This window comes from Acidimicrobiales bacterium, assembly GCA_035630295.1.
Classification (GTDB): domain Bacteria; phylum Actinomycetota; class Acidimicrobiia; order Acidimicrobiales; family Iamiaceae; genus Iamia.
Window position 1 is genome coordinate 112,238 of sequence record DASQKY010000005.1, and the last position, 57,293, is coordinate 169,530.

Sequence of the window (57,293 nt, forward strand, 5' to 3'; positions counted from 1 at the left end):
GAAGGAGGTCCCACTGCGCCCGGTTACCCCCGAAAGCCGCAGCACCGGCCACTCCACCTCTACCTGGCGGTACCACGTCGGGGTCTAGGTAAGTCAGGACGTGGATGCGCCCCACTGCCGAGAAGTCGCGCCGTGCCTGGTGGTGGCCAGAGTTGCCACCACCAGGCACGAAATCAGTTCTCCTGGTGGTGCTTCTGCGGGGACCGTTGCGCCTCGCTGGCCTCCGACCACTGCTGACGATCCGTGTCGTAGGAGCCCGACACCTCCTTCATCGGCAGCGCCACAATCATCTCGTCGAAAATCATTGCATTCCTCCGCGTTCCACCCGGGCGGGCCCCGAGTGGCCGACACCCTAGAGCGCAGTTTCGGACCATGCAGCGAGGAACCCGGCCTCGACCCCTACCTCGGCGCTGTCGCCGCCCACCCTCACCGCCGGCCTCCTCATCCACTGAATCGGCCGCCAACGCGGCGTGCGACCCGACGCCACCATCGGGATCGTTTCCACCATCATGTTCGCCGCTGGCCTCGCCCTCGTGTCCGCCAACTGGAGTTGCCCCGTTCTGGTGGACACGGGGTTTTGGTAGATCAGGCTGCTGGGCTGGCAGCGTAGGCCTCGGCGGGGGTGCGGTCGCCGAGGCGGCGTTGGTGTCGTTGGCGGTTGTAGAAGACCTCGATGTAGTCGAACAGGATCGTGCGCAGCTCGGAGCGGGTGAGGTTCTCCCAGGGTCCCCAGATGTGGCGGATCTCGCGCTTGAGGGTGGCCCAGAAGGTCTCCATGGCGGCGTTGTCGTAGGCGTCGCCGACGCTGCCGTAGGACCCGGTCAGGCCCCAGTCGGCGAGCCGGTTGGTGAACTCGACGCTGGTGTATTGCGATCCGTGGTCGGCGTGGTGCAAGAGCGTGCCGCTGGGGTTGCGTCGTCCGAGGGCCATCACCAGCGCGGCGATGACCAGATCGGTGGTCTGGCGTTCGCCCATGGACCAGCCGGCCAGGCCGCGGTCGTGGAGGTCACGGATCCCGGCCAGGAACAGGTTGCCGTCGATGCAGGCGAACTCGGTGATGTCGGCCACCCACCGCAGATCGGATCGCTCGGCGGTGAAGTCCCGATTGAGCAGGTCCGGGGCGGGGACCATCTTGGGGTTCCGACCTCGCCGCCACCGGCGCCGGCTGTGTGCACCGACGAGGCCGTCGGCGGCCATGAGCCGGGCGACCCGCTTACGGCTGACGCGGTGGCCGGCCCGGCGGAGCTGACCCCAGACCCTCGGCGACCCGTAGGTGCACCGTGATGCCTGATGGATCTGGCGGATCTCCACCAGCAGCTCGGCGTCGGCGTGTTGGCGGGCCGAGGGCTCCCGGTCCCGCCAGGCGTAGAACGACGACCTCGACACCCCGGCGACACGGCACAGGTCGGTGATGCGGTACTCGGCTTGATGCTCATCGACGAAGCAGAAGCCGGTCACCGCATCGTCTCCCGGGCGAAATAGGCCGCCCTGAGTTCAACGAGTCAGCGCAACGGGGGTGGTCTCCTTGTCCTGACCGTTGGAGGTGACGATGGCCAGGTTGGGGCGACCGGGGATGTCCGACGCTCGGAAGGATGAGCTGTGGGAGCGATGGCACGCAGGTGAGTCGATCAGCCAGATCAGCCGAGCGATGGGCAAGCCGGCTGGGTCGGTGTACACGATCCTGCGCACGCGCGGTGGCGTGTACGCGCTGCCGCGCCGGCCGAGGGATGGGCACCTGACCCTGCAGGAACGCGAGGAGATCTCGAGACGGCTCGCCGCGGGTGACTCGATGCGCAAGATCGCGGTTCGGCTCGGGCGGTCGCCTTCGACGATCTCGCGGGAGATCGCCCGCAACAAGGGCTGTGCGAGGTATCGAGCGATCGACGCCCAGGACCGGGCCTGGTATCGGGCCAAGCGGCCCAAGCCCTGTCGGCTCGACCAGAACCCCGTGCTCGCTGACTTCGTGCGCGACAGGCTGGTCGAGGACTGGTCCCCGCAACAGATCGCCGGGTTCCTGGCCGTGATGCACCCCGACGATCCGGAAATGCGGGTGAGCCACGAGACGATCTACAAGACCCTGTTCATCCAGGCCCGAGGGGTCCTGGCCCGGGACCTCACCAAGCACCTCCGGACCCACCGGCCGATCCGCAAGCACAAGCGCCACAGCGTGAAGGGCCAGATCCGAAGTCAGATCACCGACGCCGTGTCCATCCACGATCGCCCACCCGAAGTCGAAGACCGCGCCGTACCTGGCCACTGGGAAGGGGACCTCCTGCTCGGCCGAGGCGTGACGCAGATGGCCACGCTGGTAGAGCGGAAGTCCCGGTTCACGGTACTGGTCCAGCTCGACGGCCGAGACATGATCACCGTGTCCGAGCGCATCGCTGAGAAGATGAGCGAGCTCCCCTCCGAGCTGCGCCGATCGCTCACCTGGGACCGCGGGATGGAACTCGCCCGACACAAGGACGTGACCACCTGGACCGGGCTCGAGGTCTACTTCGCCGACCCGCGTAGCCCCTGGCAGCGCGGCACGAACGAGAACACGAACGGTCTCCTCCGCCAGTACTTCCCGAAGGGCACCTCGCTCGCGAACGTCACCCAGGCCGACCTCGACATCATCGCCACGAAGCTCAACACTCGACCCCGCAAGGCCCTGGACTACCGGACGCCCGTCACCATTCTCGACCAGGTGTTGCACTGAACGGTTGAGTGTGCTCGAGGGCGCTCCTCGCAGGAACGCAGACCGAAGGCCGAGCCGTCCTCAAGTCGAGGCTGAGGGCGCCCGCGAGGGGCGTCATCTGGCCGGGCGGAACCCGCCGAACGTTGCCTGACGCGGCACTAGCTCACGGCCGACTCGGGCGTGGTACCAGAGCGGAGTGCTTCGAGGGTCGCCTCGATTCTCCTAGCCGCTAGCACTGGATCTTCGTGCTCCCAGACGCGCTCGACCATCCATCCGGCAGCTTCAAGCCGGAGGGTGGTGTCCGCGTCACGGCGCTTGTTCGCGTCGATCTTGTCGCGCCACCATTTCGTGTTGGACTTGGTGCCCCGGTAGTGATCCGGGCAGCCGTGCCAGAAGCAGCCGTCAACGAACACGGCGAACCGTTCCGGGAGGAACCCTAGATCGGCGGTGCGACGTACGTCCTCGAGTGGCCGGACCTCCGTGGTGTAGCCGGTGACGCCCAGAAGGTGGAGCTGGTCGCGTAGGAGGGTTTCAGGTTTGGTGTCCCGCTTCGCCTGCCGGCCGAGTCGCTCACGAACTGCGGCGCTCGTCGGCGGCGTCGGGATCTGCGCCGCCGGCTTCACGGGTTTGGAGACGGGTATATCGGCACCCAACTGTCGAGCGACCGCCTCGGCGAGGATCTGGGCGAGTAGAGGCGGTACTGCGTTGCCGATCTGTCGCGACCGGGACGCGAGTGAGCCGACGAAGCGGTACCTGTCGGGGAAGGACTGGAGGCGAGCACCCTCGCGGATGGTGAGGCCCCGATCCTCGAACGGGTGGATGTTGCACCCGACGGTGACGTTCGTGAACTGGGTGGTGATCGTGTAGGACGGTAGGGCGGGGTCGAGGCGGCCGAACAGGTTCGATGAGTCGGTGCGGCGCATGCCTCGGAGGCGGTCCGGGATGAGGTGGCGGGGGATGTCCCTCCAGGTTCCTCCCTGGGGAACATGGCTGATGAGGGCGAGTTGGTCGTCGCCCATCTCGTACGTCTCGTGGTCACGGAGGACCGTGACTCCGCCGCGCATCCGCCGCATGAACGGCGGCTGTGGAATGCGGACGTGCCGGGAACCAGGGGTGCCAGTGCCGCCTTCGAGGAGCGGCAGGTCGGCGAGCGCCTCCCAGCAGGAGAGGTGGCGGAGGAGACCGGCCTTCTTGCGGCGTTCCTCCCATAGGTCGAGGGTGTCGCGACGCCAGCCGCCCATGTGGGTGGGCGCCGGGAACTCGAACTCGTCGTCGCCGAGCAGCCCGACGATGAAGAGTCGACGGCGCCGCTGAGGTACCCCATAGTCGGCGGCGAGAAGGATGCGCGGCTCAGCGACGGTGTATCCCAGGTTGCGGAACTCGGCAAGGATCTTGGCGCCGAAGTTGCCGTCCTTCCAGTGGACCATTCCTGGGACGTTCTCCATGAGAAACGCTCGGGGTCTCAGGTGCTCGACGACGCCGAGCATGTGTCTCCAGAGGCCATTCCGGTCGCTCTCTGGATCGTGCCAGCGCTCCTTGCGGGCGGTCGAGAACCCCTGGCAACTGGGTCCACCGATGACGACGTCCACGGGACGACCGACCCGGTCGGCGATGTCACGCGGTGAGAGGTCCGTGATGGACGCCTTCACGACATCCGTGCGCTTGTGGTTGAGGGCGTACGACTCGCACGAGTCGCGGTCGCGGTCGAGCGCGAACGGAACCTCGAACCCGGCGCTGCTGAAGCCCTCGGTGAGACCGCCAGCGCCACAGAAGAGGTCGATCGCCACGAGTGGCGAGCGGATCTGCGTCGGGGGGGAGGGCACACGCGAACCCTATCGACCGGAGGCTTGCTCGTTGAGTGCTCCTACCCTGCGGCTTCAGTCCCCGGTGACGCCGGCCCAGGTCAGGGCGGTCAGCTCATCGAGGTGGATCGTGAGGGGCAGGGCGACCGTAGATCGGGCGTCCCTGGCAGCGGCCAAGATGAGGGCGTCCCACGGCCCGGAGCCGGGGCCGTGGGAGATGGCGACGGTTACGTCGAACCCGGCCGTAGTCCATCGTCGCGAGTGCCGCAGGTACCGGGCGAACCTCCGGCGGGTGGCTTCGCACGCGGCGGTCTCGGTGTCCTTCGCATCGGCGACCAGGAGGGATGGGCGGTGAGGGTGAAGGCGAACGACGTCCGGAAGGAGATCCTCACCGTAGGGAATCTCGATGAGGTAGCCGGCGAGATCCGCGACGTCTCCTAGCAGCATGCGTCGCATCTCGTGAGCGGCGGTCGGTGCCGTCACAGCCGATCGGCCCCGGGCGGGGCGGCGGCGAGGAGCGCGGCGAACTCGTCCAGGAGGACGGTCCTGTTCGGCCGCGGGGCGGGCGGGTCGCCGAGCAAGTCTGCCTGCCGGTCAGCCTTGTCGAGAAGGCGGGCGTATTCGGCCTCCTCGATCGTACCGGTGCATAGGAGGGTGACGTAGTGGACCTCGCGCGTCTGACCGCGGCGGTGGATTCGGTCGAGGGACTGGAGGTAGTGGGCGGCCTGATTGGAGAGAGACTCATAGATCGCGTAGCGGGCGGCGTGCAGGGTGAGACCGGCGCCAGCCGCAGCAGGGTTCCCGACGAAGATCATCGTGTCGGGGTCGTCCTGGAAGCTGCGGACGGCCTCGCGCCGCTGCGCTACGTCGGTGATCGAGCCGTCGATCCTGACGAGACCGTGGTCGGCGTACCTTCGGGCGACCCGATCGAGGCTCGCCCGGTAGAACGACCAGAGGACGATCTTCTCGCCCTGGCGGACGAGATCCTCGACCACACGATCGAGCGCGGTGATCTTCGCTGGAGTCTCGGTGTATCCGGGGATCAGGGCGGATGGGTCCGAGCAGATGCGGAGGAGCGCGGCTCGGCGTTCGAGAAAGCTGTTGATGGTGCGTTGGTAGTCCTCATCGGAAGCATTGCGGAGGTCGAGGACGATGTCGTTGAGTGCGGCCCGGTAGGCGCCCGCCTGGTCGGGAGCCATGTCGACCGGGACCTCGGAGAAGGTTCGCGTCGGCAAGTTCGGGAGGACGGTGCGCTTGAGGGATCGGAGATAAACCCCGCGGTCATCGAGAACCGCCCGGACCTGTCGCGCTGCGATGTCCCGGTCCTTGTCGAGATGGACGCCACGGAAGGTGTGTCCAAAGTCGACGAGGTCGAACTGGGCGACGAGATCCACAGGGGAGTTGGGAGCCGGCGTGCCGCAGAGGACAACGGCGTGCGTGCAGTGCTCCCGAAACTTGCGGATGGCGCTCGTACGGGCCGAGTCGGGGTTCTTCACGAAGAACGACTCGTCGACCGCGAGCATGATCCGGGCACGTTCGGCGAGAAGTGCCAGATTGACGATCATGGTGCCGACGGCCTCGTAGTTACAGACGAGGACGTCCGCTCCGGACTCGATGGCTTGCGCCTTCTGCGCCCGAGTCCCGGTGATCACAGCGGTCTTGTAGAGCCCGTCACTGAAGCGATAGACCTCGACGGGCCACTCGCCCACCATCGACTTGGGGGCGACCACGACGAGGACGTCCGCCTCATCGCGTTGGTGGAGCACGTCGAACGCGGCGATCGTGGTAGGCGTCTTGCCGGTGCCCTGCTCATCGAAGACACATCCCCCCCAGCCGTCGGGAACCGTCAGCGCGGCGACATTCACCGTCTGGTGGTCATCGAGCAGGTCGACCCATCCGTGGTGAGCAAGCAAGGCTCGCGCCGGCACGGAACCGTTCACGAGGGTGCGTTCGACAGCCACCCGAACGGCCGCTGCGTGACTGCTTACTCGACGTCGGTTGTCGACCCAGCGACGTGCCTGCCGGTCCCATCGCAAGTCGAATCCGTCGATCTGGTCCAGTCGGTCGGCATCGGGCCAGGAGATGTTGACGGTGTCGCCGGAGCGACGGGACCTCACGGGGGGATCGGCGGTCGCGAGGAGCCGACCGACCCGGTGCCCCGCCCCATCGGCCCGTAGGAGGAGCCGATCGCCCTCGGGACTGACGGTGACGGAGCCGAGCGTCACTGTTCGCCCTCGCCCGGGTGGCGGGCAGTGAGCTGCCCGTCGATGGTGCCGAGCGCGGAGCGCATCACCCTCTGGAGATCGATCAACAGGTCGGTGTTCACGTCGCTCCAGTAGTCGGGCGGGGTGCCGCCCAGCCTGTCGACGACGCCCCTCAGGAAACCGTCGAACCCAGCGCGTCCGCGAGCCTTGGTCTTGCCCTTGCGCGCGACCTCCTCCAGGGCGTCCTTGACGAAGCCCTTGGCGGTCTCCGGATCATCGAGGTTCTCGTGAGCCTTGACGAGGAAGTTGGTGGCGGCATCGTCGGCGACGACCTTGTACAGAGACCGGACCTGGGCGCCCGAGTCGAGGGTCTCCCACATGAGGTCGTAGACGACCCGCTTGAGCTCGTCATCCTGATCGAGCTTGGCGGTGAGCTTCTCATCGCCACGGCCGGCCTGAATCTCGTAGAACCACTGGAAGATCTTGTTGGCCCGGTACCGGACGGCGGCAGGGTCATGACCCCCCTCATCCGTGTGATACGCCTCGAAATCTGCAGCCCAGTTGACCATCCGCCGGTAGCGGGTGACATCACCGACCTTGATCGAGAAGTGAGCAGCGACGCGCTTCCTGATATCGGCCTCCATCGACTGACGGAAGCGGCCGCCGAGAGCATCTCGCTCGGACTCGAACCGTTCGACGACCCGACGAGCCTTGACGTACTCCGGCCATGGCTTCTTGTAATCCTCCTCGAAGTTGAGCCCGACCACGATCGCCTCGATCTGGTCAGGCGTCGCGTCACGAGCGACCCACACCTTCACCCAGCGAGCCCGCTCGCGCTCGTCTCCGCTGAACGTTTCAGGGTGCTGGATGACATAGCGGGCAGCCGCAGAGCGCCTATGACCGTCCCTCAGGACGCCGTACTTGTCGACGACAGGGGGGCGTTCGACGCCCTTACGAGCGATGCTGCGGGCAAGATCCTTGATCTCGAACGGGTCATCAAGGCCCAGGCTAGGAAGAGCGACCTCACCCAGAAGGATGCCGAGCAGCTCATGCTCCTCGGGTTCGCGGTGATATCGCTCCTGGAACTCCTTGACGTGGAGGACGTATCGGTCGTTGTCGTCCCAGAACATGAGGTCGTTGACGTCCGCGTAGCCCTCCTCCATGACCACGGATACCCCGTTGAACATGGGGACAGGAGACACGGGGTGCGGCGTGAGGCCGTTGTGGTTGCGGAGCTGAAGCTCGACGGGCTCAGCCGGAGGCCGCGCGACCGCCCTGACGAGACCATCCACCTCATCACGGATGCGGACGATGACCTCTGGATCATCGCCTCGAAGGATCGTGAGAATCTTCGTGTAGAAGCGGCGGGCCGTCTCGTCGTCGAGGGGCTGCTCGACCCCGAGGCGCACGGCCTCGGCGACGTCCACATCGAATCCATCCAGCAGCACGTCCGTCTCCTGGATGAGTGCACGCAGGTCGGATGCAGCGTCGGTCTCGTCGGTGTCGGTGTCGGTGTCGGTGTCGGTGTCGGTGTCGGTGTCGGTGTCGGTGTCGGTGTCGGTGTCGGTCATAAGTGCTCCTAGGGGATCAGGCCTTGCCCGCCAGCTGCACCATGAGCCGGGCACGGCCGCGGTTGAGGAGGGTGGATACGTTCGTGAGAGTGACGTCCTCACCGAGGTTGTCGAGGACGATCTGCTGCAGTTCTTCCGGACCGACCAGTTCGCCGTAGTAGGCCGCCTCCACGTAGGCAAGGGTCACGGTGGCCATCTTGCGGTTCGGCCACAAGGCGATCCGCTCCTTCACAACGCGCAACAGCTCGGTCGCGAAGATCTGCTCGTCCTGGGTAGGTCGCGCGGCGAGCCTCGTGTCTTCGTCCTCCGGTAGCTGATCGGGGACCACCCGACGAAGGACGTTCCTCAGGCGGTAACGGACGCCGACGACCAGATACCCCCGGGGATGTCGGATGGCCCCGCTGGGCCCAGCGAGCATCTTGTCGACGACCCGCGATACCGCGTCCTCGATGTCAGCCTCGCCGAGGTCGCCGAACTCGTTGCGGAACTTGCGGTGGACACCGTCGAAGTAGCCATCGTCAAGCCACTGCTCGATGACCTGATCGATGGTTGCCGTGGGCTGCTCGGCCTCCTCGATCTGCTCGTTCACGCACTCGTGACCCATTCAAGGGCGGTCCGTCACAGATTTCTGACGATCCGGGCCCCAGCGGGTCAGCGGCCTGAACAGAAACCGCCTCGAGGCTCGGCTCAGATCACCATGGCGGTGGGGAGGCACAGACCCGATGTTGCACAATTTTGGCACAAATGGCGCGCTACGGGTCCGGTCCTGTCAGCACAGGACAGCACAGGACAGCACAGGACAGCACAGGACAGCACAGGACAGCACAGGACAGGACAGCACAGGACAGGACAGCACAGGACAGGACAGGACAGGACAGGACAGGACAGGACAGGACAGGACAGGACAGCCTGGACGAGACGGGCCGTCATCCAGACCGACAAAGCCCCTGGCCAGGGCGCATTTCTGCGCTCTTACCAGGGGCTCTGATGCTGGCACCCCCAACGGGATTCGAACCCGTGCCGCCACCTTGAGAGGGTGGTGTCCTAGGCCGCTAGACGATGGGGGCCTTCGACGGCGCCGGCCGGAGCCGGGACCTATGTGATCTCGCGCCGGGCGCTCGATCCGCTCGGGGGGGAGGACTCGAACCCCCAACGACTGGACCAGAACCAGCTGTGTTACCGATTACACCACCCCCGAAAGGTGGAGCCGGCACCCTACCCGACCCCCCTCGAGGGATGCACACCGGTTCGGGCCCCCACCAGGGGCCCGATCAGCCCGTGATCCGGGTCAGTCGGCCGTAGCCGATGACCCGCCCGACGGCCACCGCGAAGGTCTCCCGGCCGAGCGCTCCGATGGACGAGCTGTCCGGGTTCACGGTCGAGACGTAGGGCTCCAGGCCCACCTCCCGGGCGATGCCGGCCACCCGCAGCGCGTGGTACCCGTCGGACACCAGCAGCACCTCGTCGTGGCCCCGGGCCCGCAGGAAGCGGGAGGCGGCCAGCAGCGATTCGAACGTGTTGTGCCCGTCGACCTCCTTGAGGATGGCCTCGTCGGGCACGCCCCGGCTCCGGAGCCAGTTGTAGCCCGAGGTGGCCTCGGTGAAGGTGTCCCCGTCCTGGCGCCCGCCGGTGACCACGATGCGGGGCGCCAGGCCCTGCTCGTAGAGGTCCAGGGCATGGCCCAGCCGCGCCTCCAGCACCGGCGACGGCCGCCCGTCGTACTGAGCCGCCCCCAGCACCACGATGGCATCGGCGCGGGCCGTGTCGTCCCGGCTCGACGCCCGCCACACCTGCAGGAACGTGACCGCCAGGTACGACAGGGCCAGCAGGAGGAGCAGGGCCACGACCCGGACCAGCCGCCGGCGCCACCGCCGGGCCCGGGCCCCCGGCGCCGGGGGCGGAGGGCCGGGATCGGGGGGCGGGCCGACGGCCGAGTGCTCGCCGGTGAGCACCGTGGAGCCGGAACGGCCCGGTCCGCCGGAGGGCGCGGAGGCGCCCGGCCAGGCCATCAGCCCAGGCGCTCCCGGGCCGCGGCCAGGCGGGCCAGGGTCCGCTCGGCCCCCAGCACCACCAGCGACTCCCACAGCGGCGGGCCCACGCTGCGCCCGGTGACGGCCACACGGATGGGCGCCTGGGCCTTCCCGACCTGGGGCCGGCCCTCGGCGTTGACCAGGCCGACGTCGGCGGCCACCCGCTCCACCGCGGCGGAGAGGGCCTCCGCCGTCCACCCCCCGGTCGGGCCGGCCGCCTCGTCGCCGGTGCCGGTGGCGCCCGCCCCCTCGTCCCGGTCGCCGGTGGCAGCCAGGGACCGGAGCTCGGCCAGGGCGCCGTCGAGGACCTCGCCGGCCGCCCTGCCCCGGACCATGGCCTTGTCCCAGGCCGCCTGGTCGACGTCGGGCTCTTCGAGCCACAGGAAGTCGACCAGGTCCGGCACCTCGGCCAGGGTCTTGACCCGCTCCTGGACCAGGGGGGCCAGGGCCCGCAGGGCGGCCAGCGGCTCGTCCCCGGCGGGCAGGAACTCGGCGGCCCGGGCCACGAAGTCGTCCACGTCGAGGCCCCGGATCCACTCGCCGTTGACGTGCAGCAGCTTCCTCCGGTCGAAGAAGGCCGGCGACGGGTTGACCTCGGCCAGGTCGTACAGCGGGACGATCTCGGCGACGGGGCGCACCTCGACCCCGTCCGGAGGCCCCCAGCCCAGCAGGGCCAGGTAGTTCACCATTGCCTCAGGCAGGAACCCCTCGGCCCGGTAGTCGGCCACCGACACGTCGTCGCGCCGCTTCGAGAGCTTCTTGCGGCTCTCGTTCACCAGCAACGGCATGTGGGCGAAGGCCTCCGGCTCGGGGAGCCCCAGCGCCCGCAGGATCATCAGGTACTTGGGCGTGCCGTTGACGTGGTCCTCGCCCCGGATCACGTGGGTGATGCCCATGGCCGCGTCGTCCAGAGCGTTGACCAGGAGGAACACGGGGCTGCCGTTGGAACGGAGGAGCACGAAGTCCTCCAGGGATGTGTTGTCGAAGGTGACCTCGCCCCGCACCAGGTCGGTCCAGCCGGTGCGGCCCTCGGGCACCCGGAAGCGCAGCGCCCGACCTTCGCCCGGCTCCAGCTCCCGGTCCCGGCAGTGCCCGTCGTAGCCGGGGGGGCCGCCCCGCTCCTTGGCCCGGGCCTGGACCTGCTCGGTCGTGCAATCGCACCAGTAGGCCAGGCCCCGCTCGGCCATCTCCAGGGCGGTGCGGTGGTGCTCGTCGCGACGGTCGCTCTGGTGGACGGGATCGCCGTCCCAGTCCAGGCCCAGCCAGCGCAGCATGTCCAGGACGTTCTCGACCAGCTCGGGCCGGTTGCGCTCGGCGTCGGTGTCCTCGATGCGGAGGCGGAAGGTGCCGCCGGACCGACGGGCCACCATCCAGTTGGCCAGGGCGGAGTGGGCGCCGCCGACGTGCAGGTAGCCCGTGGGCGAGGGGGCGAAGCGGACGATGGGGGCACCGGTCACCCGGTCGACAGTACCGGTGCCCACCTTGCCGGACGTTGTCCCCTACTCCTGGCGGAGGGGGCGGTCAGCCCGCCGCGCCCAGGTGAGCCAGGAGGGCGTCGGCCACCGGGCCGGGGGCGGCCTCCACCACCCAGTGGCCCACGCCGTCGAGGGGGACGAAGCGATAGGGGCCGGTGACGTGGTCGCCGGTGGCTTCGGCCGCCTCCCGCCCCAGAGCCAGGTCGTCGACACCCCACAGGTACAGCGTCGGCACCTCGATGTCCACGAAGTCCCCGGTGAGCCGGTCACGGGCGGCCCGGTACCAGGCCAGGGCCGCGTCCAGGACCTCGACCGAGCCCAGGGCCTCCACGTAGGGCCCGACCTCCTCGGCCGGCAGGCCGCTGGCCTCGTAGAGGCCCCGCAGCCCGGCCGCCCCGTCGGCGGCCAACAGCTCGGCCGTCCCCTCGGCCGCGAACAGGGCCATGTAGCCGCTGCGCTCGGCCTGGTCGCCGCCCAGCTCGCCGGCCAGGGCCCGGCGGAAGGCGCTGGGGTGCGGGGTGGACAGCACGGTGAGCGTGCGCACCCTCGTGTGGTGGGTGCCGGCCACCTGCCAGGCCACCGCGCCGCCCCAGTCGTGGCCGACCAGGTGGAAGGCCTCGGCCCCCAGCGCCTCGGCCAGGTTCAGCACGTCGCCCACCAGGTCGTCCATGGCGTAGGCCTCATCGCCCTCGGGGCGGGCGCCGGGCGAGTAGCCCCGCTGGGTGACGGCCACGGCCCGGTAGCCGGCGGCGGCCAGGGGAGCCAGGAGGGGCGTCCAGGCCCGGGCCGTCTGCGGGAAGCCGTGCAGGAGCAGCACCAGCTCGCCGTCGGGGGGCCCGAGGGCCAGGGCGTCGAAGCTGAGGCCCGACGCGGTGAGGGTGAGGTGCTCGACGGGGGCGGTCACGGGCCGCACCGTACGGGACCCGCCCCCCTCCCGTTCTCGGCACGGATTCGGACCCATGCGGTACGAAACCGTGCCAGGTCGGCGGCCGGGTCGGGTGGCCGGGCGGGGTCGGGTGGCCGGGCCGGGCCGGGTCAGGGGCGTAGGGCCGGATCAGGCGGGGAGGTCGAGGAGGGCGCGCCAGTCGGCGGCATGAGCCTCGTCCACCTGGGCGGGGCCGAGGCGGAGGGTGGTGTCGGGGACGGCGTCGACCACCTGGCGCTGGGCCACGTAGTGGTGGGCGGCGTGGCCCACCCCCTCGAACAGGCGCCGACGCACGGCCGCCAGCTCGGGATCGGGGGTGGCGTCCAGGTAGCCCCACACGGTGAAGGCCACAGCCAGGTCGTGGACCACCGGGGCCCGGCCGAACAGCGACGCCCGCTTCATGGCCACGGCCACGCAACCCTCGACCACGTCGTGGTGGCCCTCCCCCTCGGCCAGGTGGAGGCGGCCGTCGAAGGTGCGGGCGATCTTGAGGGCGAAGCCCAGGTCGGGACCCGGGGCCCCGAAGCGGTCACCTCGGGGTTGGCCGCCGGTGATCTCCCCGGGCCGGTCGGCGACCCAGGACTCGGGTCGGCGCGGGCTCGACCGGTAGGCCCGCACGCGGGCCAGCGGGTCGGTGGGCACGTACTCCGGAGCAGCCATCGCCGCCGAGGCTACCCCCGCCCCGCCCGGCGGCCCCACGGCCGCCTGCCCCACCCGGCCGACCGACGCCGACCCCCCGCCCGGCCCCGCCCCGGCGTCCCGCGCGTCCGGGGCGCCGCTGGGCTACCTTGCGGCCACCATCGGTGACCGCAGCGGGCGGTCCGTCCCTCGGAGGCCCCCATGTCGTATCCGCCCCCCAGCCCCCCGCCGCCCCCGCCTGGAGGCTTCGGGCAGCAGCCCGGCTACCCACAGCCCGGCTACGGCGCCCCCGTCGCCAACCAGAGCAACGGCATGGCCATCGGCGCCCTCGTCACCGGCCTGATCGCCATGCTCTGCTTCCCCGTGCTCGGCCTGGTGTCGATCCCCCTCGGCATCGTGGCCATCAAGCGGTCGAAGGCGCTCAACGGCAACGGCAAGGGCATGGCCATCGCCGGCATCATCACCGGCGTCATCGGCATCATCTGGGGCATCGCCTTCCTGGCCCTCGTCGTGTTCGCGGCCAACGAGGTCGACTCCGACCCGTCCGACGGCGTGTGCAACTCCGATCGCATCGTCCAGGACCCCGACTGCCGGGGCGGGGTCAACAGCGACCCCAGCGACGGCACCTGCGACCGCGACCGCTTCATCCAGGATCCCGACTGCTGATCGCTGATCGGGGGCCGCTCCCGGCCCGGGGCCCCGCGCTCCGGGCCGGGAGCCGGCCCGCGGCCGGGCGGGCCCGCGGTCCTGGTCAGGCGGGGGTGTGGAGCAGGCCGTAGACGATGGAGTCGACCAGGGCCTGCCACGACGCCTCGATGATGTTGGTGTCGACCCCGATGGTGGTCCAGGTGCGCTCACCGTCGGTGGAGTCGACCAGCACCCGCACCACGGCCCCGGTGGTGGACGACGAGTCCAGCACCCGCACCCGGAAGTCGATGAGGTGGATGCGCTCCAGCGCCGGGTAGCTGCCGTCCAGGGCGGTCCGCAGGGCCTGGTCCAGGGCGTTGACGGGGCCGTTGCCCTCGCCGATGGCCACCCGCCGCTCCTCGCCCACCCACACCTTGACCGACGCCTCGGTGTCGACCATCGACTCCCCGGCCTCGGCGTCGATGGGGGCGCCACCCCGCAGGGCGTTGCGGTGGTAGGTCGTGACCCGGTAGCCCTCCAGGGCGAAGAAGTCCTGCGCCCACCCCCCCGCGGCCCGCATGAGCAGCTCGAGGCTGGCGTCCGCGGCCTCGTAGACGAAGCCCACGGCCTCCCGGGCCTTGAGCTCCTCGGTCAGGGTGGCCGCCGCCGCGCCGTCCAGCTCGACCCCCATCTCGCGGGCCTTCATGGCCATGCCCGAGCGGCCGCCCAGGTCACTGACCAGCACCCGGGTGGCGTTGCCGACCACGGCGGGGTCGACGTGCTCGTAGGAGGCGCTCCCCACCTTGTCCAACGCCGAGGTGTGGAGCCCGCCCTTGTGGGCGAAGGCGGAGGACCCCACGTAGGGATCGGCCGGGTGGGGCGGCAGGTTCACCAGCTCGGCCACGTGGCGGCTCACCGCGGTGAGGCGCTCCATGCGGCCCGCCGGCAGGCACCGGATGCCCAGCTTCAGCTCCAGGTCGGGGATGCAGGTCATGAGGTTGGCGTTGCCGGTGCGCTCGCCGTAGCCGTTGACCGTGCCCTGGAGCTGGGTGGCCCCACCGAGCACCCCGGCCACCGAGTTGGCCACCGCGCAACCGGCGTCGTTCTGGGTGTGGATGCCGACCTGCACGTCGGACCCCAGGTGGGCGACCACGGCGGCGGTGGCGGCCTGCACCTCGTGGGGCAGCGAGCCGCCGTTGGTGTCGCACAGCACCAGGCACTCGGCCCCCTCCCGGGCCGCGGCCTCCAGCACCCGCAGGGCGAACTCGGGGTCGACCCGGTAGCCGTCGAAGAAGTGCTCGGCGTCGAAGAAGACCCGCAGGCCCTCGGCCCGGAGGAAGCGCACCGAGTCCGCCACCATGGCCACGCCCTCGTCCAGAGACGTGCCCAGAGCCTCGACGACGTGGAAGGCCGAGCTCTTGCCCACGATGCAGGCCGTGCCCACCCCGGCCTCGACCAGCGCCCGCAGGGTGGGGTCGACGTCGACCTTGCCGGCCGGGCGGCGGGTCGAGCCGAAGGCCACCAGCTCGGCCGTCTCCAGGCGCAGGTCGGAGGGGGCCCGGGCGAAGAACTCGGCGTCGCGGGGGTTGGCCTGGGGGAAGCCGCCCTCGATCCACCGCACGCCCAACCAGTCGAGCTGCTCGGCCACCCGCAGCTTGTCCTCGACGGTCAGCGAGATGCCCTCGAACTGGGCGCCGTCGCGCAGCGTCGTGTCGAACACGTCGACCGCGGTGGGGGCTCCCGCCGGGCGCCGGGCCGCGACGTCGTAGGCCGGCCGGCCGGGGACGGCGGGGTCACTCGGCATGTTCGACCCAGTCCTTGTACCGGTCGACCCGGCCCTGCACGGTGCGGGCGTACTCCTCGCCGATGGCCCGCGTCATGGGCCCCACCGGGATCTCCCGGTCGTCGACGGAGGCCACGGCCGAGACCTCGGCCGCGGTGCCGCACACGAAGGCCTCCTCGGCGATGTACAGGTCGCTGCGGGCCAGGTTGCCCACCTCGACCTCGAAGCCCAGGTCGCGGGCTATGGCGGTGACCGTGCTCTGGGTGATGCCCTCCAGGGCGCCGGCCGACAGCGGCGGCGTGATCAGCCGCCCGTGGCGGGCCACGAAGATGTTCTCGCCGGTGCACTCCGAGACGAAGCCCTGCGGGTTCAACATGATGGCCTCGTCGTAGCCGGCGTTCAGGGCCTCGACCTTGGCCAGCGACGAGTTGACGTAGTTCCCGGTGGTCTTGGCCGCCGGGGGCATGGTGTTGTGGTCGTGGCGGGTCCACGACGAGATCTTCATGCGCACGCCCTTGGTCAGGGCGTCGTCTCCCAGGTAGGCGCCCCAGGGCCAGCAGGCGATGGCCACGTCGACGCTGCACGGCAGCGTGTTGAGCCCCATCTCGCCGTACCCGAAGTAGGCGATGGGCCGGATGTAGCAGCTGGCCAGGCCGGTGGAGGCCACGGTGGCCTTGGTGGCCGCGACCAGCTCCTCGATCGAGTACGGCATGGGCATGCCCACGATGCGAGCCGACTCGTGGAGGCGGCGGATGTGGTCGGTGAGGCGGAAGATGCCCGGCCCGTCGGCCGTCTCGTAGGCCCGGATGCCCTCGAACACGCCCGTGCCGTAGTGCAGCGTGTGGGTGAGGACGTGCACCTGGGCCTGGTCCCACGGGACGAGGGTGCCGTTCATCCAGATCTTCTCGGTGGGCGTGATGGGCATCGGAGGCGCTCCTACAGGCGTTCGACGACGGCGTCGCCGATCTCGGGCGTGGTGGCGGGGTGGGGGCCGGCCGCCGCGCCGGTGGCGGCGGAGGCCAGCTCGGCGGCGACCGAGGCGCAGGCGGCCCGCACCCGGGCCGCGGCCTCGTCCTCGCCCAGCAGGTCGAGCATGAGGGCGGCCGAGAGGATGGCGGCCAGGGGGTTGGCCTTCTTCTGGCCGGCGATGTCGGGGGCCGATCCGTGGACCGGCTCGAACATCGACGGGCTGGTGCGATCGGGGTTGAGGTTGCCGCTGGCGGCCAGGCCGATCCCCCCGGACACGGCGCCGCCCAGGTCGGTGAGGATGTCGCCGAACAGGTTGTCGGTGACGATCACGTCGTAGCGGCCTGGGTCCTGCACGAAGTGGATGCACGCCGCGTCGACGTGGTTGTAGGCCGTCTCGACGTCGCCGAACTCCTCGGCCACCTCGTCGAAGGTGCGCTGCCACAGGTCGCCGGAGAAGGTGAGCACGTTGGTCTTGTGCACCAGGGTCAGGTGCTTCCGACGGGTGCGGGCCAGCGCGAAGGCGTAGCGGACGCAGCGCTCGACGCCCATGCGGGTGTTGACCGAGCCCTGGGTGGCCACCTCGTGCGGGGTGCCGTGGCGGAGGAAGCCACCCTCGCCGGCGTAGGCCCCCTCGGTGTTCTCGCGGATGACCACCATGTCGATGCCCTTGGCCGGGTCGGTGAACGGGCGCTGGTTGATGTACTGGTCGAGGGCGAAGCGCATCTTCAGCAACAGGCCCCGCTCGATCAGGCCGGGGGGGACCTCGGGGGTGCCCACCGCGCCCAGGAGGATGGCGTCGTAGGCCCGCAGCTCGTCCAGGACCTCGTCGGGCAGGACGGTGCCGTCGCGCAGGTACCGGGCGCCGCCCAGGTCGAAGTCGGTGGTGTCCAGGTCGACGCCGGCCGCGCCCAGCACCTTGAGGGCCTCGGCCACGACCTCGGGGCCGATCCCGTCTCCTCCGATGACTGCCACCTTGTGGGCCACGTCGCTCCGTCCTCGTCTGCAGGGGTGGGTGGGCAAAAGAAAACCGCCCACCCGAGGTGGACGGTCGAGGCGCACGCCGGGATGTCGACGTGCGCTAGGCGATGATCGCTACCGGGGTCGACGGGTGCATCACGGGCCGGAGCATACCGCACCACCGGCGGCCCCGGCCACGCGTTGCCACCCCCCCGGGGCCAGGCCACCGGGGCCCTGACGCCCCCGGGGGGCGTGCTCGCTACCCTTGACCCGATGTCCGGGAACGTCCAGCTCTCGCAAGCCGCGCACGACCGCCTCAAGGCCGAGCACGACGACCTCACCACCCGGGGTCGGGTCGACATCGCTCGCAAGATCGAGGCCGCCCGCGAGCTCGGGGACCTGTCCGAGAACGGCGACTACCACGCGGCCAAGGAGGAGCAGGGGAAGATGGAGGGGCGCATCATGCACCTCGCCGCCCTGCTGGAGGACGCCGAGATCGTCGAGGCCGAGGGCAGCGGGGCCGTGAGCTCGGGATCGGTGGTCACCATCGACATGGACGGCGACGAGGAGCGCTACCTCATCGGCTCCATCGAGGAGCGGGTCGAGGACCTGGAGGTCATGTCGACCGGGTCGCCCCTGGGGGCGGCCCTGATGGGCAAGGAGGCCGGGTACTCCTTCACCTACGAGACCCCGACCGGCTACCAGATGCCCGTCAAGATCCTGAAGGTCGAGTAGCCACTTTCTCGCTTCTGAGGCGCCAGCGCACGCTTCCACGATCCGTGCTGCCTCAGAACGGCCGCAGCCCGATCCCTCCCACTTCTGAGGCGCCAGCGCACGCTCGCATGGGCGGTGGCGCTTCAGAACGGCTGGGACGGACGGCAGACTGAGGCGCGATGGCCACCGGCACCGACGACCACGCCACCCCCGGGCTGGGCCCGCTGGCCCCCGTCGGGCTGCCCGACGGGCAGGTGCTCGACCTCCCGGGCCGGGGGGCCGCCTTCGTGCGGGCCGACGTCGAACGGGGCGACCGCACCGACGTGCTGCTGGTCCACGGCTGGACCGTCACCGCCGATGCCACCTTCGCCCCCACCTACCCCGCCCTGGCCGACCGGTACCGGGCCATCGCCCCCGACCTGCGGGGCCACGGCCGGGGCCTCCCAGCCCGGGGCCGGCTCCGCCTGGACGACCTGGCCGACGACTGCGTGGCCGTGCTCGACGCGCTGGGGGTGGAGCGGGCCGTGGTGGCCGGCTACTCCCTGGGCGGGGCGGTGGCCCAGCTGGTGTGGCGCCGCCACCCCGACCGGGTGGCCGGCCTGGTCCTGTGCTCCACCGCCCGCCACTTCCAGACCGGCCCCGCCGGCGACCTCTGGTACCGGGGCCAGGCCTGGGTCGCCCCCGCCGTGCGCCTGTGGCCGGGGCCGGCCCGCTCCCGCATGCAGCAGGCCGTGCACGGCAAGGTGGCCGACGGGCCCCACGCCGACTGGTACCGCCAGGAGCTCCTGCGCAGCCACCCGGCCGGCCTGCTCCAGGTCGGCTCGGCCCTGGGGCGGTTCCGGTCCACCGCCTGGATCGGCGACGTGGACGTGCCCACCGCGGTGATCGTGACCACCCGGGACCGCACCGTCTCCCCCCGCCGCCAGCAGGGCCTGGCCGCCGCCATCCCCGGGGCCCGCACCTACGAGGTGGCCGGTCCCCACAACGCCGCCGTCACCCGGTCCGACCAGTGGGTCCCCACCCTCCGCCGGGCCCTGGACGACATCACCGCCCCCACCTGACCGGATCTCCCCCGCCCCGCCTGACCGGCTCTCCCCCGCCCCGCCTGACCGGCTCTCCCCCCCCAGCTTTGGACCGGTGTCGCCGCATGGGGCGGACCCGGGTCCAAGGTGGCCGGGAGGACGTGGCGTCGGGGGCGGGAGGGCGTGCGCGGGGACGGTGGGGGCCGGATCGGCCAGAGTGGACGTCCCACGACGCCGGGAGGCCCCGATGCTCGCCGAGCAGCTCCAGTCCGACCTGACCACGGCCATGAAGGCCCGCGACGAGCTGGCCGTGGCCGTGCTGCGGTCGGCCCTGGCCGCGGTGAAGGAGGCCCGGGTGGCCGGCGACCAGGCCCGCGAGCTGAGCGACGCCGACGTGCAGGCCGCCATCGCCCGCGAGGCCAAGAAGCGCGACGAGGCGGCGGCCGCCTTCGCCGAGGCGGGCCGGGCCGAGCAGGCCGATCGCGAGCGGGCCGAGGGCGAGGTCCTGGCCCGCTACCTGCCCAAGGCCCTGACCGAGGACGAGGTGGCCGCCATCGTGGATCGGGTCCTGGCCGACGGAGGCTTCTCCTCGCCCAAGGACATGGGTCCGGCCATGAAGGCCGTCCAGGCCGAGGTGGCCGGGCGGGCCGACGGCAAGGCCCTGGCCGGCCTGGTCCGGGCCCGCCTGTCCGGCTGACCCGAGACCTCAGCGCCGGGCTGAACCTCCGCCCCGGACACGGTCTTCTCGGCGGGAGACCTGCGTCCGAGCTGGGCCCAGGCGGGACCGCGGTCAGCGGGGGAGGGCCACCTCGATGCGGTGGGCGGCGGCGGCGACGGCAGCACCGTGACGGGCGCCGGGCGACGGGCCCAAGCGGTCGACCGGGCCGCTCACGCCCACCGCGGCCACCACCGCCCCGGTGGCGTCCCGGACCGGGGCGCTGACCGAGGCCACCCCCGGCGCCCGCTCCTCCACCGACTCCACCCACGCCGGAGAGCCTTCGCCGGCAGGATCCGACCGATCCGATCCGGCCGGAGCTCCACCGGGCCGGCCCGGGCCGCCTGGAGCGTGGCCACGGTCGGTGTCGCCCTCGGAGCCACTGACCCCGGACAGGACCCGGCCGGCGGAGCCGACGCCCAGGGGGAGGCGGGCCCCCTCGGCCACGATGGTGCGCAACTCGTGGGAGGACTCCCGAGCCAGCAGGCACAGCCGGACGTCGCCCTGGCGGACGTAGAGCTGGGCGCTCTCCCCCGTGGCCTCGACCAGGGCGGCCAGGGCCGGCCCGGCGGCGTCGCCCCACGGCCAGCCGGCCGCCGCCGCCCGACCCAGCCCGACCAGCTCGGCCCCCAGGGCGAAGCGGCCGTCGTCGGTGCGCCGCACCAGGCCGTGCTCGACCAGGGCCGAGGCCAGGCGGTGGGCGGTGGGGCGCGACACCCCGGTGGCCTCGACCAGCCCGGCCAGGGCCATCGGGCCGCCGGCCAGGGCCCGCAGGAGGGAGAGCGACTTGTCGAGCACGCCGACCCCGCTTACAGTGCGTTCCACGAAGCGAGATGATCGTCTCAAATATTGAGATAGTCAAGCCCGGATCCACCGGCAGACAGAGGAGAGCGCCGTGGCCCAGCCCCGGACCCTGAGCGAGAAGGTGTGGGACGCCCACGTCGTGAGCCGCAGCGAGGGCGAGCCCGACCTGCTCTACGTCGACCTCCACCTCGTCCACGAGGTCACCAGCCCCCAGGCCTTCGACGGCCTGCGCCTGGCCGGCCGCCCCGTCCGCCGGCCCGACCTCACCGTGGCCACCGAGGACCACAACGTCCCCACCCAGGACACCCACCTCCAGATCGCCGACCCCGTCTCCCGCACCCAGGTCGAGACCCTGCGCCGCAACTGCGCCGAGTTCGGCATCACCATCCACCCCATGGGCACGCCCGGGCAGGGCATCGTCCACATCATCGGGCCGGAGCAGGGCCTCACCCTGCCGGGGATGACCATCGTCTGCGGCGACAGCCACACCTCCACCCACGGCGCCTTCGGGGCCTTGGCCTTCGGCATCGGCACCAGCGAGGTCGAGCACGTCCTGGCCACCCAGACCCTCCCCCAGGCCCCGGCCAAGACCCTGGCCATCACCGTGGACGGCACCCTCCCCGAGGGCAGCACGGCCAAGGACGTGATCCTGGCCATCCTGGGTCGCATCGGCACCGGCGGCGGCATCGGCCACATCGCCGAGTACCGGGGCGAGGTCATCGAGGCCCTGTCCATGGAGGGCCGCATGACGGTCTGCAACATGTCGATCGAGGCCGGGGCCAAGGCGGGCCTCATCGCCCCCGACGCCACCACCGTCGCCTACCTGGAGGGCCGGGCCCACGCCCCGTCCGGCCCGGCCTGGGACGAGGCCGTGGCCCACTGGCAGACCCTCCGCACCGACGAGGACGCCCCCTTCGACCAGGAGGTGCGCCTGGACGGGGCCGAGATCCTCCCCCACGTCTCGTGGGGCACCAACCCCGGCCAGGTGGCCCCCATCACCGCGGCGGTGCCCGACCCTGCCGCCTTCGCCGACCCCTCCGAGCGCGACGCCGCCAACCGGGCCCTGGAGTACATGGGCCTGGCCGCCGGCACCCCGCTGAAGGAGGTGGGCGTCGACACCGTGTTCATCGGCTCCTGCACCAACGGCCGCATCGAGGACCTGCGGGCCGTGGCCGCGGTGGCCCAGGGTCGCCGGGTGGCCTCCGGCCTGCGGACCCTGGTGGTGCCGGGCTCGTGGAAGGTCAAGGCCCAGGCCGAGGAGGAGGGCCTGGACCGCATCCTGGTCGAGGCCGGCTTCGACTGGCGCGACCCGGGCTGCTCCATGTGCCTGGCCATGAACCCCGACAAGCTGGCCCCCGGGGAGCGTTGCGCCTCGACCAGCAACCGCAACTTCGAGGGCCGCCAGGGCCGGGGCGGGCGCACCCATCTGGTCTCCCCGGCGGTGGCCGCCGCCACCGCGGTGGCCGGCCACTTCGCCACCCCTGCCGACCTGCCCGCCACCGCCACCCCCGCCCCGGAGGCCTGACATGGATCCCGTCCGCATCGTCACCGGCACCGCGGTGCCGCTCGACCGCTCCGACGTCGACACCGACCAGATCATCCCGTCCGACTGGCTCAAGCAGGTGTCGCGCACCGGCTTCGAGAAGGGCCTGTTCTCCGAGTGGCGCGACGACCGCGACTTCGTGCTCAACCAGGAGGAGCACGCCGGGGCCACCATCCTGGTGGCCGGGCCCAACTTCGGCACCGGCTCGTCGCGGGAGCACGCGGTGTGGGCCATCCAGCAGTACGGCTTCCAGGCCGTGGTGTCGCCCCGCTTCGGCGACATCTTCCGCAACAACTCGACCAAGAACGGCCTGGTGCCGGTGGTGGTCACCCCCGAGGTGGGCGAGCAGCTCCTGCGGGCCGTGGAGGCCGACCCCACCCTGGAGATCACCATCGACGTGGAGCGCCGCACCCTGGAGGCCCCCGCCCTGGGCCTGGTGGTGGAGTTCCCGCTGGACGACTCGGTGCGCCACCGCTTCCTGGAGGGCCTGGACGACATCGCCCTGACCCTGCGCCGGGCCGAGTCCATCGACACCTACGAGACCACCCGCCCGGCCTGGCTCCCCACCACCGCTTGAGACCAGCGAACGTGGACGCCTGTCCCCCCGACGGCGCGCGTCCGAGGCGGGGGCGGTGGCCCCACGGGCCTCAGGCCAGGGCGGACTCGACGGGGGTGCCGGGCGACGACGGCACCGGCTCGGGGCCGACCTGGTCGCCCTCGGCCCGGCGGGCGGCGGCCCGGTCCCGGAGCACCCGGCGGGCCGACCAGGCCACCGCCGCGGCCCACAGGACGGCGATGCCGACGTAGATGGCGGCAGCGCCGACCCCGGCGATGTCCGCCTCGCGCACCAGGGTGCGGGAGTTGGTGAGGACGATGATCCCGCCCACCATCGAGCCCAGCATGGCCGCAGGGATGATCCGGACCAGGTAGGCGGCCAGGGGGGCGGCCACCATGCCGCCGGCCAGGAGGGCGAGGACGTAGCCCAGGCGCACCCCCTCGTTGCCGATGCCCACGAAGAAGCCGATGCTGGCGGCCAGGGCCACCAGGAACTCGCTGGTGTCGACCGAGCCGATCACCTTGCGGGGCTCGACACGACCGGAGACCAGCAGGCTGGGCGTGGCCACCGGGCCCCACCCGCCGCCCCCGGTGGCGTCGACGAAGCCGGCCAGGAGGCCGAGCGGGGCCAGGAAGCGGGCCCGGAACGAGGTGCCCTGGCGGTCGGTGCGGATGCGCCCCAGGGTGAAGCGGCCCAGCACGTAGAGGCCCAGGGCCAGGAGGATGGCCGCCATCCACGGGGTGGCCACCTCGGTCGACAGGTTGGACAGGAAGGTGGCGCCGGCGAAGGCCCCCACCGCCCCGGGCACGCCCAGGCGGGCCACCATGCGCCAGTCGACGTTGCCGAAGCGCCAGTGCGACGCCCCCGACACCAGGGTGGTGCCGATCTCCGACAGGTGGACCGAGGCCGAGGCGGCGGCCGGTGACAGGCCCACCGCCAGCATCAGGGAGGAGGAGGTCACGCCGTAGGCCATGCCCAGGGCGCCGTCGACCAGTTGGGCGGCCAGCCCGACGATGGCGAGGACGATCAGCTTGCGCATGGGGGAGCCCTTCGGAGTATTCCTACTTGTCTGGTCGACATTACCGACCAACCGGCCGGTGCGCAACCCCCTCTGTGGTCGGCCGGCCCGAAATGGTCACGGTCCGTGGCGGATTGGGGCACCGGCACCGGGCCGGGCACCGCCCGGAGCCCGACCCCCGGCCACGCCGCGCCATAGCATCGGCCCATGCGACGACCATGGCGCCGGGCCTTCCTCCTGGGCTTGGCCGTCGGCGTGGTCGTGGCCCTGCTCCGGGCCGGCCGCCGGCCTGCTCCCGGCCCCGAGGCCCTGGGGGCGCCGACCCCCGCCCTGCCCCCACCGCGATCGATCCCCTCGGCGCCCCCGGCCGGAGCGCCGGCGACCCCCGCTCCCGCGGCCGGCCCGGTGGAGCCCCGCCCCGCCCCCGACGCGGGTGGGGCGAACCGCAACGCCCCGACCGCCACCGAGGTCCGGGAGGCCGCACCGGCGACCGGTGGCGACGCCGGGGACCGGGCCTGGCGGCCACCGGTGGCGGGGGCGTGCCCCGAGGGCTACCCGGTGAAGGCCAAGCAGGCCAGCGGCATCTTCCACGTGCCCGGCGGCCTCTCCTACGACCGCACCCACCCCGATCGGTGCTACCGCTCGGTCGGGGCCGCCGAGGCCGACGGCTTCCGGGCCGCCAAGCGCTGACCCCGGCCGCCGGGCCCGTCCGGGGGCCTAGGTGGGCTCGGGCCAGCTCGTGGGGGGCGAGGCCGGCGGGCCCTCCGGCAACGACGGCGCGGCGCCCCCCGGATCGGGGGGCGCGCCCGGGCCGGCCGGCCCGGCCGGGGTGGTGATCGGGTCCGATCCGGAGGCCTCGCCCCCGGGGGGCGGGGGCCCGGGGTCGACGGTGCGGTCGCCGTCCTCCGCGTCGGGGTCCACGTCGCCCGACGTGGTCAGCAGCCAGGCTCCGGCCGCCGCCCCGAGGAGCTGGAAGACGATGAAGCCCACGATCGGCTTGGCCTCGATGGGGCCGAAGGGCGTGGCCCCCCGCAGGCCCAGGATGTCGTCCGACGAGAGCAGGGTGCGGCGCAGGGCCTCGCCCACCAGGACGGCGGCCAGGACCAACCCGACGGCCCGGCGGGCCGGGCCCCCGTCGACCACGGCCAGCACCAGGGCCAGGACGGCCAGGCCCAGGCCCAGCCACGCCCCCCGCCCGGCCCAGCTCTCGGTGGCCAGCAGCCCGCCGAAGCGGGTCGACCCTCGCAGCTGGACCACGTCGTACCAACCGAGCGACAGGGTGGCCCACAGCCCTCCCAGGGCCACCACCAGGGCCACCATGTCGGTCAGCAGCACGCCGTCGCCGGGCCGCAGCCGCAGGAAGGCCAGCAGCAGGCCGGCGGCCACGGCCAGGGCCAGCACCACGCCGAGCACTTCCACCAGTCGCAGCACGCCCGTCGACTGGCCGGCCTGCTCCTGGGTGTCGCGGATGGTGCCGGCCACGTCGAGCAGCCAGGGCAGGGGCAGGGCGGTGGCCAGCAGCGCCCCCCGGCCCTGGGCCGGGCGGACCACGTAGGCCAGGCCGGCCGCCGCCACCAGGAGGCAGTGGAGGATGAGACCGATGTCGCGGAACGTGGAGCTGACGTCGATCAGGGCGGGCACATCGGTGCCGTCCACGGTGCCGACGGGGACGGCTACGTACACGGTGAAGATGGCCACCGCGCAGGCCGCGATCACGGCCCCGATGCCCCGGGCCACCACCTCGACCACGTCCGGGGCCATCGGGTCCCGGCCGGACGGCCCGGGCTCCTCGTCGACGATCGCGTCCATGGGTGTACCCCTCTCCTTCGCCGCGACCCTACGGGAGGGCCCGGGCCGACGGCGTGACACCCGGGAGCCGGGCCCCCTCAGGGCCGGTCGATCACCGCCACCGAGAGGATCCCCTCGGCGGCCCGCAGGGCGTCGGCCACGCCGGCCGGGACGGCCTGGCTGGTGGCGATGACCATGAGGGCCGAACCGCCCTCCTCGGTGCGGCCCACGTCCATGTCGGCGATGTTGACGCCGGCCTCGCCCAGCACCGTGCCCACCCGGCCGATCACCCCGGGCCGGTCGTCGTTGCGGACCACGACCATGTGGGGCGGGGGCGGGACGTCGACGCGGTGACCGTCCACCATCACCAGGCGGGGCTCGGATCGCAGCCCGACCAGCGTCCCCGACACCGAGTGGCCGCCCCCGGACACCGTCACCAGGTTGACCCAGTCCCGGGTGGTGACGGTGGTGGTGTCGCGCACCTCTATGCCCCGCTCGGCCGCCACCTGGGGGGCGTTGACGTAGCTCACCGGCTCCTCGGTGCTGCCGGCGAAGGCCCCCTTGAGCACCGACAGGGTGAGGATGCGGGTGTCGTAGCCGGCCAGCTCGCCCTGGTACTCGATGTCGATGACCGGGGGCAGGCCCTCGGCCAAGCCGGCGAAGGTGCCACCCAGCTGCTCGGCCACGCCCAGGAAGGGGCGCACCGTCTCGGACGCCTCGGCGGCGGCCACGTTCACCGCGAAGGGGACGAACTCGCCGGCCAGGGCCAGGCGGACCTGCTCGGCGATGGTGTCGCCGGCCTTGTCCTGGGCCTCCCGGGTGCTGGCCCCCAGGTGCGGGGTGCCCACGAAGGTGGGCTGGGCGAAGAGGGGCGAGCCGGTGGGGGGCTCGGTGGCGAACACGTCCAGCGCCGCCCCCCCGCAGCGGCCGTCGGCCAGCGCCGCGGCCAGGGCCTCCTCGTCGATGACCCCGCCGCGGGAGACGTTGACGATGCGGATGCCGGGCTTGGCCTTGGCGAAGAAGTCCTCGCCGATCATCCCGATGGTGTCGGGGGTCTTGACCACGTGCAGGGTGACGAAGTCGGCGGTGGCGGCCAGCGTGTCGAGGTCGACCAGCTCGATGTTGACCTGGCGGGCCCGCTCGGGGGCCACGAAGGGGTCGTGGGCGACGACCCGCATGCCGAAGGCGCTGGCCCGCTGGGCCACCAGCTTGCCGATGCGGCCCAGGCCCACGATGCCCAGGGTCTTGTCGGCCAGCTCCACGCCTACCCACTTCGACCGCTCCCAGCGCCCGTCGACCAGGGCGGCGTGGGCCTGGGGCACGCTGCGGGCCACCGACAGGAGCATGGCCATGGTGTGCTCGGCGGTGGAGAGGATGTTGGACTGGGGGGCGTTCACCACCATCACGCCCCGGCGGGTGGCCGCCTCCACGTCGACGTTGTCGAGGCCGATGCCGGCCCGGCCCACCACCACCAGGTCGGCCCCGGCCTCCACCACCTGGGCGGTGACCTGGGTGGACGACCGGATGATCAGGGCGTGGGCCCCGGGGACGGCCTCCACCAGCTGGTCCGGGTCGAGCCCGGTGCGGACGTCGACGTCGTGGCCGGCGGCACGCAGGGCGTCCAGCCCGCCGTCGGCGATCTTCTCGGTGACGAGCACTCGGGCCATCGGCCGAGTCTGGCCCCTGTCCCCGGGCCGGACCAACCGACCGCCTGGCCCGCCCGTCACACCGTCGGGGGAAGGGGCGGGAGCTCGTCGGCCGGGGCGAAGCCGAGGACCCGGCCGTAGAAGGCCAGCTCCGCCTGGAGGGCCCGGACGATGGTCTCCTGGCCGCGGAAGCCGTGGCCCTCGCCGGGGAAGAGCAGGTAGGCGTGGGGCACGCCCTTGGCGGCCAGGGCGGCCACCACCGCCTCGGCCTGGGCCGGGGGCACGACGTGGTCCTCGGCCCCCTGGAGCACCAGCACCGGCGTGGCCAGGCGGTCGAGCTGGGTGAGGGGGCTGCGGGCCGCGTAGAGGTCGGCCGCCTCCGGCCACGGGCCCACCAGGCCGTCGGTGTAGCGGGCCTCGAACTTGTGGGTGTCGCGGGCCAGGGCAGCCAGGTCGGTGACGCCGTAGAGGCTGGTGCCGGCGGCGAAGGTGTCGGAGGTGCACAGGGCCAGCAGGGCCGTGAACCCCCCGGCCGAGCCGCCCCGGATGACCATGCGGTCCCCGTCGACGACGCCCTCGGCGGCCAGGTGGCGGGCGGCGGCCACGCAGTCCTCCACGTCGACCACGCCCCACTGCCCGTCCAGCAGCCGCCGGTAGGGCCGGCCGTAGCCGGTGGAGCCGCCGTAGTCGACGTCGACCACGGCGACGCCCCGGGTGGTCCAGAACTGGGTGCGCAGGTCGAACATGGGCCGGGCCGCCGAGGTCGGCCCCCCGTGGATCATGACCACCAGCGGCGGCCGCTCCCCCGCCGGGCCGGTCACCGTGGCCCGGGCCGGCCGGTAGAGCAGGGCGTGGGCGGTGCGCCCCCCGGCGCTGGGGAAGCTGACCGGCTCGGGGACCGAGACGTCGTCCGGGGCCAGCCCGAGATGGCGGGCAGCTCGCAGGGCCAGCCACCGGACCGGTCGGGGCCGATCTCCCGAGGCCCGGCCCGGGGTGCCGGCGCCGCCGGACGGGTCCACCGAGGGGCCGGGCCCCGAGCCACCCGGCACGGTCAAGGCGGCCGGCGCGCCGGGCGCCGGAGCACCAGCGCCCTCGGCCGCGATCGAGGCGCCGCCCGACCACCGGGCCGAGCCGGGGACGGCGCGGCGGCCACGGCCGGCGTCGGACCCAGGAGCAGAGGCCGCGGATCCCAGGTCGAGCAGCACCGGCGTCGGCTCGCACCGGGCCGAGGCCAGCACGGCCACGGCCTGAGCCGGGCCGGGACCCGCACCCACCTGCCCGGCCACCGTGACCGGGGCGCCACCCAGGTCGACGGCCAACGGCACCACCCGGCCGGCGCCGCCCTCCCCCAGGGCAGGCGGTTCGACCAGCGCCAGGGTGGTGGACCCGCCGGCCGTCACGGTGGCCAGCAGCCGCCCGTCGGCCAGTGGTGCGTACCAGCGCAGGCCGGCCACCCAGCGGGGGCCGCCCAGCTCCGCCTCGACCGGGGCCACCGCCCGGGGCCGGGCGTCGGGGCCGTCGCCGCCCGGGTCGCCGACCCGGTGCAGGTTCCACCAGCCCGAGCGATCGGAGGAGAACCACAGGTCGCCAGCGGCGTCCCACTCGGGTTGGACCACGGACTCCTCGGCTCCCCCGGCCACCGTCACCGCGTCCCGGACCACGGGGCCGCCGTCGGCGTCTCGGCCCAGGCGGGCCACGCACAGCTCGGTGCCGTCCCACGGCATGCGGGGGTGGTCCCACTGCACCCAGGCCAGGCGCCCGGGCCCGGGCCGGGGGCCGGACAGGAAGTCGGGCCCCGAGACGAGCACGCGGACCCGGCCGGGCTCGGTGGCGGCGGAGCCGTCGGTGGGCACGGCCACGATCTCGTGCACCGGCTCCCGGGCGTCGCCAGGGACGCCCTCCTCGCCGGGGTGGGCCTCGCGCACGGCCAGCACCCAGGCGTGGTCCCAGGCCACCACCTCCGCGTAGCGCAGGCCCCGGGGCGACCGGGGGGCCGGGGTCAGCGGCGTCGGCAGGGCGGCGGTGTCGTCGGCCACCAGCCGGTGCAGGCGCTGGTCGTCCCAGTGGGCGAAGGTGACCACGCCGCTCTCGACGCACCAGGCCCCGCCGCCGTACTCCAGGAAGGCGGTCCGCGCGCTCCAGCGCCGGTCGAGGGTGAGGGCCTCGCCGTCGGAGGGCTCGCGGGCGGCGTCGAGGCGGCCCAGCACCGCCTGGGCCGTGCCGTCGACCCGGCGCCGCACCAGCTCGACGCGGCCGCCCTCGGCCGGCCGGGCCTCGCTCCACCAGACGTCGTCGCCGTCGACCCGGGCCTCGCCGACGGTGGCCGCCCCCGCCACCAACGCCTGGGGCGTGAGGGGCGAGGGCCAGGTGCCGTAAGGGCGGACCTGCCCGGTCACCGGTTCAGCGGGCCAGGAGCTCGGCGATGCGGCCCAGGCCCTCGCCCAGGTCGTCGTCGCCCAGGGCGAAGGACAGCCGGGCGTAGCCGGGGGCCGAGAAGGCCTCGCCGGGCACGATGGCCACCTTGGCCTCGTCCAGCACCACCTCGGCCAGCTCGACGGTGCTCGACACCGGCCGCCCCGCCACCGTGCCCCGCTCCAGCACGGCCCGGAACGACGGGAAGGCGTAGAACGCCCCCTCGGGGGTCATGGCGGTGACGCCCTCGATGCCGTTGAGCAGGCGGTGCATGGTCTTGCCCCGCCGGTCGAAGGCCTCGCGCATGCGGGCCACGTCGTCCAGGCCCCCGCTGACCGCGGCCAGGGCGGCCCGCTGGCTCACGTTGGCCACGTTCGAGGTCTGGTGCGACTGGAGGTTGGCGACCGCCTTGGCCACGTCCACGGGGCCGACGATCCAGCCGACCCGCCAGCCGGTCATGGCGTAGGTCTTGGCCACGCCGTTGAGGACCAGGCAGCGGTCGGCCAGCTCCGGCACCAGGGCGGGCATGGAGTGGAACCGGTGGTCGTCGTAGGTGAGGTGCTCGTAGATCTCGTCGGTGACCACCCAGATGCCGTGCTCGACCGCCCACCGGCCGATGGCCTCGACCTCGTCCCGGGGGTACACGGCGCCGGTGGGGTTGGAGGGCGACACGAACACCAGGACCTTGGTGCGGGGCGTGCGGGCCGCCTCCAGCTGGTCGACGGAGGCCCGGAAGCCGGCGGCCTCGTCGGTGGGGACCTCGACCGGCACCCCTCCGGCCAGGCGCACCGGCTCGGGGTAGGTGGTCCAGTACGGCGCCGGCAGCAGCACCTCGTCGCCCGGGTCGAGCAGGGCGGCCATGGCGTTGTAGACGGCGTGCTTGCCACCGTTGGTGACCACCACCTGGCCGGCCTCGACCTGGTACCCCGAGTCGCGAAGCGTCTTGGCCGCGATGGCCTCCTTCAGCTCGGGCAGGCCGCCGGCCGGGGTGTAGCGATGGTTGCGGGGGTCCCGGCTGGCCTCGACGGCGGCCTCCACCACGTGGGCCGGCGTCGGGAAGTCGGGCTCGCCGGCACCGAAGCCGATGACCGGCTCCCCCGCCGCCTTCAGCTCCTTGGCCCGGGCGTCGACGGCCAACGTGGCCGACGGCGTGATGGCGGCGATGCGCCGGGACAGGCGGGCGGGGGTGGGCTGGGACATCGACGGTCCTTCTCTCCGGGCGGCGGGCGGGACGCTCGTCGCCAGCTTCCCCCGGCGGCCGGGCGCAAAGCGAACGAACTCTGGACCGGAGACCGCCACGTGCGTCGTCACTGGCCCGAAGTTGGGAGGCGGGCGAAGGGATTTCGGTCGCCGGCGGGAGGCCGCCACACTGGCGCGGTGAGCGCCGCCCTGCCCGACATCCGGATCCCCACCGACCTCCTGCCGGCCGACGGCCGGTTCTGCTCCGGACCGTCCAAGGTCCGGCCCGAGGCGGTGGCCGCCCTGGCCGCCGAGGCCAACGACTACCTGGGCACCTCCCACCGCCAGGCCGGCGTGCGCTTCATGGTGGCCCGCCTGCGCAACGGCCTGGCCGAGCTGCTGGCCCTGCCCGACGGCTACGAGGTGCTGCTGGGCAACGGGGGCACCACCGCCTTCTGGGACGCCCTGTCGTTCGGGGTGATCGACCAGCGCAGCCACCACCTGGTGTTCGGGGAGTTCTCGGGCAAGTTCGCCGCGGTGGCCCGGGCCGCCCCCCACCTGGGCGAGCCGTCGACGGCCAAGGCCGAGCCGGGCACGGCGCCGGCCCTGGCCGCGGTCGAGGGCGTCGACGCCTACTGCCTGACCCACAACGAGACCTCGACCGGGGTCATCACCGAGCTGGTGCGCCCCCAGGGCGCCGACGACGGGGCCCTCGTCCTGGTCGACGCCACCTCGGCGGCCGGCGGGGCGCGCTTCGACCCGGCCGAGACCGACGTCTACTACCTCGCCCCCCAGAAGTGCCTGGCCTCCGACGGCGGCCTGTGGCTGGCCGCCTGCTCGCCCGACGCCGTGGCCCGCATCGAGCGGCTGGCGGCGTCGGACCGCTGGGTGCCGGCCAGCCTCGACCTGGGCATCGCCCTGGAGAACAGCCGCAAGGACCAGACCTACAACACGCCGGCCCTGGCCACCATCTTCCTGGCCGTGCAGCAGGTGGAGTGGATCAACGAGAGCGGCGGCCTGCACTGGGCCGCGGGGCGGTGCGCCACCAACGCCGGCATCGTCTACGGCTGGGCCGAGGCCTCGGAGCACACCACGCCCTTCGTGACCGACCCCGCGCTGCGCAGCCCCGTGGTGGCCACCATCGACCTGGCCGGCGACGTGGACGCCACCACCGTGGCCGGGGTGCTGCGGGCCAACGGGGTCCACGACACCGAGAGCTACCGGAAGCTGGGCCGCAACCAGCTCCGCTTCGCCCTGTTCCCGGCCATCGAGCCCGACGACGTCCGGGCCCTGACCCGCTGCGTCGACCACGTGGTGGCCGAGCTCCGCTCGGCCTGAGCCCCCGCCCCCTCGGGACGGCGAACCGCCGTCGGGCCGGTCGGCCACCCACCCCGTCATCGCCCACTGCACTCACGCACCTGGTGGCCCGTCGCCGACCGCCCTCGTGTCCCTGGGGAACCGGTGACCCGGCGGTACCGTCGGACGGGCATGCGCTCCCGCTTCGTCGTCCTGCTCCTGTGCTCCGCCGTGGCCCTGGCCTGCGGCGACGACGGCGGTGACGACCTCGACGCCGGACCGGGCGACAGCGGTGGTGGGGCCACCGAGCCGGCCGACGGCGCGGCCGGAGCCACCGAACCGGCCCCGGCGGCGGATCCCCTGGCCGGGCGGACCTTCGTGGCCACCGAGATGACCGAGGACGGCGCCCCCCGACCCCTGGTGGAGGGCACCGAGCTGCGGCTGGCCTTCGCCGAGGACGAGCTGCGCATCTCCGCCGGGTGCAACTCGATCAGCCGGAGCTACCGGTTCACGGGCTCCGGGATCGAGCTGGGGGACGAGGCAGCCGCCACCCTCATCGGCTGCGACCCGGCCCGGGAAGCCCAGGACGAGTGGATCACCGAGGTGCTGTCCGGATCGGTGGAGGCCGAGGTCGACGGCGACACGCTGGTCCTCACCTCGGGCGCCACCACCCTCACCCTGCTGGATCGGGAGACGGCGTCGCCCGACGTGCCCCTGGTCGGGACCACCTGGACCCTCGACACCGTGCTGGAGGGCACCTCGGCCGACGGGACGGCCAGCAGCGTCCCCGGCCCGACCGCCACCCTCACCCTGGCCGCCGACGGCACCTACGTGCTGGACACCGGGTGCAACACCGGCTCGGGCACGGTGGAGGTGGCCGACGGGACCCTGGCCTTCGCCGCTCCGGAACTGACCCGGGCCGCCTGCGAGGGCGACACCGTCACCACCGAGGCCGCGGTGGTGGCCCTGCTCGACGGCGAGGTGGCCTACGAGATCGAGGAGCGGCGCCTGACCCTGACCGCCGGCGACCGCGGCCTGGGCTTCGCCGCAGCTTGAGCCGCGTCCACACCGGCCCTGGCGCCCTTCCAGCGCCACTGGGTGGTTCGGCGCGTGGCGGTCGGGTCAACCGGCTCGGCTGACCTCCAGCCAGTTCGACCCGTCCCAGATCACGGTGGCAGCCAGGTACGAGCCCGCCACGGAACCGAGCACCGGGGCTGCCCCGGCCCAAGCCACGTTGGATGGCAGGGCGAAGGTCGCCGACCCAGCCGACTGGTAGGCGGCAAGCGTAAACCGGTGCCCCGGGAACAGGCCCGCCGCAAGGTTGCCACTCGTTGCGTTCGCCGTGACGACGGCGGTCATGTACGAGTAGGCCACGGGGTCGTAGGCGAAGGCGCCCGCCGCCGCGACGGAGACCGCCCCGCTCGGCCCGTTGATCTGCGAGGCGCCCAGAGACGCGCCGTTGGTCAGCGTGAACAAGGTGCCCGTGTTGGAGGTGTACGGGACACGGTCCGCCAGGAGGGTGATCGCCGTGTCGAACGTGAAGACCGTGGGAGCGACGATGAATCGGGGTGACCCGGTGAGCGCCAGTCGGCAGTTCTTGGCGTAGACCAGGCCAGCTCCGGTGGTCTGGTGGTTGCCGTCGACCTCGGTGTCACGCAACACGAGGTCCGCATCTTCGAGGCGCAGGACGTAGCCGTCGGTGCCGTTGACCCCGGTCGCTCCGAACGCGCAGTTGTCGAACACGACCCTGCCCCCCGCTGCCGCCCGGACGCAGTTGCGGAACGTGCCGCTGGTCTGGTTGGCGTATTCGGCGATGCCGTGCTGGAACGTGATGTGTGACGGGTTGGAGCCGAAGGTCCCGGGCTGGCCGGCGTTGGCCTTGATGGAGATGCCGTCACGGCCCGAGCCCGCGAACTCGAACCCCGAGAACAGGAGGCCACCGGCACCCTTGTCGATGACCAGACCGTCTTGAGCGGCCTGGTTGGACGAGATGCGTACGAACTGGCAGTTCTGGCTCTCCTCGACAAGGAACGCGTCCCCGGGCGCGTTGTAGAGGTTGACGCCCTCGAACAGGCGCTCCAGCGTGAGCAGCGACTTGAACAGGCCCGTGGGGTCCCCACCGTTGGTGCCGTCGATGGAAAAGTTCCCCGATTTGGGTCCCGTGGCCGTATCCCCTCCGGCGCCGTGGTCACCGAACACGACGGCTCCATCATCCTCCGTCAGGAACAGGCACGCCTTGCGGGCGTTGGGGGGGAGGAACCTCGTGGCCGTTCCCCACAGACCGACCTGCCCACCGAACACGATCGGCCCGGAGATGACGGTGGCGTCCCCGGTGGGCGGGAAGCAGAGCGTCCCCCCGCCGGCCAGGGACACGGCGTCGATGGCGCCCTGCCACGCCGCCGTGTCGTCGGTGACACCGTCGGCGACGACTCCGTAGTCGGCAGCGTCCACGAACGGAAGGGCATCACCTGGCACCGGGCCGACGGTACTCCCCGGGTCAGCGCGCCACGGCCCGGTCGTGCCAGCGCGAGCCGGGCACGCCGGCCCACTGGCCGCGGTGGTGGCCCTGCTCGACGGCGAGGTGGCCTACGAGATCGAGGAGCGCCGCCTCACCCTCACCGCCGGCGACCGCGGCCTGGGCTTCACCGCCCCCTGAGCCGTTCCGCCCGGGCGCGACCCGGATCCCCGACACGGGCACGGGAAGGGCGACCCTCCGCCCTGTTCCCGGTCGGAGCGGGGGTGGCTCCCCGGGGGCCCGGGCCCCTGGCCGGATCTCGGCTCTGGGGCGTACCGTCACCGCCGACCCCGGACATCGCCCTCGAAGGAGGCCACCCGTGACCGCCCCCGTCCCGTCCTCTCCCCAGGACCGATCGCCGAGGACCCGCCGCCGACTCCTCCTGGTGACCGTGGGCGCCGTCGGAGTGCTGGTGGCGGCGGTCCTGGCCTTCGGGGTGTTCGAGGTGCAGGCCCTGTTCACCGACGACGAGGTGGCCGAAGCCGGGCCCGTCTTCGAGTCGGGGGCGGTGGCTCCCACCGGGCCGATCGGGCCCGGGGGCGAGGAGGGCGACGCCACCGAGCCGGCACCGTCGATCCCGCCCGCCGTTCCGGAGGTCACGGTGGCCAGCTCAGGCACCTTCGTGGAGAAGGGCCATCCGGGGGAAGGGACGGCCCGCATCCTCACCGACGGCGCGCAGGCCTTCGTCCGCTTCGAGGACGACTTCGCCACCGACAACGGCCCCGACCTGCGGGTGCGGGCCCTGGTCGACGGAGAGCAGGTCGACCTCGGCGTCCTCAAGGGCAACCGGGGCGCCCAGAACTACGAGCTGCCCGCACACATCGACCCGACCGCGGTGACCTCCGTGGACGTCTGGTGCCGGCGCTTCGACTACGTCTTCACCGAGGCCGCCCTGTCCTGACCCCGACCTCTGGTCGACGACCCGGACCACTCTCACGCGCCACGGCCCCTTCACCGGACCTGGCACCTTTCCGTACCGCAGAGGTACGAAAAAGTGCCAGGTTCGTGGGGGTGGAAGCCGTTGGCGGTGAGCTCAGTCCCCGCCTGACGCGTCCTCGACCTTGGTCTTGCCGGCCGAGATCCACGGCATCATCGAGCGCAGCTCGCCGCCCACCTGCTCGATCTGGTGGTCCTTGCCGGCCTGGCGCAGGGCCTCGAAGCGGGAGCCGCCGCCCTTGACCTCGCCCACGAACTCCTCGGCGAAGGCGCCGGACTGGATCTCGCCCAGCACCTTCTTCATCTCGGCCTTCACCGCCGAGGTGATGATGCGGGGGCCGCGGGTCAGGTCGCCGTACTCGGCGGTGGTGGAGATGGAGTAGCGCATGCCGGCGATGCCCTGCTCGTACATCAGGTCCACGATGAGCTTCAGCTCGTGCAGGCACTCGAAGTAGGCGGACTCGGGCTGGTAGCCGGCCTCGACCAGGGTCTCGAACCCGGCCTGGACCAGGGCGGTGAGCCCCCCGCAGAGGACGACCTGCTCACCGAACAGGTCGGTCTCGGTCTCCTCCTCGAAGGTGGTGTCGAGCACGCCGGCCCGGCTGCCGCCGATGGCATCGGCGTAGGCCAGGGCCACGCCCCGGGCGGTGCCGGAGGCGTCCTGGTGGACGGCGATGAGGGCGGGCACGCCCCCGCCCTCGGTGTAGGTGCGGCGCACCAGGTGGCCGGGCCCCTTGGGGGCGACCAGGGCCACGTCCACGCCCTCGGGGGCGGCGATGTAGCCGAAGCGCACGCTGAAGCCGTGGGCCACCAGGAGGACGTCGCCCGGGTTCAGGTTGGGGGCCACGTGCTCGGCGAAGACGGCCTCGTGCTCAGTGTCGGGCAGCAGGATCATGATGACGTCGGCCTCGGCGCAGGCCTCGGACAGGCCGGCCACCTTCAGGCCCGCCTCGGCCGCCTTGGCCGCCGAGGACGAGCCCTCCCGCAGGCCGACGCGCACGTCGACGCCGGAGTCGGCCAGGTTGAGGGCGTGGGCGTGGCCCTGGGACCCGTAGCCCAGGATGGCCACCTTGCGGTCGGCGATCAGGGAGCGGTCGGCGTCAGCCTCGTACGACACGGTGGCCATGGTTCGGGGAACCTCTCAGGTCGGTCGGGCCGGGGGCCCGGGATGTCAGCGCGCCGCCGGTGGGGGCGCGGGCGGGGTGCGGGGGCCCCTCAGGATGCGTCCGGGACGGCGGCCGCTCCAAGGTGGTCGAGGCGGGGCAGGGCGACGCGGCCCGTCCGCTGGATCTCGAGGATGCCGAACGGGCGCAGCATCTCCTCGAAGTCGTCCACCTTGGTGGGGTGTCCCTCGAGCGACACCGTCAGCTCGTCGTGGGTCACGGCCAGGATGCGGCCCTCGAAGATCTGCACCAGCTCCACCACCTGGCCCCGCCGGTCGGCGGGGGCGGTGATGCTGGCCAGCAGGAGCTCGCGCTCCACCGAGTGGCGGGGGTCGAGCTCGCTGATGTCGACCACGTTGACCAGCTTGTCGAGCTGCTTGACGATCTGCTCCAGGGGGGACGACTCGACGTCGACGACGATGGTGATGCGGCTGAACTGCTCGTCCTCGGTGGGGGCCACGGCCAGGGAGACGATGTTGTAGCCCCGCCGGGAGAACAGGTTGGCCACCCGGGCCAGGACGCCGGACCGGTTCTCGACCAGCACCGAGAGCACGTGGTGGCGGACCTCGTGGCCGGGTCCGGCGTCGCGGCGGGTGCCGCTGGTGCGCGTGGGCATCAGTTCCCTCCCTCTCCGGTGCCGACCCCGCCGCCAGCCTGGAACGGGGGCACCTGGATGTCGTCGTTGCTCTTGCCGGACGGCACCATCGGATAGACCTTCTCCCGGCTGTCGGTGCGGAACTCCACCACCACGGGGCGGTCGTCGATCTCGTTGGCCTTGTCGATGGCGGGCTGGATCTCCTCCGGGGACTCGGCCCGGATGCCCACGCAGCCCATGGACTCGGCCCACTTCACGTAGTCGGGCAGGTCGGGCGACAGGTACACCTCGCTGTAGCGCTCCTCGTAGAACATCTCCTGCCACTGGCGGACCATGCCCAGGTAGGCGTTGTTGAGGATGGCCACCTTCACCGGGATGCGCTCGGCCGACGCGGTGACCAGCTCCTGGGCCGTCATCTGGAAGCAGCCGTCGCCGTCGACGGCCCACACCATGCGGTCGGGCCGGCCCACCTTGGCCCCGATGGCGGCCGGCACCGAGAAGCCCATGGTGCCCAGCCCCCCGGAGTTGACCCAGGTGTAGGGGTGACGGAAGCGCCAGTACTGGCTGGCCCACATCTGGTGCTGGCCCACCCCGCTGGCCAGGATCGTGTCCTCGGGGACGGAGTCGCGCAGGTGCTCCAGCACCATCTGGGGCTTGAGCTGGTCGCCCTCCTGGGGCTCCTCGTAGGCCAGGGGGTAGCGCTCCTGCCACCCGCTGATGGTGGAGCGCCACGGCCGCCGGTCGGGCGTGACCGCCCCCGCGGCCTGCCGGCGCCGGACGGCAGCCACCAGGTCCTCGACGATGAGGCGGCAGTCGCCGTGGATGGGGACGTCGGGGCGCCGGACCTTGCCCAGCTCGGCGGCGTCGATGTCCACGTGGATGACCTTGGCCTCGGGGGCGAAGCCGGCCACCTTGCCGGTGACCCGGTCGTCGAAGCGGGCCCCCAGGGCGATCAGCAGGTCGGAGCGCTGGAGGGCGGTGACGGCGGTGTAGTTGCCGTGCATGCCCGGCATGCCCAGGCACAGGCGGTGGTCGTCGGGGAAGGCGCCCCGGGCCATGAGGGTGGTGACCACGTGGATGTCGGTCAGCTCGGCCAGCTCGTGCAGGGCCTCGGCGGCCCGGGCCTTCAGGATGCCGCCCCCGACGTAGAGCACCGGGCGCTCGGCCGCCAGGATCAGGGCCGCGGCCCGCTCCACCGCCTCCGGGTCGCCGGAGGTGGCGGGCCGGTAGCCCGGCAGCGAACGGGCCACCTCGTCGTCGGAGGGCCAGTCCCAGCCGGTGGCCGACGCCGGGTTGGTCGGGTCGACGATGTCCTTGGGGATGTCGACCAGGACCGGCCCGGGGCGGCCGGTGGTGGCGATGTGGAAGGCCTGGCGGATGACCATGGGGATGTCGTCGGCCGAGGTGACCAGGAAGTTGTGCTTGGTCACCGACTGGGTGATGCCGGTGATGTCACACTCCTGGAAGGCGTCGGTGCCGATGGCCGGGCGGGGGACCTGCCCGGTGATGCACACCATGGGCACCGAGTCCATGTAGGCGTCGGCCAGGGGGGTGACGATGTTGGTGGCCCCCGGCCCCGAGGTGACCATGGCCACCCCGGGCCGGCCGGTGGCGTGGGCGTAGCCCTCGGCCATGTGGCCGGCGCCCTGCTCGTGGCGGACCAGGATGTGGCGGATCGTCGAGTCCAGCACCGGGTCGTACACCGGGAGGATGGCGCCGCCCGGGAGGCCGAACATCACCTCCGTCCCCTCCATCTCGAGGGCACGGATCAGCGCCTGTCCTCCGTTCAACTCCATGGTGGCGTGCTCCTCGGTCGGCTCGGGCGGGGGTGGGTCAGGTGTCGGTCATGGTGCATGCGCCGAAAACGGCGACGACCTCCCCGAGGGGAGGTCGATCGAGCGCACGCGAGATGTCGGCGGCGTGCGCTCAGGGCCCGAGTACGAGGGTGGTGCCGACGGACATCGCTGGGCAGCATCGCGCGTCGGGGACGCCTCGTCCAGCCACCGGGCCGGACCGCGGCCGCCGGTCCGGTCCAGGGCGTTTGGGGTCCCCTCCCCGGGCCCGTTCCCCCTCGCCGGGGACAGGGCTACTGTTCGCCCGTCCCGATCCCGGCCGCCCCCGGGGCCGGACCGGACCGCCGTCGACCGGCACGAGGTGAGGAACGGATGAGCGACTCGAACGCGACGATCAGCATCAACAGCTCGGACCTGGTGGCGGCCATGCCCGACCCCCAGGGCCCGGCCCAGCCGGGCGACCTGAACGAGACCCTGATCGCCACCGACATCTGGACCGACCAGATGGTGGCCGACGCCGGCATCCCCATCGTCGACATCCCCATGGTGTCGATCGGCGGCGGGATCGGGTCCTTCGAGCTGGTGGACCACCTGCGCATCGCCGGGATGTCCACCAACCAGCTCCGCGTGCTCACCAACCTCGACGTCCCGTGGCAGACCTATGAGTACCTCACCCGGGTCTCGCAGGTGCCCCGCAAGGAGCGCCTCCGCTCCGACGCCCAGTCCATGCCGGACAACATCTGGGGCTTCCCCAGCTTCGCCTTCCGCGAGGCGTGGACGGACAAGACCCTCGACCCGGTCTGGAACGTCTGCACCGAGCCGGTCCTGCGCGACTACTACACGCCCCGGGCCGGCTACGTGTTCGAGACCATGGAGCGCGAGGTGCACCGCATCAGCTACCTCGACATGTGCGTCAAGGGCCAGGTGCGGATGGTCCGGCGGCGCCACGGCGGGGGCTACTTCTCCATCCTCACCCCGGCGCAGGGCACGTCGGCCACCAAGCGCATCGCCTACCGGTCGACGTACGTCCACATCTCGGTGGGCTACCCCGGCGTCAAGTTCCTGCCCGACCTCCAGGAGTACCGCACCAAGTACGACGACTACGTCCGGGTCGTCAACGCGTACGAGCCCCACGAGCAGGTCTACGAGGAGCTGAAGCGCCGTCCCGGCCTGGTGTTGATCCGGGGCGGCGGCATCGTCGCCTCCCGGGTCCTCCAGCGCCTGATCGACGACCGGGACGCCTTCGGCCTCCAGACCCAGATCCTCCACCTGTTCCGCACCTACATCACGGGTTCCCACGGGCCCAACATCTTCCTGCGCCGACCGGGGGGGGACGGCTGGGCCTACCAGGGCTTCAACTGGCCCAAGTCGACCTGGGGCGGGCGCTACAAGGCCCAGTTCGAGAAGCTCGAGGGCGAGGACCGCAAGAAGCTCTACGAGCAGCTCGGCGGCACCAACACCCCGATCCGCAAGAACTGGATGGAACAGCTGGCGCGCGGTCGCAAGGAGGGCTGGTACCGCACCTACATCGGCACCGTCGACTCGGTCGTCCCCGGTTCCGACGGCACCGTCGTGACCAAGGTGAAGGCCAAGGACGGCTCCATCCTCGAGGTCCCCGCCCACTTCGTCATCGACTGCACCGGCCTCGAGGCCGACATCCGCGAGCACCGCCTGTACGCCGACCTGTTCGACCACTCCGGCGCCCAGCGCAACGTCCTCGGCCGGCTCGACACCGAGCGCAGCTTCGAGGTGCGGGGCACCCAGAGCGCCCCGGGCTGCATGTACGCCGCCGGCAGCATGACGCTCGGCAACTACTTCGCCGGCATCGACACCTTCCTCGGCCTCCAGTACGCCGCCGTGCGGATCATGGACGACCTGGCCTCCCGGGGGTTCATCAAGAAGATGGGGCCGGTCCGGAGCGCGACGCAATGGTGGAAGTGGGCCCGGCACAAGGACCTCCCGAAGTGATCGCCACGCCCGCTCCCCTGTCCCGACCGCTCAGAGAGGTGCCCGCATGATCCCCGTGCTGCTGGGCCGCATCCAGACGCGCCTGTTGGCGTCGTTCACGGTCGGCCTGATCTGGACGATCATCATCACGCCGTTCCTGTACATCAACCAGCCGGGGAACCAGGGCTACGCCTTCGTCCTCACCATCGACACGATGGGCGGCGAGAACGCCATCCTCCAGACCTACAAGCTCACCCTCGCCGCCCTGGCCATCACCGCCCTCGTCGGTGCCTTCGTCTGGGAGCCGATCTACCACTTCCTCATGCAGTTCCGGTGGGAGAAGGACTGGCCGGCCTTCTTCCAGCTGCTGGAGGTCGTGCCCGAAGGGCTGTCCACGTTCCTCCTGCTGCACGTCTCGGGCCTCAACCCCTTCGGGGACATCGGGCTCGACAAGGAGCAGTACGTGCCGGTGCTGGCCTACATCTTCCTGTTCTTCACCACCTGGATCGCCGTCTGGCTCTTCGTCAACGGGCCGATGAAGATCTTCTTCGTCCGCTGGCGCTTCCGCGGCGGCCGGCTCATCTGACGAGGGACCCCATGGATCGCATCGCCGACTACCAGTTCATCCAGCCCCTCGGTGAGGGGAGCAGTGGCAGCTACTACCTGGCCGCCGCCCCGCCCCGGCTCGGCATCGCCGCCGACCACGTGGCGGTGAAGGTCCTCCAGGTGGCGGCGGGCGAGGACGCCTTCCACCGCCTCACCCGGGAGCTCCGCACCTTCGCCAAGGTCCGCAGCGCCCACCTGGTCACGCTGTACGACGCCGGGCAGGAGGCCGGGCGCTGCTACTACGCCATGGAGTACTGCCCCGGCGGCTCCCTGGCCCACCCGGCCCGGGAGCTGAGCCGAGCCGACAAGGTGGCGGCGGTGGCCACCGCGGCCCGGGCCGCCAACGACCTCCACGAGGCGGGCATCGCCCACCGCGACATCAAGCCGGCCAACATCCTCCTCACCGACCAGGGGGCCAAGCTCTCCGACCTGGGCCTGGTCCAGGTGCTGGCCCCGGGCCAGACCATCACCGGGCTGGGCGGCATCGGCTCGGTGGAGTACCTCGACCCGGCCATCATGCGCGGCGAGCGGGCCTCGCGCTCCAGCGACATATGGGCCCTGGGCGTCAGCCTCCACCGGGTGCTCAGCGCCCGGGGCGTCTACGGGGACCTGCCCGAGCGCGACCCCCTGCTGGCCGTGCGCCGGGTGCTCTCCTCCCCGCCGACGCTCGATCCCAGCCTGAGCGACACCGAGGCCGAGTTGGTCCGGCGCTGCCTCGACCCCGACCCCGCGGCCCGGTTCCGCACCGCGGCCGAGCTGGCCGACGCCCTCGACGCCCTTGGGAGCACGTCATGAACCTCGCCGACGGACGTCTCGCCACTGCCCCCGGCACCGACGGCCTGGTGTGCCGCACCGCCGGGGCGGTGCTCTTCGTCGCCGCCCGCACGCCGGCCTCCGAGGTCGCCCGCCTGGTGGAGGAGGTCCGCGGCCACGACGAGCCCCAGCCGGCCCGCACCCTGGCCCGGCAGCTGGCCATCCTGGTGGGCGGCGACGCCGACACCAGCCTGCCCGGCTTCGCCCTGGTGGCGGCCTCGCCGGGGGGTGTCTACGTGAAGGCGTATGGCGCCGTGGAGGTCCACCTCCAGGGCACGGCCGGCGAGGAGGTCATCAGCGCGGTGGGCTCCTTCACCGGCGTCGACCGGGAGCTGCCGGGCCCGTTCCACACCATCGCCGCCCACCGGGCCGGCGAGCCCACGCCCGCCCCCGTCTTCGACATCGACCTGCAGTCGGGCACCGCGGCCGGAGCCGGCTTCGCCCTCACCATGCTCGCGTCGCCCACCGACGCCGTGCCGGCCAGCCCCCCGCAGGCCGCCCCGCCCGCGTCGGCTCCACCTCCGTCGGCTGCCCCGCCGGCGGCCGCTCCCCCCGCGGCCGAGCCGTCGCCGGCCCCGCCCCCGGAGGCCGAGAGCATGCCCTACACGGCCTCGGCCTCCACCGAGGCCGCAGCCCAGGAGGCGGCAGCCCAGGAGGCGGCGGCCGCTGAGGCCTGGACCGCCACCGGCGCCCTGGACCAGCCCACCGCCGCCTGGCACCCGCCCACCGACGAGGTCGAGGCGGCCCCCCTCCCGGTGGCCGAGCCGCCGGCCGCCACCCCCCCGCCCGGCGCCGAGGTCCCCTCCGCGCCCGTCGACGCCTCCGAGCCGGCCTGGGGCACCGCGCCTCCTCCCGCGGCTCCCGAACCGGCGTGGGGGAGCGCCCCCGAGACCGGGCCGCCCCCGTCCGAGCCGCCGTCCGCTCCCCCGTCAGGCCTGGAGCCGCCCGTGTCGGCGCCGCCCCACGAGCCCGCCACCCTGCCCCCGACGGCCGTGCCGGAGGCCGGTGGCGCCGGCTTCACGTCCCAGCTGCTGGGCGCCCTCGACCAGGAGGAGCCCGAGGAGCGGGAGCCCCTGCCCCTCGAGCTCGACCCGGCCGAGGTCCGGGCCCCCGACCAGCAGACCAGCGAGGTCCTGGTCCAGGGCGTGGTCTGCTCTCGGGGCCACTTCAACGACCCCCGGTCGCGGTTCTGCTCGTCGTGCGGGATCTCCATGGTGCAGAACACCCAGATCCTCACCCGGGGGCCCCGGCCCCCGCTGGGCGTCATCGTGTTCGAGGACGGGGCCACCTTCTCGCTGGCCAGCGACTACGTGGTGGGCCGCCAGCCGGACAGCAGCCCCCTGGTGCAGTCGGGCGAGGCCCTGCCCCTCCCCGTGGACGACCCGGAGCGCTCCATCTCCCGGGCCCACGCCGAGCTGCGCCTGGTCGACTGGGACGTGCACCTGGTGAACCTGTCGGAGACCAACGGCTCCTTCGTGTGGGACCCCACCTCCAACCAGTGGGTCCCCATCCCCGCCGGCCAGTCGGTGATGCTCACCCCCGGCATGCGCGTGGCCCTGGGCCGTCGCTCCGCCGTCTTCGAGTCCGCCCTCGTCCGCTGACCCACCCCGAACCTGGCACCTTTCCGTACCGCATGGGTACGAAAAGGTGCCGAGAACGGAGGACGGGGGGAGGAGGGTTGGGCGCCACCGCCAACGGTGACGCTGGGCGCCGTGGATGCCGAGTGGAACCCCTTCGGATGGCCGGCCCTGGGACGACTGGCAGCCGAGAGCCACGGGATCCTCACCACTGAGCGGATGCTCGACGCCGGCGTCACGACGCCAGGTCACGGCGTGGGTGCGGAGCGGTCGCCTCGTGCCGATGGCCCGTGGCACCTTCCTGGTGGCCGGCGCCCCCGTCACCTTCGAGGCGCGGGTCCTCGGCGCCGTCTCGGTCCATGGGACCGAGACGTGGGCCTCACACCGGACGGCGGCCGCGCTCTGGCGAGTGCCCGGTTTCCCCGAGGACCACCGCATCGACCTGCTCCGACCGGTCGACGGGAGCAACGAGCGACGGGGGGCGGTGATCCACCGGTCCTCGTCGATCCCGATGGAGCACGTGACCGTCCACCGCCGAATCCCGCTGACCACGCCCGCCCGGACGCTCATGGACCTGGCCGCGACGATCGGCACCTCGCGTCTGGAGCGGGCCGTCGCCGAGTCCGTGCGCCGCGGCCTGTGCTCGGACGCGAGCCTCCGGGTCGTGCTGGCCCGGCTCGGAGGTCGCGGGCGACCTGGCACTCGTCGGCTCCGACAAGTCCTGGAGGCCCGAGATCCGGCCGTGCCCACCTCCTCGGAGCTGGAGGAGCTGGCTCGCGCCACCATCCTCGGTGACGGGCTGACCGAGCCGGAGTGGCAGGTCGACCTCAACGACGGCGAAGGGTGGATCGGTCGCGTCGATGGCGTCTTCCGGTCAGCCCGGCTCGTCATCGAGCTCGACTCCCGGGAGTGGCACGGCCAGCACACCGATCTCCTGGAGGACGCCCGTCGTGATCGACGCCTGACCGCCGCTGGCTACGTGGTCGTGAGGATCCGCTGGTCCGATCTGACCCACCGGAGCGACGCGGTCCTGGCCCAGATCCGCGCCCTGCTCGACGCCCGCACCCCCGCGGCCTGACCCGAACCGACCTGGCACCTTTCCGTACCGCATGGGTACGAAAAGGTGCCGAGAACGGGGGGAGATCAGTCGACGGGGGTGGGGGGGGCGGCCTCGGCGGCGTCGAGGAGGGCCTCCAGGCCGGAGCGTTCCAGCTGGTTGGGGTCGGGGGCCACCAGGAGGACGGGGCAGCCGAGGCGCTCCGCGTCGGGGCGGGCCCGCTCGACCGGTTCCAGGCCCTCGGGGCCGGCGAAGGGGCGGACCACCGCCACGGCACCGGCGGCGGCCTGAGCGCCCTCCACCGTGGCCAGGGTGGAGGCCTCGACCCGGCCGGCCCGGCCCAGGGCGGCCAGGCGATCGAGCGCGGACTGGAGCCGGCGGACGGCCCGGCTGCCGGGGGCCAGGCCGACGACGGTGGGGCCGGTGCCGGCCGGGAGGGCCAGCCGCACGCCGTACTCGAAGGCGGCCACCCCGGGCGCGCCGTCGCCGGCCTCGACCACCGGTGGCCCGTCGGGGGCCACGGCGCCGACCCGGGGCAGCGGGGCCACCACCACTCCGACGTCGGCGGGGCCGGCGGCGACCAGGGCGGCCACCGTCGACACCCAGGCCGGGTCCTCCCGGCGGTCGCCGACGAGCACCAGACGGGCCCCCATGCGCTGGGCCTGGGCGGCGATGTCCTCGGCCAGGGAGTCGGTCCGCTGGGAGAAGGACTGCACCGAGAGGCCGCGGGCCCGCACCCGTTCCTCCAGGCCGCGCAGGGAGTCGAGCTCGGAGGCGATGGTGTCGAGGAAGCTGGACAGCTCCCGACCGCCGTCGGTGGCCTGCTGCTGCTCGAAGGAGGTGAGCACCACCTCGGCCGGCATCTGGGAGGCGGCGATGCCGCACGCCATGTCGACCAGCGGCTCGGCCGACGCCGGGTCGTCGATGGCGACCAGGACCCGGAACGAGATGGCGTCCCCCAACGCGGCCCGCTCGGCCTCGGCGATGTCGTGCTCGATCATCCGGTCCGGGTAGATCTTCTTGAGCAGGGGCGAGGTCATGATCGTGGTGATGATGGCCATGAGCACCAGGGCCGTGAAGAGGGTGTCGTCGAGCACGCCCTTGTCACGCCCGATGGACAGCAGCACCAGCTCGGTCAGGCCCCGGGTGTTCATGAGGGTGCCGATGGCGGCCGAGCGCCGCCACGACATGCCCTGGAACCGCCCGGCCACCGTGGCCCCCACGAACTTGCCCACACAGGCCACGGCCACGATGGCGGCCAGCACCCCCAGGAAGCTGCCGATGGAGACCTTGCCGACCTTGGCGTTGAGCCCGGTGACGATGAAGAAGAGCGGCAGGAGGAGGAGCACGGCGATGCTCTCGATGCGCTCCAGGATCTTGTGGGTGAACTCCTCGGCCCCGTCGCGGGGGAACACCACGCCGAGCATGAAGGCCCCGAAGATCGAGTGGATGCCGATCTTGGACGTGCAGTAGGAGGCGACGAGCAGCAGGCCGAGCACGGCGGCCAGCACGTCGGGGGTGAGGGTGCCCGCGGCCTTGAACCGGGCATTGAGCTTGGCCAGCACCGGCTTCACCGCGACCGACATGAGGACGCCGAAGCCGATGGTCAGCCCCATCACCCGGAACAGGTGCACGGCGGGGTTGCCGCCCCCGTCCCCGGTGGTCGACTCGATGACCGCGGTCACCAGGGCCAGCAACGACCAGGCCAGGATGTCGTCGATGGCCGCGCAGGCCAGCGCCACCGCGCCCACCGTGGTGCCCTGCATGCGTCGCTCGTGGAGGATCCGGGCCAGCACCGGGAAGGCCGTGACCGACATGGACGCGCCGATGAAGAGGGCGAAGGGGATGAAGTCGATGCCGTCGGGCAGGTAGGTGTCGTGGATGGCCCAGGCCAGGCCGAAGCCGAGGGCGAAGGGGAAGATCACCGAGGTCAGCGAGACCCCGGCCGCCAACCGCTCCTTGCCCTTGATCAGCTTCATGTCCAGCTCCAGGCCGACCACGAACATGAAGATGATGAGGCCCACCTCGGCCAGCACCTTCAGGAAGGGCCGGGCCTCGGCCGGGAACAGCGTGTCGCTGAGGGGCTCACTCAGGTTGAACAGCTCGGTGATGGTGCCCGAGCCCAGCAGCATCGGCCCGAGGGCCAGGCCGGCAAGGATCTCCCCGACCACCGGGGGTTGGCCGATGCGTCGGAAGAGGGCCCCGATCAGGCGGGCCACCACCAGGATGATGGCCACGTCGAGGAGGACCCAGGCCACGGTGGCCTCGTCCACTCCCCCACCGGCGGCAAGGATCAGCCCCGACATCGCTCCTCCATCTCCGGGGTCGCCCCGGCTCTGCGCCGGCCACCCGGCCGGATCAGGCGGGGCACACAGTACGACTCCCGCCCACCGGCCGCGCCCGAGACCGGCAGGGGACCCGACCCCCGGCTCAGCGGGCCCCGACCGGCCAGGGGAAGAGGGCGGCAGGAGGCAGGTCGAGGGCGGCGGCCAGGCGGAGCTTGAGCTTGTCGTGGGGGCAGATCTCGCCGTGCTCGACCTTGCTGATGGTCTGCTGGGACACGCCGCACGCCCGGGCCAGGGCCAGCTGGCTGAGGCGCCGGCTGCGGCGGGCGTCGGCGACGCGCATGCCCCACTCGTCCGTGGGCACCTCGGCGAGGGCAGGTGGGGCGATGACGCGGATGGTGACGTCGAGCGGGGAGGGCATGGTCGAACTATGACCCGTGGAGGGCGAGAGTGAACTCGTTTCCAGCGTGAAACGTCGGACTGGGGTGGAAAAAGCGTCTGACCAGGACACGAGACGCAGGGTTCACGCCTGGCAGGCGTGGAACACTGGCTCGGTGCCCTCCTCACCCCGCACCGCTCTGGCCGAGCGGCTCCGCGCCGAGCTCAGAGCGTCCGGCGTCAGCCAGGCCAGCCTGGCCGAACAGGTCGGCGTCAGCCAGCAGACGGTCTCGAAGTGGCTGACGGCCGAGACCCAACCGAGGCCCAAGCTGCTGGGGGCGCTGGCCCGGGCGCTGGGGATGGACGTCAACGAGCTGTCGGCGGCCCTGGTCGCCGACGACGCCGACCCGCCGTCACCCGATCGACTGACCGAGATGCGGGTGGCGGCCCTCGATCGGCGCATCCGGGACCTCTCGCCCGACCAGCTGTCCCGGCTCGAGGCCTACGTGCGCGGGCTGCTCGACGGCCGGAGCTGACCGGCGGTGGAGCTGGCGGACCAGGCTCCCGACCCGCCCTGGGACCCGTGGGCCGCCCTCCGGGCCCGGCCCCACGTCGAGCTGCGCTTCGCCCCGGAGGCGGCCCTGACCGGGGGCGCCATGCTGGTGTCGGGGCCGGGTCGGGCCATCGTCGTCCTGGACCCGGCGCTGGATCGGCGGGCCCGGCGCTGCGCCCTGGCCCACGAGCTGGTCCACGAGGAGCGGGGCGGCGGCTGCGACGGCCACGGCCTGCCGGAGTGGTTGGACGACGTCGTCGCCCGCGACGAGGCCGCCGTCAACCGGGAGGTGGCGATCCGCCTCGTGCCCCGCCGTGCCCTGCAGCACCTGGTCGAGCAGCGCGGCGGCCTGGGTGAGGGCGTGGCCCCGTGGGAGGTGGCCGACGCCTTCGACGTCGACGACACGGTCGCCGCCCTGGCCCTCAGCCTGCTGGCCGCGGCGCCGGCCTGAGGCCCGGCGGAAGGGGTCGGCCCGGGGCGGGTGCCGGCCTGCCCTAGGGTCGGGCGCCGTGAGCGCCGCCGCCCCCGCGCCCCCGACCCCGGTGGTCGCCACCGCCGGGGTGGTGAAGTGGTGGGGGTCGACCCTGGCCCTGGCCGGGGCCGAGGTGGTGGTGGGCACGGGCGTGACCGGGCTGCTGGGCGCCAACGGCTCGGGCAAGACGACCCTCTTCGGCCTGCTGCTCGGCCTGCACCGCCCCGACGAGGGGACGATCCGGGTGCTGGGCCTCGACCCCACCGAGGCCGGCCCCGAGGTGCGGGCCCGGGTGGGCTACTCCCCCGAGCACCACTCGCTGCCCCCCGACGTGAAGGCGGTCGACTTCGTGCGCCACGTGGGCGAGCTCCACGGCCTGCCCCGGCGCGAGGCCACGGGCCGGGCCTCGGACGTGCTGTGGCAGGTGGGCCTGGGCGAGGAGCGGATCCGCCCGCTGGGCACCATGTCCACCGGGCAGCGCCAGCGGGTCAAGCTGGCCCAGGCCATCGTGCACGACCCCGTCCTGGTCCTGCTGGACGAGCCCACCGAGGGCCTCGACCCCGTGCAGCGGGACGACATGCTGGCCCTCATCCGGCGGGTGGGCCACGACTTCGGCATCCACGTGATCCTGTCCAGCCACGTCCTCGACGAGGTCGAGCGGGTGGCCGACGGGGCGGTGATCCTCCACGCCGGGCAGGTGGTGAGCAGCGGGTCGCTCTCCGAGCTGCAGGCGTCGAGCACGGGCGGCGTGGTCCTGGAGGTGGCCGGCGACCCCGAGCCGTTCTACGCCGCCATCCGGTCCCACGGCGTGCCCCTCTACGTGGACGGGGACCGGATCTTCGTCGAGGGCGGTGAGGACGCCTTCGACCTGGTGCGGGACGAGCTGGCCCGCCTGGACCTGCCCGTGCGCCGGCTCGAGCCCCGCCGCCGGTCGCTGGAGGAGGTCTTCCTGTCGGCCGGCCTCACCGGTGGGCAGGCCCGGGCCGGGGCGACGTCGTGACCACCCCGACCGACCCGGCCCCCCGGGCCCGCATCATCGACCGGGGGTACCGGACCTACACCGGCCCGCGCACCGCCGTCCGCGGGGCGTTCACCACCGTCTGGCGCCAGAGCGTCCAGCGGGCCCTGGGGCTGCGCCGCTCGGCGTGGGCCAAGATCCTGCCGCTGGCCGCGGTGGGCATCTCCTACGTGCCGGCCATCGTCTTCGTGGGCCTGGTGGCCCTGCTCCCCGACGTCGACGCGGCCGAGATCGAGCTGCCCAGCTACGGCGACTACTTCCCCTTCATCCAGGCCGCCATCGTCCTGTTCATCGCCTTCGTCGGGCCCGAGGTGCTGTGCACCGACCGGCGCACCGGCATGCTCGGCATCTACCTGGCCTCGCCCCTCACCCGGGACAGCTACCTGCTGGCCAAGGCGGCGGCCACCGCCGCGGTGCTGGCCCTGGTGACCATCGGGCCCCCGCTCCTCATGCTGGTGGCCAACGTGCTCCAGGGCGTCGGGCCCGACGGGCCGGCCGGCGTGGCCGGGACCCTGGCCCGGGTGGTGGGGGCGGGGGCGGTCATGGCCGTCCTGTTCACCGCCGTGTCGATGGGGGTGTCGTCCCTGACCGACCGCAAGGCCTTCGCCACCGCCGCCCTGCTGCTGATGCTGGTGGTGTCGTCGCTGTTCCTGTCCGTGCTGATCGAGGCCACCAGCCTGCCCGAGGGCCTCCAGGCCCTGAGCCTGGTGACCGGGCCGTTCAACCTGGTGCAGCTCATCCACGGGGAGCGGCCCGCCATCCCCGAGATCACCCTGGCCGGGGCGGCCGCCGGGGCGGCGGCGTGGACGCTGCTCGGTGCCGCCGTGTGCCGGGTGCGCTACCAGCTCCTGCAGGTGACGCGGTGACCGCCCCGGTGGCGGCCCCGGCGGTGGGCCCGGCGGTGGACGAGGGGACCGCCATGGTGGAGGTCGAGGGGTGCAGCCGCTGGTTCGGCGACGTGGTCGCCGTGTCGGAGGTGACGTTCTCGTTGGGGGCCGGCGTCACCGCCCTGCTCGGCCCCAACGGGGCCGGCAAGTCGACCCTGCTCCGGCTGCTGTGCGGGCTGGTCCCCCCGGCCCGGGGCACGGTGCGGGTCCTGGGGCGCGACCCGCGGCGCGACGTCGAGGTCCACCGCCACCTGGCCCTGGTGCCCCAGCAGGAGACGGTGTTCGACCGCCTCACCGCCCTGGAGCTGGTCGAGACCTGCGCCGCGCTGCGCGGCGTGGCCTCACCCCGGGAGGCGGCGGCCCACGCCCTCTCGGTGGTGGAGCTGGACCCGGGCGACCCCCGCTCCCTGCCCACCTACTCCCGGGGCATGCGCCAACGGGTCAAGGTGGCCCAAGCCATCGTCCACGAGCCGTCGGTGATCGTCCTCGACGAGCCGCTGACCGGGCTCGACCCCCGGCAGCGTCGCCACATGACCGACCTGTTCCACCGCCTCGGCGACGAGGGGCGGTGCGTCGTCGTGTCCAGCCACGTGCTCGAGGAGGTGGAGCGCTTCGGGTCGAACGTGCTGGTCATCGTGCAGGGCCGCCTGGCCGCCGAGGGCGACTTCCGGGCCATCCGCGACCTGATGGACGACCGGCCCCACCGCATCCGCCTGCGCACCGACCGGCCCCAGGAGCTGGGCGGCCGCCTGCTGGCCGCCCGCCAGGTCATCGGCCTGGAGATCGTCGACACCGACATCGTCATCGTGGAGACCGACCGGGTCCACGACTTCCGCCGCACCGTGGCCGCCGCGGCCCGCGACGAGGGGGCCCGGCTGTGGGAGGTCGTCCCCCTGGACGACGACCTCGACTCGGTGTTCCGCTACCTGGTGGGCCGCTGATGGCCGCGCCCCCGATGCTCGCCCCCCCGGCCCAGGGGTCGCCCCGGGGCGCTCTGGGCCGGCTCTACGTGGTGTTCCTGCGCCACCAGCTGACCTGGGGCCGGGCCGTGGTCATCGCCGCCCTGGGGGGCGTGGCCGTGCTCATCGGCCTGGCCGTGCGGGCCGGGGCCGACGACCCGGTCACCACCGGCACCGAGTTCATCAACAACTTCGCCTTCACCACCGTGGTGCCCATCTGCGCCCTGGTGTTCGCCAGCTCGGCCCTGGGCGACACCGTCGACGACCGCACCCTGGTGTACCTGTGGCTCACCCCGGTGGCCCGCTGGCGCATCGCCGCCGCCGCCAGCCTGGCCTCGGTCACCGTGGCCCTGCCCCTCGTGTTCGTGCCCCTGGTGCTGGCGGCCACGGCCACCGGCGCGGGGTCGGCCCTGGTGGGTGGCACCGCGGTGGCGACCATCGTGGGCGTGGTCGGCTACGCCGGGGTGTTCACCGCCCTGGGCCTGCGGTTCCGGCGGGCCCTGGTGTGGGGCATCGCCTACATCCTGGTGTGGGAGGGCTTCGTGGCCACGGCCAGCGAGACGGCGGCCAAGCTCTCGATCCGGGCCTACACCGCCTCGGTGCTGTCCCAGTACACGGGTGTGGGCCTGCGCCTGGGCACCCTCACCCTGGCCTCGGCCATCGTGGTCCCGCTGGTGGTGGGCGTGGCCTTCACCGCCCTCACCGGCTGGCTCCTGGGCCGCGTCGACGTCGACTGAGCGGGTGGCGGCGGAGGAGGCGACGCCGGCGGCCATCCTGCGGCTGGCGGTCCCGGCCCTGGGGGCGCTGGTGGCCGAGCCGCTCTACGTCCTGGCCGACACGGCCATCGTGGGCCACATCGGGACCCCGCAGCTCGGGGGGCTGGGCGTGGCCTCGACCATCCTCCTCACCGGCTACACCACCTTCGTCTTCCTGGCCTACGGCACCACCGGCGCCGTGGCCCGGCGGGTCGGGGCCGGCGACCCCCGGGGGGCGGGCGGCGGCGGCCCGGGCCACCGGCCGCACCATCCTGTGGTGGGGGCTGCTGGGCGGGGTGGGCACGGGGTTGGTGGTGCTGGCCGTGCGGGTCCCGCTGGCCGGGCTGTTCACCGACGACCCGGCGGTGGAGGCCATGACCGCCGACCTCCTGGTGTGGGTGGCCGCCCTCCAGCCCATCGCCGGGGTGGCCTTCACCCTGGACGGCATCCTCATCGGGGCCGGCGACCTCCGCTACCTGGCCCGGGCCATGGTGGCCGTGGCGGTGGGCTTCCTGGGCCTGGCCCTCGCCGTCCTGGCCCTCGACCTGTCGGTGGCCTGGCTGTGGGCCGCCGTCCGCCTGATGATGGCCGGGCGGGCCGTCCCCCTCCTGGTCCGCTTCCACCGGGGCCGCTGGGCCGTCCTCGGCGCCGATCACCCCTGACCGCCACCCAGGCGGGGCTGATAGGCCGGTGGGCCCCCTACTGGCAGGAGGTGAACAGGTCGACGATCTCGGCCGGCGGGGCCTCGCCGGCCGCGATGTCAGCCTCCAGCTCGGCCAGCTCGGCCAGCGTGTAGGTCGACTCCAGGCTGTCGAGCACGCAGGTGCAGACGCTCTCCTCCACGTCGCCCGCGGTGCAGGCGTCCACGAAGTTGGTGCGCACCTGCTCGGGGAAGGTGCTGGCCGTGCTGCCGGTCGGCTCCGGGGCGGAGCTGGCCGTCGTCCCCTCCGACACGGGGGCCGGGGCACCCGCCGCCGTGGTGGTGGTCGACCCCGACGAGGAGGACTCGCCCCCGCTGGCCAGGGCGGCCAGGCCGATGATGAGCGCCACCACCACCAGGGCCACCACGGCCACGATGGCCACGATCTTGCCGCCGTTGCCGGGCGCCCCCCCACCGCCGGAGGAGTAGCCGTGGGTCCCGGTGGCCGGGGCGTAGGAGCCGGTCTGGCCGTACCCGGCGGCGCCGTAGGCGCCGGTGGACGGGTCGCCGGCCCAGGTCCCCGACTGCGGGTAGGCCGGCTGCGGGGCCGGCGTGCCCGGCCCGTAGCCGGGGGGCGCCGGGGTCCCGTACGCCGGCTGCGGGGGCGGGGTGTAGGCCGGGGCGGGCGGGGGCGTCGCCGGCGGGGCGGGAGCGGGTGACGGGCCGGCCCCGTCGGGGCCGAGGGCCTCGGCCCCGGCCGCCACCGCGGCGGGGGGCAGGGCCGGGAGCAGGTCGGGATCGGTGTGGAGGGGCGAGGTGGAGATGCCCCGCCGCTCCTGGAGGTGCTGGGCCCACTGGGCCACCTCCAGGGCGGTGGCCGGCCGCTTCTCCGGGTCCTTGTCCATGAGGGTGTGGATCAGGAGGCCCACGTCCGCCGGCACGTCGTGCTCGTCGAGGGGCGGCGGGTCCTCGGTGTTGACCCGGTACATGATCGCCACCACCGACTCGTCCGCGTCCTTCACGAACGGGGTGCGGCCGCTGGCCACGGCGCAGAGCATGGCGCCCAGGGCGTAGATGTCGCTGGCGGTGGAGGCCCGGGCGCCCCGCAGGACCTCGGGGGCGGTGTAGGCCACGGTGCCGGTGATGACCCCGGTGGCGGTGCGCTGGCTGTCGCCGAAGCGGGCGATGCCGAAGTCGGCCAGCTTGTAGTCGCCGATGCGGGAGGTGAGGACGTTGGCCGGCTTGATGTCGCGGTGGAGGATGCCGGCCTGGTGGGCGGCCCCCAAGGCGTCGCACATCTGCACCGCCACCCGCAGCACCTCCTCCCAGGGTGCGTGGCCGTGGTCGCCCAGCTTGGCCTGGAGCGAACCGGACGGCAGGTGCTCCATGGCCAGGAAGGGCAGGCCCACGTCGGTGGCCCCGGCGTCGTAGACGGTGACGACGTGGGGGTGCCACGACAGCGAGCCGATGGCCTGGCACTCGGCCTCGAAGCGGCGCTTGGCGTCGTCGTCGGAGGGGTCGACGTTGGTGAGCACCTTGAGGGCCACGGTGCGCCGCAGCTTGGGCTGGTTGGCCCGGTAGACCACGGCGAAGCCGCCCCGGCCCAGCTCGCGCTCGACCTCGTAGCCCGGGACGGACATGCCGCCCTTGAGGGGGTTGTCACTCATCCGGCGGTCACGTCCCTGTCGCTCGTCTCCGAGACCCACCCACGGGTCCCGGCCGATGCTACGCAACCCCGGCCCGGTCGGGGCGACCGGGCCCGGTGGAAGGGGATCCCCACCCACTGCGAGGCGGACGGGACCCCGTCCCGAGGAAGCGGCAGCAACCAGGCATCGGGCCGGACGGTCATCGGGCGACCGGGGAAGTCACGCTCCCGGGGGCGTGACTTCCCCGGTGCCACGACGGGGAGGCAGGACCGTCCTGCCTCCCCGGGGGCGGGCGTCGTCAGTCGTCGCCGACGAAATCGGCCAGGCCGAGACGGTCGACGTGGTCCCAGTCGTCGTGGTCGGCGAGGGGGGTGATGACCCCGTCAGCGGTGAAGTCATGCGGGTAGGGGGTGGTGTCGATGATGCCGTCGTCGTCGAAGTCGAAGTCGACGCCGTTGCAGATCCCGGTCAACTCGTCGAGGGCCGCCTCGTCGATGGTGGGCCGGGTGCCGGTGGAGTAATCCAGCCACATCGGTCCGGTCCAGGGGGCGTAGTTGTTGTCGCGGCAGGAGTCGTCCAGGCCGGTCATGTACATGTAGTTCATGACCGAGACGTAGTTGGGCTTCCAGTTGATCGACGTCTTGGACACGCAGTTGGAGTCCTGAGGCGGGTCATCGCACAGCCACGACGGTCCAGGGAGGCCCTCATGGGTTCCGGCATGGCTGAGACCGAGGTTGTGGCCCATCTCGTGCATGAGATGTCCGGGGTAACCGAGGGCGTTGCCGTTACCGCAACCGCCACTGACGTAGGTGTCGTCGCCTCTCATCTCGGCGGTGGAGGCCCAGCCGTTGCCGCTGTGGGCGATGGAGTAGTGGAAGATGTCCTTGCGGATCGGGTCGAAGTGGACCGCCTTGGTCGCCGCAAAGTGCGAGCCGCCCACGTTCTGGCCGGTGAACCGGCCGTCGAGGGTGCCATCGGGGTCGGGGACCTGGGTGCCGCCGGTGAAGAGTCCACCTTGGCCCCGGTCGACGATGACGTTGATCCCGGTGCTGCCATCGGGGTTGGTGACCGGGGCGTCGGCAAACGCGGTGACCATGGGGGCGAGCTTGGTGGTGGTGGGCTGGATGGAGCAGGTGGCATTGCTGATCCAGTCGGTCTCGATGAGGAGGTCCTTGCGGGTCGGGCGAGCGCCCATGCCGATGAGGTTCAGACCCGGCCGGCCCAGGACCTCCTCCCCGTCGCTGATGCCGTCGTTGTCGGTGTCGGGGTTGGCCGGATCGGTCCCCGCGTCGCTGGCGCTGGTGTAGGTACCGTCGTCGGTCTCCAACGCGTCGGGGAGGCCGTCGCCGTCGGTGTCAGCGGTGGGATGGCACCACAACGACCCCGACCCACCGTGCGAGGTGGTGGTGATGGTCGTGGTCCGGTTCCCCTTCGTGCCCGACAGCGGGCCGCTCCAGTGCTGCTGGGCGTCGCGGGCCGTGACCACGATCGTGTAGCTGGTGCTGGCGGCCAAGCCGGTGATGTCACACGAGCGCACCGACGCCGGGACCAGGGCCACCACGGTGCCGGAATAGGTGGTCAGGTTGATCTGATACGACGCGGCCGGGTCGCCGCCGGTGGTGGCGTCCCACTCGATGCGCACCAACGGGCCCCGGGTGGTGGCGTCCACGGTGGTGCCCGGATTCCAGTACGGCGCGTTCTCCGGCACCGGTGGCGACGGATCACACGCCGCCGCCGTCACCACCACAACCAGGGCCGACAACACGACCCCCAGGACAGGTCGCCACCGACGGCGAGGACGAAGGGACAGACACACTTTCTGGAACATGGGATGACCTTTTCGGATCGATGAGGGAACAAGAGGGCGGCCGACGGTCCGCGGGCGTCCGCCCGGCGAGCAATGGCCCCGCGCCCGGAGAGGCCGCCCGCCGTTCGTGTGGCCACCGTTCGGGCCGGACCGCCATCTGCCGTTGGGTGGCTGCCGCCCGCCCCGGGGGGAGGGGCGGGCGGCAACCACGGAGCCCACGAAGGGAAGCGACGCCGGCAGGTGCATCGAACCCGGGCTCGAACCGACACGCCCCCAGCAGGGGCATGTCGGGACTCACCCGGCCCCTCGGCTCTCGTGCCGAGGGGCCGGGACCATCAGGGTGCGGGTCAGTCGTCGAGGTTGGGGAAGTTCTGCGCCCGCGTCGAGAACTCGGGACGACCGATCAGCTCGGCGTAGAGCCCGGAACGATCACCCGTGGCCCGCAAGAACACGATCCCCTCGGCCCGCTCCCCCGGGAACGGCGCCCGATCGAGGATCTCGCCGTAGGACGAGGTCACGATACGACCCAGCGGTTC

52 protein-coding genes, 2 tRNA genes and 1 pseudogene (1 of these 55 cut by a window edge) are annotated in these 57,293 nt (G+C 72.7%); 24 read left to right on the forward strand and 31 right to left on the reverse strand.

Annotated features, from left to right (window positions below):
• Positions 1–173: 173 nt before the first annotated feature.
• Both VEW93_01800 and VEW93_01805 read right to left on the reverse strand, forming a co-directional pair.
• On the reverse strand, positions 174–305 hold the full coding sequence (locus VEW93_01800; protein HYI60520.1) for a hypothetical protein: 132 nt from the start codon (positions 303–305) through the stop codon (positions 174–176).
• A gap of 280 nt (positions 306–585) precedes the next feature.
• Positions 586–1,458 (reverse strand): IS3 family transposase, encoded by an 873-nt coding sequence (locus VEW93_01805; GenBank protein HYI60521.1) that lies wholly within the window; start codon positions 1,456–1,458, stop codon positions 586–588.
• 115 nt (positions 1,459–1,573) lie between these two features.
• Between VEW93_01805 and VEW93_01810 the strand changes: the two genes are divergently transcribed.
• Complete coding sequence (locus VEW93_01810; protein HYI60522.1) at positions 1,574–2,701, forward strand: IS30 family transposase; 1,128 nt, start codon at positions 1,574–1,576, stop codon at positions 2,699–2,701.
• A gap of 137 nt (positions 2,702–2,838) precedes the next feature.
• Here the strand turns inward: VEW93_01810 and dcm are convergent, their stop codons facing one another.
• The 11 genes from dcm to VEW93_01865 form a co-directional block, all read right to left on the reverse strand.
• Positions 2,839–4,467, reverse strand: a complete 1,629-nt coding sequence (gene dcm, locus VEW93_01815; protein ID HYI60523.1) for a DNA (cytosine-5-)-methyltransferase — start codon at positions 4,465–4,467, stop codon at positions 2,839–2,841.
• 90 nt (positions 4,468–4,557) lie between these two features.
• The gene (locus VEW93_01820) at positions 4,558–4,929 is read right to left on the reverse strand and encodes a hypothetical protein (protein HYI60524.1); all 372 of its coding nucleotides are present in this window, start codon (positions 4,927–4,929) and stop codon (positions 4,558–4,560) included.
• Positions 4,930–4,961: 32 nt separating this feature from the next.
• The gene (locus VEW93_01825; protein ID HYI60525.1) at positions 4,962–6,707 is read right to left on the reverse strand and encodes a DEAD/DEAH box helicase; all 1,746 of its coding nucleotides are present in this window, start codon (positions 6,705–6,707) and stop codon (positions 4,962–4,964) included.
• Positions 6,704–8,257, reverse strand: coding sequence for a hypothetical protein (locus VEW93_01830; protein ID HYI60526.1), 1,554 nt, complete (start codon positions 8,255–8,257; stop codon positions 6,704–6,706). Before VEW93_01830 ends, VEW93_01825 begins: the two co-directional genes overlap by 4 nt.
• Positions 8,258–8,273: 16 nt before the next feature.
• A complete protein-coding gene (locus tag VEW93_01835) occupies positions 8,274–8,846 on the reverse strand; it encodes a hypothetical protein (GenBank protein ID HYI60527.1) in 573 nt (190 codons plus the stop codon).
• A gap of 402 nt (positions 8,847–9,248) precedes the next feature.
• A tRNA-Glu gene (locus VEW93_01840) sits at positions 9,249–9,324 on the reverse strand.
• Between the two features lie 59 nt (positions 9,325–9,383).
• Positions 9,384–9,455: transfer RNA gene (locus VEW93_01845), tRNA-Gln, on the reverse strand.
• Between the two features lie 73 nt (positions 9,456–9,528).
• Positions 9,529–10,266, reverse strand: a complete 738-nt coding sequence (locus VEW93_01850; GenBank protein HYI60528.1) for a YdcF family protein — start codon at positions 10,264–10,266, stop codon at positions 9,529–9,531.
• On the reverse strand, positions 10,266–11,744 hold the full coding sequence (gene gltX / locus VEW93_01855) for a glutamate--tRNA ligase (GenBank protein ID HYI60529.1): 1,479 nt from the start codon (positions 11,742–11,744) through the stop codon (positions 10,266–10,268). Before gltX ends, VEW93_01850 begins: the two co-directional genes overlap by 1 nt.
• 64 nt (positions 11,745–11,808) lie before the next feature.
• Positions 11,809–12,666 carry an alpha/beta hydrolase gene (locus VEW93_01860; GenBank protein ID HYI60530.1) on the reverse strand — a complete coding sequence of 286 codons (858 nt, stop codon included), beginning with the start codon at positions 12,664–12,666 and terminating at the stop codon, positions 11,809–11,811.
• Between the two features lie 150 nt (positions 12,667–12,816).
• Positions 12,817–13,347, reverse strand: a complete 531-nt coding sequence (locus VEW93_01865) for a hypothetical protein (GenBank protein HYI60531.1) — start codon at positions 13,345–13,347, stop codon at positions 12,817–12,819.
• A gap of 180 nt (positions 13,348–13,527) precedes the next feature.
• Here VEW93_01865 and VEW93_01870 point away from each other — a divergent pair, with 180 nt between their 5' ends.
• Positions 13,528–13,992: a DUF4190 domain-containing protein gene (locus VEW93_01870; protein HYI60532.1), complete on the forward strand. Its 465-nt coding sequence runs from the start codon at positions 13,528–13,530 to the stop codon at positions 13,990–13,992.
• Between the two features lie 85 nt (positions 13,993–14,077).
• Here the strand turns inward: VEW93_01870 and cimA are convergent, their stop codons facing one another.
• The 3 genes from cimA to VEW93_01885 are packed head-to-tail and all read right to left on the reverse strand — an operon-like array spanning position 14,078 to position 17,689.
• A complete protein-coding gene (gene cimA, locus VEW93_01875) occupies positions 14,078–15,757 on the reverse strand; it encodes a citramalate synthase (GenBank protein ID HYI60533.1) in 1,680 nt (559 codons plus the stop codon).
• Positions 15,747–16,661 (reverse strand): branched-chain amino acid transaminase, encoded by a 915-nt coding sequence (locus VEW93_01880; GenBank protein HYI60534.1) that lies wholly within the window; start codon positions 16,659–16,661, stop codon positions 15,747–15,749. Before VEW93_01880 ends, cimA begins: the two co-directional genes overlap by 11 nt.
• Positions 16,662–16,672: 11 nt before the next feature.
• Positions 16,673–17,689: a 3-isopropylmalate dehydrogenase gene (locus VEW93_01885; GenBank protein HYI60535.1), complete on the reverse strand. Its 1,017-nt coding sequence runs from the start codon at positions 17,687–17,689 to the stop codon at positions 16,673–16,675.
• Between the two features lie 246 nt (positions 17,690–17,935).
• Here VEW93_01885 and greA point away from each other — a divergent pair, with 246 nt between their 5' ends.
• From greA to VEW93_01900, 3 genes are all read left to right on the forward strand, one after another.
• Positions 17,936–18,397 (forward strand): transcription elongation factor GreA, encoded by a 462-nt coding sequence (greA, locus tag VEW93_01890; GenBank protein ID HYI60536.1) that lies wholly within the window; start codon positions 17,936–17,938, stop codon positions 18,395–18,397.
• Positions 18,398–18,555: 158 nt separating this feature from the next.
• A complete protein-coding gene (locus VEW93_01895; GenBank protein ID HYI60537.1) occupies positions 18,556–19,437 on the forward strand; it encodes an alpha/beta fold hydrolase in 882 nt (293 codons plus the stop codon).
• A gap of 208 nt (positions 19,438–19,645) precedes the next feature.
• Positions 19,646–20,095 (forward strand): GatB/YqeY domain-containing protein, encoded by a 450-nt coding sequence (locus VEW93_01900; protein ID HYI60538.1) that lies wholly within the window; start codon positions 19,646–19,648, stop codon positions 20,093–20,095.
• A 93-nt stretch (positions 20,096–20,188) separates the two neighbouring features.
• Here VEW93_01900 and VEW93_01905 read toward each other — a convergent pair whose 3' ends face one another.
• Positions 20,189–20,938, reverse strand: coding sequence for an IclR family transcriptional regulator (locus VEW93_01905; GenBank protein HYI60539.1), 750 nt, complete (start codon positions 20,936–20,938; stop codon positions 20,189–20,191).
• A gap of 70 nt (positions 20,939–21,008) precedes the next feature.
• Here VEW93_01905 and leuC point away from each other — a divergent pair, with 70 nt between their 5' ends.
• Both leuC and leuD read left to right on the forward strand, forming a co-directional pair.
• Positions 21,009–22,442, forward strand: a complete 1,434-nt coding sequence (leuC, locus tag VEW93_01910; protein HYI60540.1) for a 3-isopropylmalate dehydratase large subunit — start codon at positions 21,009–21,011, stop codon at positions 22,440–22,442.
• A 1-nt stretch (position 22,443) separates the two neighbouring features.
• Positions 22,444–23,037: a 3-isopropylmalate dehydratase small subunit gene (gene leuD, locus VEW93_01915; protein HYI60541.1), complete on the forward strand. Its 594-nt coding sequence runs from the start codon at positions 22,444–22,446 to the stop codon at positions 23,035–23,037.
• Between the two features lie 70 nt (positions 23,038–23,107).
• Here the strand turns inward: leuD and VEW93_01920 are convergent, their stop codons facing one another.
• On the reverse strand, positions 23,108–24,055 hold the full coding sequence (locus VEW93_01920; GenBank protein ID HYI60542.1) for a sulfite exporter TauE/SafE family protein: 948 nt from the start codon (positions 24,053–24,055) through the stop codon (positions 23,108–23,110).
• A gap of 186 nt (positions 24,056–24,241) precedes the next feature.
• Here VEW93_01920 and VEW93_01925 point away from each other — a divergent pair, with 186 nt between their 5' ends.
• Entirely contained in the window at positions 24,242–24,724 is a 483-nt protein-coding gene (locus tag VEW93_01925) for a hypothetical protein (protein HYI60543.1), read from the forward strand.
• A 27-nt stretch (positions 24,725–24,751) separates the two neighbouring features.
• Here the strand turns inward: VEW93_01925 and VEW93_01930 are convergent, their stop codons facing one another.
• The 4 genes from VEW93_01930 to VEW93_01945 all read right to left on the reverse strand — a co-directional run bounded on the left by VEW93_01930 (position 24,752) and on the right by VEW93_01945 (position 31,080).
• Entirely contained in the window at positions 24,752–25,843 is a 1,092-nt protein-coding gene (locus VEW93_01930; protein ID HYI60544.1) for a hypothetical protein, read from the reverse strand.
• A 77-nt stretch (positions 25,844–25,920) separates the two neighbouring features.
• Positions 25,921–27,489, reverse strand: coding sequence for a phosphoglycerate dehydrogenase (serA, locus tag VEW93_01935; protein HYI60545.1), 1,569 nt, complete (start codon positions 27,487–27,489; stop codon positions 25,921–25,923).
• 56 nt (positions 27,490–27,545) lie between these two features.
• Entirely contained in the window at positions 27,546–29,864 is a 2,319-nt protein-coding gene (locus VEW93_01940; GenBank protein HYI60546.1) for a prolyl oligopeptidase family serine peptidase, read from the reverse strand.
• Between the two features lie 4 nt (positions 29,865–29,868).
• A complete protein-coding gene (locus VEW93_01945) occupies positions 29,869–31,080 on the reverse strand; it encodes a pyridoxal phosphate-dependent aminotransferase (protein HYI60547.1) in 1,212 nt (403 codons plus the stop codon).
• A gap of 177 nt (positions 31,081–31,257) precedes the next feature.
• On the opposite strand from VEW93_01945, the gene serC reads away from it, so the two are divergent.
• Positions 31,258–32,397 carry a phosphoserine transaminase gene (gene serC, locus VEW93_01950; GenBank protein ID HYI60548.1) on the forward strand — a complete coding sequence of 380 codons (1,140 nt, stop codon included), beginning with the start codon at positions 31,258–31,260 and terminating at the stop codon, positions 32,395–32,397.
• Positions 32,398–32,547: 150 nt separating this feature from the next.
• A complete protein-coding gene (locus VEW93_01955) occupies positions 32,548–33,411 on the forward strand; it encodes an META domain-containing protein (protein ID HYI60549.1) in 864 nt (287 codons plus the stop codon).
• A 66-nt stretch (positions 33,412–33,477) separates the two neighbouring features.
• Here VEW93_01955 and VEW93_01960 read toward each other — a convergent pair whose 3' ends face one another.
• On the reverse strand, positions 33,478–34,806 hold the full coding sequence (locus VEW93_01960; protein HYI60550.1) for a hypothetical protein: 1,329 nt from the start codon (positions 34,804–34,806) through the stop codon (positions 33,478–33,480).
• A 67-nt stretch (positions 34,807–34,873) separates the two neighbouring features.
• Here VEW93_01960 and VEW93_01965 point away from each other — a divergent pair, with 67 nt between their 5' ends.
• On the forward strand, positions 34,874–35,011 hold the full coding sequence (locus VEW93_01965) for a hypothetical protein (GenBank protein ID HYI60551.1): 138 nt from the start codon (positions 34,874–34,876) through the stop codon (positions 35,009–35,011).
• Positions 35,012–35,261: 250 nt separating this feature from the next.
• Positions 35,262–35,771, forward strand: a complete 510-nt coding sequence (locus VEW93_01970; protein ID HYI60552.1) for a DM13 domain-containing protein — start codon at positions 35,262–35,264, stop codon at positions 35,769–35,771.
• A 132-nt stretch (positions 35,772–35,903) separates the two neighbouring features.
• Here the strand turns inward: VEW93_01970 and ilvC are convergent, their stop codons facing one another.
• The 3 genes and pseudogenes from ilvC to VEW93_01985 all read right to left on the reverse strand — a co-directional run bounded on the left by ilvC (position 35,904) and on the right by VEW93_01985 (position 39,366).
• Positions 35,904–36,932, reverse strand: a complete 1,029-nt coding sequence (gene ilvC / locus VEW93_01975; GenBank protein HYI60553.1) for a ketol-acid reductoisomerase — start codon at positions 36,930–36,932, stop codon at positions 35,904–35,906.
• Between the two features lie 89 nt (positions 36,933–37,021).
• Entirely contained in the window at positions 37,022–37,585 is a 564-nt protein-coding gene (gene ilvN / locus VEW93_01980) for an acetolactate synthase small subunit (GenBank protein HYI60554.1), read from the reverse strand.
• A gap of 50 nt (positions 37,586–37,635) precedes the next feature.
• Positions 37,636–39,366 (reverse strand): annotated as a pseudogene (locus VEW93_01985) (acetolactate synthase large subunit).
• Positions 39,367–39,729: 363 nt separating this feature from the next.
• On the opposite strand from VEW93_01985, the gene VEW93_01990 reads away from it, so the two are divergent.
• The 5 genes from VEW93_01990 to VEW93_02010 all read left to right on the forward strand — a co-directional run bounded on the left by VEW93_01990 (position 39,730) and on the right by VEW93_02010 (position 45,378).
• On the forward strand, positions 39,730–41,325 hold the full coding sequence (locus tag VEW93_01990; GenBank protein ID HYI60555.1) for a hypothetical protein: 1,596 nt from the start codon (positions 39,730–39,732) through the stop codon (positions 41,323–41,325).
• A 46-nt stretch (positions 41,326–41,371) separates the two neighbouring features.
• On the forward strand, positions 41,372–41,890 hold the full coding sequence (locus VEW93_01995; GenBank protein ID HYI60556.1) for a hypothetical protein: 519 nt from the start codon (positions 41,372–41,374) through the stop codon (positions 41,888–41,890).
• An 11-nt stretch (positions 41,891–41,901) separates the two neighbouring features.
• Positions 41,902–42,705 (forward strand): serine/threonine-protein kinase, encoded by an 804-nt coding sequence (locus tag VEW93_02000; GenBank protein ID HYI60557.1) that lies wholly within the window; start codon positions 41,902–41,904, stop codon positions 42,703–42,705.
• On the forward strand, positions 42,702–44,324 hold the full coding sequence (locus VEW93_02005; GenBank protein HYI60558.1) for an FHA domain-containing protein: 1,623 nt from the start codon (positions 42,702–42,704) through the stop codon (positions 44,322–44,324). Before VEW93_02000 ends, VEW93_02005 begins: the two co-directional genes overlap by 4 nt.
• A 259-nt stretch (positions 44,325–44,583) precedes the next feature.
• Positions 44,584–45,378: a DUF559 domain-containing protein gene (locus VEW93_02010; protein HYI60559.1), complete on the forward strand. Its 795-nt coding sequence runs from the start codon at positions 44,584–44,586 to the stop codon at positions 45,376–45,378.
• Between the two features lie 65 nt (positions 45,379–45,443).
• On the opposite strand, the gene VEW93_02015 is transcribed toward VEW93_02010, so the two are convergent.
• Complete coding sequence (locus tag VEW93_02015; GenBank protein ID HYI60560.1) at positions 45,444–47,663, reverse strand: cation:proton antiporter; 2,220 nt, start codon at positions 47,661–47,663, stop codon at positions 45,444–45,446.
• Between the two features lie 124 nt (positions 47,664–47,787).
• Positions 47,788–48,063 (reverse strand): helix-turn-helix transcriptional regulator, encoded by a 276-nt coding sequence (locus VEW93_02020; protein ID HYI60561.1) that lies wholly within the window; start codon positions 48,061–48,063, stop codon positions 47,788–47,790.
• A gap of 133 nt (positions 48,064–48,196) precedes the next feature.
• On the opposite strand from VEW93_02020, the gene VEW93_02025 reads away from it, so the two are divergent.
• Genes VEW93_02025 through VEW93_02055 form a run of 7 tightly spaced genes read left to right on the forward strand, consistent with a single transcriptional unit; the run spans position 48,197 to position 53,326 of the window.
• Positions 48,197–48,556: a helix-turn-helix transcriptional regulator gene (locus VEW93_02025; protein ID HYI60562.1), complete on the forward strand. Its 360-nt coding sequence runs from the start codon at positions 48,197–48,199 to the stop codon at positions 48,554–48,556.
• A gap of 6 nt (positions 48,557–48,562) precedes the next feature.
• Positions 48,563–49,024 carry a hypothetical protein gene (locus VEW93_02030; GenBank protein HYI60563.1) on the forward strand — a complete coding sequence of 154 codons (462 nt, stop codon included), beginning with the start codon at positions 48,563–48,565 and terminating at the stop codon, positions 49,022–49,024.
• Between the two features lie 58 nt (positions 49,025–49,082).
• A complete protein-coding gene (locus VEW93_02035; protein ID HYI60564.1) occupies positions 49,083–50,045 on the forward strand; it encodes an ABC transporter ATP-binding protein in 963 nt (320 codons plus the stop codon).
• Positions 50,042–50,929, forward strand: coding sequence for an ABC transporter permease subunit (locus VEW93_02040; protein HYI60565.1), 888 nt, complete (start codon positions 50,042–50,044; stop codon positions 50,927–50,929). Before VEW93_02035 ends, VEW93_02040 begins: the two co-directional genes overlap by 4 nt.
• Complete coding sequence (locus VEW93_02045; protein HYI60566.1) at positions 50,926–51,891, forward strand: ABC transporter ATP-binding protein; 966 nt, start codon at positions 50,926–50,928, stop codon at positions 51,889–51,891. Before VEW93_02040 ends, VEW93_02045 begins: the two co-directional genes overlap by 4 nt.
• A complete protein-coding gene (locus VEW93_02050) occupies positions 51,891–52,646 on the forward strand; it encodes a hypothetical protein (GenBank protein HYI60567.1) in 756 nt (251 codons plus the stop codon). Before VEW93_02045 ends, VEW93_02050 begins: the two co-directional genes overlap by 1 nt.
• Positions 52,643–53,326 carry an MATE family efflux transporter gene (locus VEW93_02055; protein HYI60568.1) on the forward strand — a complete coding sequence of 228 codons (684 nt, stop codon included), beginning with the start codon at positions 52,643–52,645 and terminating at the stop codon, positions 53,324–53,326. The genes VEW93_02050 and VEW93_02055 overlap by 4 nt, the downstream gene beginning before the upstream one ends.
• A 37-nt stretch (positions 53,327–53,363) precedes the next feature.
• Here VEW93_02055 and VEW93_02060 read toward each other — a convergent pair whose 3' ends face one another.
• The 3 genes from VEW93_02060 to VEW93_02070 all read right to left on the reverse strand — a co-directional run.
• Positions 53,364–54,971, reverse strand: coding sequence for a serine/threonine-protein kinase (locus tag VEW93_02060; GenBank protein HYI60569.1), 1,608 nt, complete (start codon positions 54,969–54,971; stop codon positions 53,364–53,366).
• A gap of 277 nt (positions 54,972–55,248) precedes the next feature.
• A complete protein-coding gene (locus VEW93_02065; GenBank protein HYI60570.1) occupies positions 55,249–56,715 on the reverse strand; it encodes a hypothetical protein in 1,467 nt (488 codons plus the stop codon).
• Between the two features lie 389 nt (positions 56,716–57,104).
• Positions 57,105–57,293: the end of a DUF4214 domain-containing protein gene (locus tag VEW93_02070; GenBank protein HYI60571.1), read on the reverse strand. It continues 2,976 nt past the right edge of the window; 189 of the gene's 3,165 nt are visible here — the last part of the coding sequence; its start codon lies off the right edge, out of view; the stop codon is at positions 57,105–57,107.

What these genes read in the sequence shown, in the direction of transcription:
- VEW93_01800 (HYI60520.1), bottom strand. Translation starts at nt 305, where the DNA reads ATGATTTTCGACGAGATGATTGTGGCGCTGCCGATGAAGGAGGTGTCG.
- VEW93_01810 (HYI60522.1), top strand. Translation starts at nt 1,574, where the DNA reads ATGTCCGACGCTCGGAAGGATGAGCTGTGGGAGCGATGGCACGCAGGT.
- VEW93_01820 (HYI60524.1), bottom strand. Translation starts at nt 4,929, where the DNA reads ATGCTGCTAGGAGACGTCGCGGATCTCGCCGGCTACCTCATCGAGATT.
- VEW93_01830 (HYI60526.1), bottom strand. Translation starts at nt 8,257, where the DNA reads ATGACCGACACCGACACCGACACCGACACCGACACCGACACCGACACC.
- VEW93_01850 (HYI60528.1), bottom strand. Translation starts at nt 10,266, where the DNA reads ATGGCCTGGCCGGGCGCCTCCGCGCCCTCCGGCGGACCGGGCCGTTCC.
- VEW93_01865 (HYI60531.1), bottom strand. Translation starts at nt 13,347, where the DNA reads ATGGCTGCTCCGGAGTACGTGCCCACCGACCCGCTGGCCCGCGTGCGG.
- VEW93_01870 (HYI60532.1), top strand. Translation starts at nt 13,528, where the DNA reads ATGTCGTATCCGCCCCCCAGCCCCCCGCCGCCCCCGCCTGGAGGCTTC.
- cimA (HYI60533.1), bottom strand. Translation starts at nt 15,757, where the DNA reads ATGCCGAGTGACCCCGCCGTCCCCGGCCGGCCGGCCTACGACGTCGCG.
- VEW93_01880 (HYI60534.1), bottom strand. Translation starts at nt 16,661, where the DNA reads ATGCCCATCACGCCCACCGAGAAGATCTGGATGAACGGCACCCTCGTC.
- greA (HYI60536.1), top strand. Translation starts at nt 17,936, where the DNA reads ATGTCCGGGAACGTCCAGCTCTCGCAAGCCGCGCACGACCGCCTCAAG.
- VEW93_01895 (HYI60537.1), top strand. Translation starts at nt 18,556, where the DNA reads ATGGCCACCGGCACCGACGACCACGCCACCCCCGGGCTGGGCCCGCTG.
- VEW93_01900 (HYI60538.1), top strand. Translation starts at nt 19,646, where the DNA reads ATGCTCGCCGAGCAGCTCCAGTCCGACCTGACCACGGCCATGAAGGCC.
- leuD (HYI60541.1), top strand. Translation starts at nt 22,444, where the DNA reads ATGGATCCCGTCCGCATCGTCACCGGCACCGCGGTGCCGCTCGACCGC.
- VEW93_01920 (HYI60542.1), bottom strand. Translation starts at nt 24,055, where the DNA reads ATGCGCAAGCTGATCGTCCTCGCCATCGTCGGGCTGGCCGCCCAACTG.
- VEW93_01925 (HYI60543.1), top strand. Translation starts at nt 24,242, where the DNA reads ATGCGACGACCATGGCGCCGGGCCTTCCTCCTGGGCTTGGCCGTCGGC.
- VEW93_01930 (HYI60544.1), bottom strand. Translation starts at nt 25,843, where the DNA reads ATGGACGCGATCGTCGACGAGGAGCCCGGGCCGTCCGGCCGGGACCCG.
- serA (HYI60545.1), bottom strand. Translation starts at nt 27,489, where the DNA reads ATGGCCCGAGTGCTCGTCACCGAGAAGATCGCCGACGGCGGGCTGGAC.
- VEW93_01945 (HYI60547.1), bottom strand. Translation starts at nt 31,080, where the DNA reads ATGTCCCAGCCCACCCCCGCCCGCCTGTCCCGGCGCATCGCCGCCATC.
- VEW93_01955 (HYI60549.1), top strand. Translation starts at nt 32,548, where the DNA reads ATGCGCTCCCGCTTCGTCGTCCTGCTCCTGTGCTCCGCCGTGGCCCTG.
- ilvC (HYI60553.1), bottom strand. Translation starts at nt 36,932, where the DNA reads ATGGCCACCGTGTCGTACGAGGCTGACGCCGACCGCTCCCTGATCGCC.
- ilvN (HYI60554.1), bottom strand. Translation starts at nt 37,585, where the DNA reads ATGCCCACGCGCACCAGCGGCACCCGCCGCGACGCCGGACCCGGCCAC.
- VEW93_01990 (HYI60555.1), top strand. Translation starts at nt 39,730, where the DNA reads ATGAGCGACTCGAACGCGACGATCAGCATCAACAGCTCGGACCTGGTG.
- VEW93_01995 (HYI60556.1), top strand. Translation starts at nt 41,372, where the DNA reads ATGATCCCCGTGCTGCTGGGCCGCATCCAGACGCGCCTGTTGGCGTCG.
- VEW93_02000 (HYI60557.1), top strand. Translation starts at nt 41,902, where the DNA reads ATGGATCGCATCGCCGACTACCAGTTCATCCAGCCCCTCGGTGAGGGG.
- VEW93_02005 (HYI60558.1), top strand. Translation starts at nt 42,702, where the DNA reads ATGAACCTCGCCGACGGACGTCTCGCCACTGCCCCCGGCACCGACGGC.
- VEW93_02010 (HYI60559.1), top strand. Translation starts at nt 44,584, where the DNA reads ATGGCCCGTGGCACCTTCCTGGTGGCCGGCGCCCCCGTCACCTTCGAG.
- VEW93_02015 (HYI60560.1), bottom strand. Translation starts at nt 47,663, where the DNA reads ATGTCGGGGCTGATCCTTGCCGCCGGTGGGGGAGTGGACGAGGCCACC.
- VEW93_02020 (HYI60561.1), bottom strand. Translation starts at nt 48,063, where the DNA reads ATGCCCTCCCCGCTCGACGTCACCATCCGCGTCATCGCCCCACCTGCC.
- VEW93_02050 (HYI60567.1), top strand. Translation starts at nt 51,891, where the DNA reads ATGGCCGCGCCCCCGATGCTCGCCCCCCCGGCCCAGGGGTCGCCCCGG.
- VEW93_02060 (HYI60569.1), bottom strand. Translation starts at nt 54,971, where the DNA reads ATGAGTGACAACCCCCTCAAGGGCGGCATGTCCGTCCCGGGCTACGAG.